49 protein-coding genes are annotated in these 43,833 nt (G+C 69.8%); 28 read left to right on the forward strand and 21 right to left on the reverse strand.

The features are described from left to right. The first annotated feature begins 210 nt into the window (after positions 1–210). Positions 211–1,662 (forward strand): nitrogenase iron-molybdenum cofactor biosynthesis protein NifE, encoded by a 1,452-nt coding sequence (nifE, locus tag KAK07_RS24315; protein WP_210857205.1) that lies wholly within the window; start codon positions 211–213, stop codon positions 1,660–1,662. Positions 1,663–1,665: 3 nt separating this feature from the next. Here the strand turns inward: nifE and KAK07_RS24320 are convergent, their stop codons facing one another. Then, on the reverse strand, positions 1,666–3,291 hold the full coding sequence (locus KAK07_RS24320; RefSeq protein WP_210857204.1) for a methyl-accepting chemotaxis protein: 1,626 nt from the start codon (positions 3,289–3,291) through the stop codon (positions 1,666–1,668). 275 nt (positions 3,292–3,566) lie between these two features. On the opposite strand from KAK07_RS24320, the gene nifN reads away from it, so the two are divergent. From nifN to KAK07_RS24350, 6 genes are read left to right on the forward strand one after another with little or no spacing between them, the layout of a single operon-like run. Continuing rightward, positions 3,567–4,967, forward strand: coding sequence for a nitrogenase iron-molybdenum cofactor biosynthesis protein NifN (nifN, locus tag KAK07_RS24325; protein WP_210857203.1), 1,401 nt, complete (start codon positions 3,567–3,569; stop codon positions 4,965–4,967). Between the two features lie 22 nt (positions 4,968–4,989). Further along, positions 4,990–5,388, forward strand: a complete 399-nt coding sequence (gene nifX / locus KAK07_RS24330; protein WP_210857202.1) for a nitrogen fixation protein NifX — start codon at positions 4,990–4,992, stop codon at positions 5,386–5,388. A 7-nt stretch (positions 5,389–5,395) separates the two neighbouring features. Then, the gene (locus KAK07_RS24335) at positions 5,396–5,881 is read left to right on the forward strand and encodes a NifX-associated nitrogen fixation protein (protein WP_210857201.1); all 486 of its coding nucleotides are present in this window, start codon (positions 5,396–5,398) and stop codon (positions 5,879–5,881) included. Further along, on the forward strand, positions 5,874–6,077 hold the full coding sequence (locus KAK07_RS24340) for a CCE_0567 family metalloprotein (RefSeq protein WP_210857200.1): 204 nt from the start codon (positions 5,874–5,876) through the stop codon (positions 6,075–6,077). Before KAK07_RS24335 ends, KAK07_RS24340 begins: the two co-directional genes overlap by 8 nt. Before the next feature lie 10 nt (positions 6,078–6,087). Then, positions 6,088–6,393: a ferredoxin III, nif-specific gene (gene fdxB, locus KAK07_RS24345; RefSeq protein ID WP_210857199.1), complete on the forward strand. Its 306-nt coding sequence runs from the start codon at positions 6,088–6,090 to the stop codon at positions 6,391–6,393. 14 nt (positions 6,394–6,407) lie between these two features. Further along, positions 6,408–6,806, forward strand: coding sequence for a nitrogen fixation protein NifQ (locus KAK07_RS24350; RefSeq protein WP_210857198.1), 399 nt, complete (start codon positions 6,408–6,410; stop codon positions 6,804–6,806). A gap of 83 nt (positions 6,807–6,889) precedes the next feature. On the opposite strand, the gene KAK07_RS24355 is transcribed toward KAK07_RS24350, so the two are convergent. Together KAK07_RS24355 and KAK07_RS24360 are read right to left on the reverse strand one after the other, a co-directional pair. Then, positions 6,890–7,114 carry a hypothetical protein gene (locus KAK07_RS24355; protein ID WP_210857197.1) on the reverse strand — a complete coding sequence of 75 codons (225 nt, stop codon included), beginning with the start codon at positions 7,112–7,114 and terminating at the stop codon, positions 6,890–6,892. Between the two features lie 130 nt (positions 7,115–7,244). Further along, on the reverse strand, positions 7,245–7,634 hold the full coding sequence (locus KAK07_RS24360) for a winged helix-turn-helix transcriptional regulator (RefSeq protein ID WP_210857196.1): 390 nt from the start codon (positions 7,632–7,634) through the stop codon (positions 7,245–7,247). A 97-nt stretch (positions 7,635–7,731) separates the two neighbouring features. Here KAK07_RS24360 and KAK07_RS24365 point away from each other — a divergent pair, with 97 nt between their 5' ends. Together KAK07_RS24365 and KAK07_RS24370 are read left to right on the forward strand one after the other, a co-directional pair. Then, positions 7,732–8,586: an SDR family oxidoreductase gene (locus KAK07_RS24365; protein WP_210857195.1), complete on the forward strand. Its 855-nt coding sequence runs from the start codon at positions 7,732–7,734 to the stop codon at positions 8,584–8,586. Between the two features lie 27 nt (positions 8,587–8,613). Beyond that, complete coding sequence (locus KAK07_RS24370) at positions 8,614–10,077, forward strand: S41 family peptidase (protein ID WP_210857194.1); 1,464 nt, start codon at positions 8,614–8,616, stop codon at positions 10,075–10,077. A gap of 61 nt (positions 10,078–10,138) precedes the next feature. Here KAK07_RS24370 and KAK07_RS24375 read toward each other — a convergent pair whose 3' ends face one another. The 8 genes from KAK07_RS24375 to KAK07_RS24410 form a co-directional block, all read right to left on the reverse strand. After that, the gene (locus KAK07_RS24375; RefSeq protein ID WP_210857193.1) at positions 10,139–10,351 is read right to left on the reverse strand and encodes a hypothetical protein; all 213 of its coding nucleotides are present in this window, start codon (positions 10,349–10,351) and stop codon (positions 10,139–10,141) included. 380 nt (positions 10,352–10,731) lie between these two features. Then, positions 10,732–10,935, reverse strand: coding sequence for a hypothetical protein (locus tag KAK07_RS24380; RefSeq protein WP_210857192.1), 204 nt, complete (start codon positions 10,933–10,935; stop codon positions 10,732–10,734). Positions 10,936–11,060: 125 nt separating this feature from the next. Beyond that, positions 11,061–13,001 carry a serine hydrolase domain-containing protein gene (locus KAK07_RS24385; protein ID WP_210857191.1) on the reverse strand — a complete coding sequence of 647 codons (1,941 nt, stop codon included), beginning with the start codon at positions 12,999–13,001 and terminating at the stop codon, positions 11,061–11,063. A 104-nt stretch (positions 13,002–13,105) separates the two neighbouring features. Then, entirely contained in the window at positions 13,106–13,303 is a 198-nt protein-coding gene (locus tag KAK07_RS24390) for a hypothetical protein (protein ID WP_210857190.1), read from the reverse strand. 139 nt (positions 13,304–13,442) lie between these two features. Next, on the reverse strand, positions 13,443–14,459 hold the full coding sequence (locus KAK07_RS24395) for a TRAP transporter substrate-binding protein (RefSeq protein WP_210857189.1): 1,017 nt from the start codon (positions 14,457–14,459) through the stop codon (positions 13,443–13,445). Positions 14,460–14,502: 43 nt separating this feature from the next. Next, positions 14,503–15,792 carry a TRAP transporter large permease gene (locus KAK07_RS24400; protein ID WP_210857209.1) on the reverse strand — a complete coding sequence of 430 codons (1,290 nt, stop codon included), beginning with the start codon at positions 15,790–15,792 and terminating at the stop codon, positions 14,503–14,505. Continuing rightward, positions 15,792–16,295 (reverse strand): TRAP transporter small permease subunit, encoded by a 504-nt coding sequence (locus tag KAK07_RS24405; protein WP_210857188.1) that lies wholly within the window; start codon positions 16,293–16,295, stop codon positions 15,792–15,794. The genes KAK07_RS24400 and KAK07_RS24405 overlap by 1 nt, the downstream gene beginning before the upstream one ends. Then, the gene (locus KAK07_RS24410; RefSeq protein ID WP_247661392.1) at positions 16,285–16,788 is read right to left on the reverse strand and encodes a gluconokinase; all 504 of its coding nucleotides are present in this window, start codon (positions 16,786–16,788) and stop codon (positions 16,285–16,287) included. The genes KAK07_RS24405 and KAK07_RS24410 overlap by 11 nt, the downstream gene beginning before the upstream one ends. A 158-nt stretch (positions 16,789–16,946) precedes the next feature. Between KAK07_RS24410 and gntR the strand changes: the two genes are divergently transcribed. The 3 genes from gntR to KAK07_RS24425 are packed head-to-tail and all read left to right on the forward strand — an operon-like array spanning position 16,947 to position 19,225. Beyond that, positions 16,947–17,969 (forward strand): HTH-type transcriptional regulator GntR, encoded by a 1,023-nt coding sequence (gene gntR, locus KAK07_RS24415; RefSeq protein ID WP_210857187.1) that lies wholly within the window; start codon positions 16,947–16,949, stop codon positions 17,967–17,969. A gap of 9 nt (positions 17,970–17,978) precedes the next feature. Further along, positions 17,979–18,659 (forward strand): DNA alkylation repair protein, encoded by a 681-nt coding sequence (locus tag KAK07_RS24420; protein WP_210857186.1) that lies wholly within the window; start codon positions 17,979–17,981, stop codon positions 18,657–18,659. Next, entirely contained in the window at positions 18,656–19,225 is a 570-nt protein-coding gene (locus tag KAK07_RS24425; RefSeq protein WP_210857185.1) for a YceI family protein, read from the forward strand. The genes KAK07_RS24420 and KAK07_RS24425 overlap by 4 nt, the downstream gene beginning before the upstream one ends. 1 nt (position 19,226) lies before the next feature. Here KAK07_RS24425 and ccoG read toward each other — a convergent pair whose 3' ends face one another. From ccoG to KAK07_RS24440, 3 genes are read right to left on the reverse strand one after another with little or no spacing between them, the layout of a single operon-like run. After that, positions 19,227–20,627, reverse strand: coding sequence for a cytochrome c oxidase accessory protein CcoG (ccoG, locus tag KAK07_RS24430; RefSeq protein ID WP_210857184.1), 1,401 nt, complete (start codon positions 20,625–20,627; stop codon positions 19,227–19,229). Between the two features lie 60 nt (positions 20,628–20,687). Continuing rightward, a complete protein-coding gene (locus KAK07_RS24435; RefSeq protein WP_210804290.1) occupies positions 20,688–21,140 on the reverse strand; it encodes an RrF2 family transcriptional regulator in 453 nt (150 codons plus the stop codon). 10 nt (positions 21,141–21,150) lie between these two features. Next, on the reverse strand, positions 21,151–22,350 hold the full coding sequence (locus tag KAK07_RS24440; protein WP_210857183.1) for an NnrS family protein: 1,200 nt from the start codon (positions 22,348–22,350) through the stop codon (positions 21,151–21,153). An 86-nt stretch (positions 22,351–22,436) separates the two neighbouring features. Here KAK07_RS24440 and KAK07_RS24445 point away from each other — a divergent pair, with 86 nt between their 5' ends. The 11 genes from KAK07_RS24445 to KAK07_RS24495 all read left to right on the forward strand — a co-directional run bounded on the left by KAK07_RS24445 (position 22,437) and on the right by KAK07_RS24495 (position 31,916). Continuing rightward, positions 22,437–23,492 (forward strand): HPP family protein, encoded by a 1,056-nt coding sequence (locus KAK07_RS24445; protein WP_210857182.1) that lies wholly within the window; start codon positions 22,437–22,439, stop codon positions 23,490–23,492. Between the two features lie 105 nt (positions 23,493–23,597). Further along, positions 23,598–24,032: a c-type cytochrome gene (locus tag KAK07_RS24450; protein WP_210857181.1), complete on the forward strand. Its 435-nt coding sequence runs from the start codon at positions 23,598–23,600 to the stop codon at positions 24,030–24,032. Between the two features lie 8 nt (positions 24,033–24,040). Continuing rightward, positions 24,041–25,501: a cbb3-type cytochrome c oxidase subunit I gene (locus tag KAK07_RS24455; protein WP_210857180.1), complete on the forward strand. Its 1,461-nt coding sequence runs from the start codon at positions 24,041–24,043 to the stop codon at positions 25,499–25,501. Between the two features lies 1 nt (position 25,502). Continuing rightward, entirely contained in the window at positions 25,503–26,303 is an 801-nt protein-coding gene (locus tag KAK07_RS24460) for a CbbQ/NirQ/NorQ/GpvN family protein (protein ID WP_210863554.1), read from the forward strand. A 65-nt stretch (positions 26,304–26,368) separates the two neighbouring features. Then, the gene (locus KAK07_RS24465; RefSeq protein WP_210863556.1) at positions 26,369–27,301 is read left to right on the forward strand and encodes a 4Fe-4S binding protein; all 933 of its coding nucleotides are present in this window, start codon (positions 26,369–26,371) and stop codon (positions 27,299–27,301) included. 1 nt (position 27,302) lies between these two features. Beyond that, positions 27,303–29,150, forward strand: a complete 1,848-nt coding sequence (locus KAK07_RS24470; RefSeq protein ID WP_210857177.1) for a nitric oxide reductase activation protein NorD — start codon at positions 27,303–27,305, stop codon at positions 29,148–29,150. Between the two features lie 70 nt (positions 29,151–29,220). Continuing rightward, positions 29,221–29,967, forward strand: a complete 747-nt coding sequence (locus KAK07_RS24475; protein ID WP_210857176.1) for a Crp/Fnr family transcriptional regulator — start codon at positions 29,221–29,223, stop codon at positions 29,965–29,967. A 10-nt stretch (positions 29,968–29,977) separates the two neighbouring features. Further along, the gene (gene napF / locus KAK07_RS24480; RefSeq protein WP_210857175.1) at positions 29,978–30,484 is read left to right on the forward strand and encodes a ferredoxin-type protein NapF; all 507 of its coding nucleotides are present in this window, start codon (positions 29,978–29,980) and stop codon (positions 30,482–30,484) included. A gap of 35 nt (positions 30,485–30,519) precedes the next feature. Beyond that, entirely contained in the window at positions 30,520–31,011 is a 492-nt protein-coding gene (locus KAK07_RS24485; RefSeq protein WP_210857174.1) for a hypothetical protein, read from the forward strand. 109 nt (positions 31,012–31,120) lie between these two features. Continuing rightward, positions 31,121–31,618, forward strand: coding sequence for a DUF922 domain-containing protein (locus KAK07_RS24490; RefSeq protein WP_210857173.1), 498 nt, complete (start codon positions 31,121–31,123; stop codon positions 31,616–31,618). A 31-nt stretch (positions 31,619–31,649) separates the two neighbouring features. Further along, positions 31,650–31,916 (forward strand): hypothetical protein, encoded by a 267-nt coding sequence (locus KAK07_RS24495; protein WP_210857172.1) that lies wholly within the window; start codon positions 31,650–31,652, stop codon positions 31,914–31,916. Between the two features lie 3 nt (positions 31,917–31,919). On the opposite strand, the gene KAK07_RS24500 is transcribed toward KAK07_RS24495, so the two are convergent. The 7 genes from KAK07_RS24500 to KAK07_RS24530 all read right to left on the reverse strand — a co-directional run bounded on the left by KAK07_RS24500 (position 31,920) and on the right by KAK07_RS24530 (position 39,609). Continuing rightward, entirely contained in the window at positions 31,920–32,603 is a 684-nt protein-coding gene (locus KAK07_RS24500; RefSeq protein WP_210857171.1) for a NapC/NirT family cytochrome c, read from the reverse strand. A gap of 16 nt (positions 32,604–32,619) precedes the next feature. Next, on the reverse strand, positions 32,620–33,096 hold the full coding sequence (locus KAK07_RS24505) for a nitrate reductase cytochrome c-type subunit (protein ID WP_210857170.1): 477 nt from the start codon (positions 33,094–33,096) through the stop codon (positions 32,620–32,622). After that, positions 33,096–34,010: a quinol dehydrogenase ferredoxin subunit NapH gene (gene napH, locus KAK07_RS24510; protein WP_310738722.1), complete on the reverse strand. Its 915-nt coding sequence runs from the start codon at positions 34,008–34,010 to the stop codon at positions 33,096–33,098. The genes KAK07_RS24505 and napH overlap by 1 nt, the downstream gene beginning before the upstream one ends. Further along, positions 34,007–34,801: a ferredoxin-type protein NapG gene (napG, locus tag KAK07_RS24515; RefSeq protein ID WP_210857169.1), complete on the reverse strand. Its 795-nt coding sequence runs from the start codon at positions 34,799–34,801 to the stop codon at positions 34,007–34,009. The genes napH and napG overlap by 4 nt, the downstream gene beginning before the upstream one ends. Positions 34,802–34,915: 114 nt before the next feature. Further along, on the reverse strand, positions 34,916–37,465 hold the full coding sequence (napA, locus tag KAK07_RS24520) for a nitrate reductase catalytic subunit NapA (RefSeq protein WP_210857168.1): 2,550 nt from the start codon (positions 37,463–37,465) through the stop codon (positions 34,916–34,918). 109 nt (positions 37,466–37,574) lie between these two features. Then, on the reverse strand, positions 37,575–37,901 hold the full coding sequence (locus KAK07_RS24525; protein WP_210863558.1) for a chaperone NapD: 327 nt from the start codon (positions 37,899–37,901) through the stop codon (positions 37,575–37,577). 124 nt (positions 37,902–38,025) lie between these two features. Then, the gene (locus tag KAK07_RS24530) at positions 38,026–39,609 is read right to left on the reverse strand and encodes a cytochrome D1 domain-containing protein (protein WP_310740771.1); all 1,584 of its coding nucleotides are present in this window, start codon (positions 39,607–39,609) and stop codon (positions 38,026–38,028) included. Between the two features lie 327 nt (positions 39,610–39,936). Between KAK07_RS24530 and KAK07_RS24535 the strand changes: the two genes are divergently transcribed. The 5 genes from KAK07_RS24535 (at position 39,937) to KAK07_RS24555 (ending at position 43,130) form a co-directional block, all read left to right on the forward strand. Then, entirely contained in the window at positions 39,937–40,266 is a 330-nt protein-coding gene (locus KAK07_RS24535) for a hypothetical protein (RefSeq protein WP_210857330.1), read from the forward strand. Between the two features lie 216 nt (positions 40,267–40,482). Further along, the gene (locus tag KAK07_RS24540) at positions 40,483–41,262 is read left to right on the forward strand and encodes a hypothetical protein (protein ID WP_210863560.1); all 780 of its coding nucleotides are present in this window, start codon (positions 40,483–40,485) and stop codon (positions 41,260–41,262) included. A 488-nt stretch (positions 41,263–41,750) separates the two neighbouring features. Next, on the forward strand, positions 41,751–42,080 hold the full coding sequence (locus KAK07_RS24545; RefSeq protein ID WP_210857330.1) for a hypothetical protein: 330 nt from the start codon (positions 41,751–41,753) through the stop codon (positions 42,078–42,080). A gap of 218 nt (positions 42,081–42,298) precedes the next feature. After that, complete coding sequence (locus KAK07_RS24550) at positions 42,299–42,691, forward strand: SMI1/KNR4 family protein (protein ID WP_210863562.1); 393 nt, start codon at positions 42,299–42,301, stop codon at positions 42,689–42,691. A 127-nt stretch (positions 42,692–42,818) separates the two neighbouring features. Continuing rightward, positions 42,819–43,130, forward strand: a complete 312-nt coding sequence (locus KAK07_RS24555; protein WP_210863564.1) for a DUF5076 domain-containing protein — start codon at positions 42,819–42,821, stop codon at positions 43,128–43,130. Positions 43,131–43,833 lie beyond the last annotated feature (703 nt).

A 43,833-nucleotide genomic window follows, 5' to 3' on the forward strand; every position in this document is an offset into this window, starting at 1 on the left:
GGTCGCTGCTTCATCGCAACACTCCTTCCGCCAGGCGGTCATAGTGTGTTGCATCGATCGGTTGAATCCGCCGCAGCGAGCCGTCATTCCTCGTTGTCACGAACCCTTCAATAGCCCCACGGCTGTCGCTACCGCCAACGCCTTCGCCTGGGAAGGTTGCCTGGCATCGAACGTGCATCAGTTGTGCATCCGCATCCCCAGGAGCCCGTGATGTCGCCCTCGCTGAAGAACAAGATCCTGCAGGTGTTCGAGGAGCCGGGTTGTGACAAGAACCAGGGCAAGAGCGAGAAGGAGCGCAAGAAGGGGTGCACCAAGCAGCTCACGCCGGGCGCGGCCGCGGGCGGATGTGCGTTCGACGGCGCGAAGATCGCGCTGCAGCCCATCGTCGACGTGGCCCACCTGGTGCACGGGCCGATCGCCTGCGAAGGCAACAGCTGGGACAACAGGCACAGCGCCAGCAGCGGCTCGCAGATGTACCGCACCGGCTTCACCACCGACATCAACGAGCTCGATGTCATCTATGGCGGCGAGAAGCGCCTGTTCAAGGCGATCCGCGAGATCATCGAGCGCCATGATCCGCCGGCCGTGTTCGTCTACCAGACCTGCGTCACCGCACTTATCGGTGACGACATCGAGGCGGTCTGCGCCCGCGCGGCCGAGAAGTTCGGCAAGCCGGTGATTCCGGTCAACGCGCCGGGCTTTGCCGGGCCGAAGAACCTGGGCAACAAGCTGGGCGCCGAGAGCGTGCTGGACTACGTGATCGGCACCGAGGAGCCCACCACCACCACGCCCTTCGACATCAACATCATCGGCGAGTACAACCTGTCGGGCGAGCTGTGGCAGGTCAAGCCGCTGCTCGACGCGCTGGGCGTGCGCGTGCTGTCGTGCATTGCCGGCGACGGCCGCTACCACGAGATCGCCACCGCCCATCGCGCGCGCGCCAACATGATGGTGTGCAGCAAGTCGATGATCAACATCGCCACCCGCATGCAGGAGCGCTGGGGCATCCCGTACTTCGAGGGCAGCTTCTACGGCATCGCCGACATGAGCACCACGCTGCGCGAGATCGCGCGGCTGCTGGTGGAGCGCGGCGCGCCGGCCGACCTGAAGGAGCGCACCGAGGCGCTGATCGCGGTGGAAGAGGCACGCGCCTGGGAACGCATCCGCGCCTACCGCGAGCGCCTGGCGGGCAAGAAGGTGCTGCTGATCACCGGCGGCGTGAAGAGCTGGAGCGTGGTCAGCGCGCTGCAGGAGGCCGGCCTGGAAGTGGTGGGCACCTCGGTGAAGAAGTCCACCCGCGAGGACAAGGAGAAGATCAAGGCCATCATGGGCGACGAGGCCGATGCGCACATGATCGACGACATGACCCCGCGCCAGATGTACGCGATGCTGCGCGAAGCGAAGGCCGACATCATGCTCAGCGGCGGCCGCAGCCAGTTCGTCGCGCTCAAGGCCCGCATGCCCTGGATGGACATCAACCAGGAGCGCCACCACGCCTTTGCCGGCTACGAGGGCATGGTGACGATGATTGCCGAGATCGACAAGGCGCTGTTCAACCCGATCTGGGACCAGGTGCGCGCGCCCGCGCCCTGGGACGCCGCCGACAGCCTGCTGCGCGAACAGGATGCGGCCCAGCTGGCGGCCGAAGCCGCTGCCGGCTGAGCCTCAGCGCGCGGCCCAGGCCAGCTCGCCGCTGGCGGCCGCGCTGGCGCCCAGCGCCTGAGGTTCGAGGCGGAAGACCTGCATCGTCTGCAGCAGGCGCGCGCCCTGCTGACGCAGGCTGTCGGCGGCGGCCGAGCTTTCCTCGACCAGCGCGGCGTTGCGCTGGGTGACCTCGTCGAGCTGCTCCATCGCCTGATGGACCTGGCTGATGCCGCGGAACTGTTCGTCGTTGGACTGGCCCATCTGCTGGATCAGCGTGGCCATCTCGCGCACCTGGCCGACGATGTCGCCCATCGCGCCACCGGCCTCGCCCACCAGGGCAGAGCCGGCCTCGACCCGCTCGACACTGGTCAGGATCAGGCCCTTGATCTCGCGTGCGGCGTCAGCGCTGCGCTGCGCCAGCGTGCGCACCTCGGACGCCACCACCGCAAAGCCGCGGCCCTGCTCGCCCGCACGGGCGGCTTCGACCGCCGCATTGAGCGCCAGGATGTTGGTCTGGAAGGCGATGCCGTCGATCACGCCGATGATGTCGTGGATGCGGCGCGAACTGGCGGTGATCTCGCCCATGGTCTGCACCACGCGGGCGACCACCTCGCCGCCGCGCTCGGCCGAGTCGCTGGCGGTGCGTGCCAGGGACGAGGCCTGCTGGGCGGTGGCGTTCGTGCCCTGCAGCGCGTGGGTGATCTGCTCCATCGCGGCAGCGGTCTGCTGCAGGTTCGAGGCCTGTTCCTCGGTGCGCTGCGACAGCTCCACACTGCCCACGGCCACCTGCGACGAGCCGGTGGCGATGGCCTCCGAGGCCTGCCGCACCTGGCCGACGATGCCCGCCAGGCTGCCCTGCATCGTCACCAGCGAACCCAGCACGCTGCCCTCCCTGGCGGCCGCGGCGCCCTGGACCGAACCCAGGTCGCCCTCGGCCACGCGCCGTGCGGCGCCGCTCAGCGCCTGGGGCTCGGCGCCCAGCATGCCCAGCAGCCAGCGGGTCAGCGACCAGCCGGCGAACAGCGCGATGGCCACGGCCACCAGGCCGGTGGTCACCAGGATGTTGCGGTTGAGGTGGAAGTCCGCCTCGGCCACGTCGACCTGCTGGCGCGAGCGGTCGTCCAGGTACTGCAGGTAGGCGTCGCCTTCGCGTTGCATGGCCGCCAGCAGCGGGCGGCAGTCGGCATTCATGCGCTGGATCGCGGCCGCGCGGTCGCCGGCCATGGCCTTGGCCACGATGTCCTGGGCCACCGGACCGTACTGGGCCTCACGCGCTTCCAGCGCCTTGAACAGTGCACGCTCGCGGTCCGCCACATCGGCGTGCTCGGCCAGTTGGGTGCGCAGGGACTGCAGCGCGTGCTTCAGCTTCTCGCTGGCGGCCTGCACCGCGCGCAGTTCCTGGGCGCGATCCTCGGCCGACTCGACCAGCACCAGGTTGCGGGCGGCGATCGCCCGCGCGCCGGTGGCGTCCACCACGTCGGCGGCGTTCTGCACACGGGCGCCGGACTGCTCGACGTGCACCGCCAACTGGTCGTGGCTGTCGGCCAGCTCGTAGATGGCCAGGAAGGCGACCGCGGCCACCAGGGCGGCCAGGGTGCCAAAGGCCAGGGTCAGGCGAGCCTTCAGGGACAGGGATTCGATCGGCATCGTGGGTCTCTCAACGTGTTGTCCGGGCCATGCTGTGTGGTGTGCGCACCCGTCCCCACCGGCCCGTGGGGGACTGGCGGGATGTTCGACCCGCTGCGCGTGGACCTAAGGGGAGAAAAGGCCTGCTTTCAGCAGGGTTGATTTGTCGCAAACCTGCCATTCCCGGCCGACGGTGCCGGGGCCGCTGGGCTAAGTCCTTGATTCTTTAGGCTCCTCCGGCTTGGCACCGATCCTGCGAAGGCCCTGTCGAATCCCCCGTCCAGGAGCCTGCGGCCATGGCCCATGTCAGCGACAGCAAGAAGGCGTGTGCGGTCAATCCGCTCAAGATGAGCGCGCCGCTGGGCGCCAGCTACGCCTTCCTGGGTCTGCAGTCATGCATGCCGGTGATGCATGGCTCACAGGGCTGTACCTCGTTCGGCCTGGTGCTGCTGGTGCGCCACTTCAAGGAGGCGATCCCGCTGCAGACCACGGCGATGAACGAGGTCACCACCATCATGGGCGGCTACGAGAACATCGAGAAGGCGCTGCTCAACATCCGCAGCCGGGCGAAGCCGGCGCTGATCGCGATCTGCTCCACCGGCCTGACCGAGACCAAGGGCGACGATGTGCCGGCCTTCATCACGCTCGCCCGTCAGAAACACCCGGAGCTGGCCGACACGGCGATCGTCTATGTCAGCACGCCCGATTACGTGGGTGCCTTCCAGGATGGCTGGGCGATCGCCGTCAAGGGCCTGGTCGAGCAACTGGCCGAGCCGGTGGCCACGAAGGTGGCACAGCGCGTGGCCCTGCTGCCCGGCTGCCACCTGACGCCCGCTGACCTGGAGGAGCTGCGCGAGATCGTCGAGAGCTTCGGCCTGGAGGTGTTGATCGCGCCGGATGTCTCGGGCTCGCTCGATGGCCACATCCCTGAGGACTGGCTGGGCACCACGCTGGGCGGCACGCCGCTGGATGAACTGCGTGCGCTGGGCAGCGCCAGCGCCTGCATCGCCGTGGGCGAGCAGATGCGCCCGGCGGCCGAGGCGCTGCAGCAGCGCTGCGGCGTGCCCTACCGGCTGTTCAACCGGCTGACCGGGCTGGCGGCCTGCGACGAGTTGCTGATGCACCTGTCGGCCCTCAGCGGCCAGCCGGTGCCGGCCAGGTGGCGGCGCCAGCGCAGCCAGCTGGTCGATGCGATGCTGGACGGCCACTTCCATTTCGGCCACCAGCGCGTGGCCATCGCCGCCGAGCCCGACCTGCTGTGGGCGCTGGGGCACTTCATCACCGAGATGGGGGCCGAGCTGTCGGTGGCCGTCACCACCACCCAGAGCCCGCTGCTGGCCCAACTGCCCTGCAACGAGGTGGTGATCGGCGACCTGGAAGACTTCGAGCTGGCCGCCAAGGTCGCCGACGCCGACCTGCTGATCAGCCACTCGCACGGTCGCCAGGCCGCCGAGCGCCTGGGCAAGCCGCTGTACCGCGCCGGTCTGCCGCTGTTCGACCGCATCGGCAACGCGCATGTGCTGAGCGTGGGCTACCGCGGCACGCGCAACCTGGTCTATGCGCTGGGCAACCAGTTCATCGACCAGATCCCGCACCACGGCCCCAACGACTGGCCGCTGGGCCCGGCCGCCCGCGCGGCCGCCCGGGGTGACGCCAGCCCCGCCACCGCGCCGGCCATCGCGGCCGCCAGTTTCTGAACCGCCACCCAAGGAGCCCGCCATGAAGGTTGCCTTCGCCACCCAGGACCAGCAGCGTGTCGACGCCCATTTCGGCTGGGCCAAGCACATCGCCATCTACGACGTGCAGCCCGAGGGCTTCAGCTTCGTCCAGGACGTCCATTTCGGCGAGGACCTGGCCGAGGATGGCAACGAGGACAAGCTCGCGCCCAAGCTCGAGGCCATCCACGACTGCGCCATCCTCTACGTGGCGGCGATTGGCGGCAGTGGCGCGGCGCGCGTGGTGGCGCTGAAGATCCACCCGATCAAGGTGCCGCAGCCCGAGCCCATCCTGGACATCCTGGAGAAGCTGCAGGAGGTGCTCAAGGGCACCCCGCCGCCCTGGCTGCGCAAGGCCCTGGCCAAGGGCCAGCCGGTCACCCACGACTTCGACGACGAGTGAACACCCCATGAGCGACACCCCCACCGCCGACGCCCCGGTCCTCTCCGACGAGGACTGGCTGCAGGACGGCTTCATCCGCGAGCTGATCAAGCAGCTGCGCGCCCAGGACACCCACGGCACCTGGGAGGGCAAGAGCGACCTGCAGCTGCTCGAGCCCTACATCCTGAGTGCCGAGCAGCGCCGCGCGCTGCCGATGATGGGCGACCCCGACCCGGAAACGCTGTGGCGGCTGGACCTGTTCCACAACGCCATCGGCCTGTCGATCGAGAAGGCCACCGGCTGCATGGTCAGCCCGATGATGAAGATGAGCCACGAAGGCTTCGGCCGCGCCATCCTCACCACCGGCCGGCTGATCGTCGTCAACCGCTACCTGCGCGACGTGCACCGCTTCGGCTACCCCAGCCTGGCCAAGCTGGCCGAGGCCGGCAACAAGCTGGTCAGCGAGGGTGTCGGCATGGTCGAAAAGTACCGCGAGGTGGCCACCTATGGCTGATCTGGACCAACTCAAGGCCGACGTCAAGAAGGCCAACGCCAAGGCCACGCAGGCCAAGATGGACCTGCATGACCTGTCGGAGGAGCTGCCCACCAACTGGCAGTCGATCATGAACGTGGCCCAGGTGGCCTTTGATGCGCACGCCGCGCTGGTGCGGGCCCGCGAGGCCCTGGCCCAGGCGCAGGCGGCGGCGTGAGGAGCATGGCATGAGCACATTCAGCGTCACGCTGCCCAGTGGCGCCGCCTGGACGCCCACCTTCGTGCAGTCGATCAACGAGGACAAGTGCATCGGCTGCGGCCGCTGCTTCCGCGTGTGTCCGCGCGGCGTGCTGGAGCTGGTCGGCCTGGACGAGGACGGCGAGCGCGTGCACGTGGACCTCGACGGCGACGACGACGAGGAGTACGAGAAGAAGGTCATGACCATCGCCCATGGCGAGCAGTGCATCGGCTGCACCGCCTGCGCGAAGATCTGCCCGAAGAAGTGCTACACCCACGCCGCGGCGCAGGTCTGAGCATGGGCCGCGTCATGCCCCCCTGGCCAGTGCTGCGCGAGGACTTTGCCGCCCGCCGGGCGCGGCGCGAGGACGAGGTGCAGGACGTGCGCGCGCTGCTGCTGGAGCATGCCGACCCCGCGGCCGGCCCACCCGAGTGGGTCGAGGCGGCTGCCACCGCGGTGGCCGTGGCCTGCCTGGGTGACAACCACCTGTGGCAGGACCTGCTGCTCGACGACCGGCAGCAGCTCAATGCCCTGCTGCGCCATTGGTTCCCGTCGCTGGTGGCTGCCAATGCGGGCGACATGAAGTGGAAGAAGTTCCTCTACCGCGCGCTGTGCGAGCGCGCCGAGGTCCTGATCTGCAAGTCGCCCAGCTGCGACATCTGCAGCGACCGGCCGCTGTGCTTCGAGGCGCCCGACACCACGCACTGAGTGCCGACGAAAAAACGCCCCGTCCAGCGGGGCGAAGCATGGACCCGGGAAGGGTCTGCGGAGTGGAGAGGGACCCGGCGGAATCAGCCGCGCGGCGCGTCGGTGCTGACGGCGGCCATCGGCACCGCGGCCAGCTGGGCCAGCACCGCGTCATCGTACTGACGGTCGGCGACCTGGCCGATGCCGGCCAGCAGCGTGAAGGTGATCGCGGCCGACAGGGCCAGGAAGCCCGCGCGTGCCGAGGTGCTGCTGGCCTGGAACTCGGTGGTCGGGGCGGTCATCACGGCGGTGGTGCGGGTGGCTTGCATGGCGTTCTCCTGGGGGGTGGCGGGTGTCGATGGGATGGACTGTAGGCACCGCGCCCACCCGCCGCCAGCGGCAGGCGACGGACCGCCAGAACGCGCGACGAAGCGCGGCCCGCGTGGATGAACGGCAGGCTCAGCCCGCGGCGGCGGCCGCGTCGCGCTGGGCGCGGGCGCGTTCGATGGCCGGCATCGAGGCCTCGATCCAGTCGGCCAGCTCATGCACATGGCCGGCCACCTGCATCCCCAGCCGGGTCAGCCGGTAGTCCACGTGCGGCGGCACCACCGGGTGGGCGGTGCGCTCGACGAAGCCGTCGCCTTCCAGGCCCTGCAGGGTCTGGGCCAGCATCTTCTCGCTGACGCCGCCGATCTCGCGACGCAGCTCGCTGAAGCGGCGCCGCTCGCCCGAGCGCAGCGCCACCAGCACCAGCACGCCCCAGCGACTGGTGACGTGCTGCAGCACCTGACGCGACGGGCACTCGGCGGCGAACAGGTCGCCGCGACGGGCAGCAGGGATGCGGGCCATGGGTACTTACCTTTTTGTATGTACTTACGATTAGTGAGTGTAAACGGCATGATCCATCCCGTCATCCCTTCACTGTTCCCGCTTCAAGGAGATTTCCATGTACGCCGTCACCGGTGCCAATGGCCAGCTCGGCCGCCTCGTCATCCGTCAACTGATCGCCCGCGGCGTGCCGCCCGCGCAGATCGCCGCGCTGGTGCGCCGACCGGCCCAGGCCGCCGACCTGGCCGCGCTGGGCGTGGCGCTGCGCGAGGCCGATTACGACCGCCCCGATACGCTGGCTGCCGCACTGGCCGGTGTCGATCGCCTGCTGCTGATCTCCTCCAGCGAGGTGGGCCGCCGCGCACCGCAGCACCAGGCGGTGATCGACGCCGCGCGGGCTGCCGGCGTGGGCTTCCTGGCCTACACCAGCCTGCTGCATGCCGACCGCTCGCCGCTGGGTCTGGCCGCCGAGCATGTGACCACCGAGGCAGCGCTGCGCGCCAGCGGCCTGCCGCACGCCCTCCTGCGCCACGGCTGGTACACCGAGAACTACCTGGCCAGCCTGCCGCCCGCGCTGCAGCACGGCGCCTTCATCGGCGCGGCGGGCGAGGGCCGCATCTCGTCGGCCACGCGTCAGGACTACGCCGAGGCCGACGCGGCGGTGCTGCTGGCGCCGCCCGCCAGCGGTACGGTGCTGGAGCTGGCCGGCGACGAGGCCTACACGCTGGCGGAGTTCGCCGCCGAACTGGGCCGGCAGAGCGGCCGCAGCCTGCCCTACGTGAACCTGCCGCAGGCCGAGTTCGAGGCCGCGCTGGCTGGCGCCGGCCTGCCGGCACCGCTGGCCGCGCTGCTGGCCGACTCCGATGCCGGTGCGGCGCAGGGCGCGCTGTTCGACGGCGGCCGGGCGCTGAGCGCGCTGATCCAGCGGCCAACCACGCCGCTGGCCCAGGCGATGGCCGCTGCCTTGCGCTGAACGACGCACGGCCCGCATACTGGGCCGATGCGCCGCCGTACTCTGCTCAGTGCCCTCGCCTGCACCACCACCGCCACCGCCGGCTGGGCGGCGGACCCGCCGTCGGCCGATCTGGCCGGCGACGTGGACATCGTCGCCGAGGTGCTGACCACGCTGCACCCGGGCGCGCTGCGCTACCACGATGCGGGCAGCCTGGCGGCGGTGCTGCAGCAACTGCGCCGCGCCTTCACCGCGCCCGAGGCCGATGACGGGGCCCGCTACCTGGCGCTGGCCGGGGCGCTGGCCACGCTGCGCTGCGGCCACAGTTTCGCCAACCCGGCCAACCAGTCCCGGCGGGTGGCCCAGGCGCTGTTCGATCGGCCCACGCGGCTGCCGCTGCGTTTTCGCTGGCTGGACGGCCAGATGGTGGTGCTGCCCTCACCGCTGCAGCCGGACGTCGCGCCGGGCAGCGTGATCGAGGCGATTGACGGCCTCGCGCCCGACGACTGGTGGCGCCGCCTGGCCCCGCTGGCGCGGGTCGACGGCCACAACCTGGGCAAGGCGCGGCGTCAGCTCTCGCTGGAAGAGGTGGATGGCCAGTGGCCGCTGTTCGACGTGCTGCAGGGCCTGCTGATCGGCGGCCCCGCCAGCGGCGCCTGGCGGCTGCAACTGCGCACGCCGCAAGGGCGGCAGACGACCGTGGAGCTGCCGGCCTGGTCCGGTGAGCAGCGCCGCGCCCAGGCCCGCGCGCTGGCGCCCGCACAGGGCGCCACGCCCTGGTCCTGGACCGTGCGGCCCGATGGCGTGGTGCTGCTGCGCATGCCCACCTGGGCGGTCTACAACAGCCGCTGGGACTGGCAGGGCTGGCTCAATGAGCGGCTTGACGAGCTGGCCGCCGACCGCGCCGTGCGCGGCCTGGTGATCGACCTGCGCGGCAACGAAGGCGGCCTGGACTGCGGCCACCCGGTGATCGAGCGCCTGGCGCGCGCACCCAGCCTGCTGCCGCAGCGCCGTTTGGTGCGCTACCGCCGCACACCGGCCCACCTGAACCCGGTGCTCGACACCTGGGACGACAGCTTCCGTGACTGGGGCGAGGCGGCCCGGCCGGTGGATGAGCGCTTTCTGGCGCTGCCGCCGGGCCCGACCACGGTGCAGCCCCGCGGCGCGCGCCTCACGCAGCCGCTGGCGGTGCTGGTGGACGCCTCCAACAGCTCGGCCACCTTCGGCTTCGCGCAGCGGGTGCGCCAGGACCGCTTGGGCCTGCTGGTGGGCGAGCCCACCGGGGGCAACCTGCGCGGCATCAACGGCGGGGCCTTCTTCTTCGTGCGGCTGCCCGCCTCGGGCCTGAGCTTCGACCTGCCGCTGATCGGCTACTACCCGCCCGAGGGCGCGCCGCTGCCCGAGGACGCCGGTCTGCAGCCCGACCACCGGGTGACCCCCTCGCTCGCCGACATCGCCGCCGGTCGCGACGTGGTGCTGGAGCGCGCGCTGGCGCTGCTGAAGCAGGCGTGAAAAAGCCCCGACCAGCGGGGCGAAGGGGTGGGCCGGCGAGGCCCTGCCAGCGAGGAACGTGTCAGCTGCGGACCGCGGTGCTCGCGTGGGCAGCCTGGGCGGTCAGCTGGGTGCCGCCGGCCTGGGCCAGCAGGGCCTGGTCGAACTGGCGGTCGGCGACCTGGCCGACGCTGTAGAGCAGCGTGAAGGTGATGGCCATCGCCAGGGCCGCGAAGCCGGCGCGGGCCGGGGCGGTGGTGGCGCGGAATTCGGTGGTCTGGGCGGTGGTGGTCATGGCGGGCTCCGTGGTCAGTGCGTTGTCGATGGGATGCACTGTAGGCAGCCGCCCCGCGCACCGCCATCGTCTGGCGACGGATTGCCTGGGCGGGCGGACAGTCGGCATCCAGCGCCGATGAAGGGTGGGCGCTGCGGTCGCCGCGTCTTCCTCCCGGGTCGCTGCAGTGGCGCCGCGGGCCGGACTGAGTCGGGGCTCGCCGCCCAGCGGCGCACGGGTGTGGCCGGCACACGCCGTGTGCCCTGCAGCGGCCCTGGTGGCGGCGCGCCCACGGCGCGGAGGTGCCGCAGCGCCAGCGTTCTCGGCGGCCCAGACGCAAAAAAGCCCCGACGAGCGGGGCGAAGGAGTGGGCCGGTGAAGCCCCCCGAGTGATGATCGTCTCAGCCGCGCACAGCGCCGTCGGCCTGGGCCGCCAGCTGGGTGCTGCCGGCCTGGGCCAGCAGGGCCTGGTCGAACTGGCGGTCGGCGACCTGGCCAACGCTGTAGAGCAGCGTGAAGGTGATGGCCATCGCCAGGGCCGCGAAACCGGCGCGGGCCGGGGCGGTGGTGGCGCGGAATTCAGTGGTCTGGGCGGTTGTGGTCATGGCGGGCTCCGGGGTCAGTGCGTTGTCGATGGAGTGCACTGTAGGGAGCCGCCCCGCCCGCCGCCATCGGCGGGCGACGAACTGCAGGAATCGGGCGACGAACCGACACCCGCCCGGATGCGCGGTCAGCGCCGCGGCGTCAACCGGTACTCGTGCTGGGCGTCGCGCAGCACCAGCGCGGCCGGGCGCGTGCTGTCGTCGCGCACGAACTCGATGCCACCCAGGCCGGGGTCGATGGTGTTGTAGCTCTCGCTGCCATCGGCGTTGCGCCGCCAGGCCATCTGGCTGCGCCAGTCACGCGCCAGGAACTCGACCCGGTCGCCGCGCTGGGCCACCCGGATCGTGCCCAGTGCCGGATGGTGGTAGGTCGCGGCCAGCGCGCGGCGGGCGGCGGCCGGCACCGGCAGCGTGTACAGCTCCTTGAACTTGGCCAGCTCGGCGCGGTGGTTGGCCACCGACACGCGCAGCTGCTCATCGGCCTCGGGCCGGCCATCGAAGACCACCTCCAGGAACTTGCGCAGCAGCGGGCCGCGCAGCAGCACGCCGGCATCCGAGTTGGTCAGGATGGTCAGCCCCATCTGGTGCTCGGGCAGCCAGATCATGTTGGAGTGAAAGCCCAGCATGTCGCCACCGTGCGACGCGATCGGGATGCCGTACTGGCGGTTGATGAACAGGCCCAGGCCGTAATGCACGTCCTCGCCCACCATCACCTGCGGCTGGTAGCGCGCGGCCCAGTTGGTCTCGCTGATCAGCGGCCGCCCGTCGGGCGTGCGGCCCTTGTTCAGCTCCATCAGCACCCAGCGCGAGAAGTCGTTCGGGCTGGTCCAGACCGCGCCGGCCGGCCGCGCCGGGATGATGGTGCGGTTCAGGCCCATGTCGGCCACGCGGGTGACGCCGTCGATGTCGTCGCCGTGCGGGCTGGCGTGGTTGCCGGCCAGGGCCTGGGCGTAGTCGAAGGTGGTGCGGGTCATGCCCAGCGGCTGGAACAGGCGCTGACGCATCTGGCGGTCATAGGCGGCGCCCACCTCCTTGCCAGGTTCGAGTGCGGCGGCAGCGATGTAGCCGCCCGCGGCCACCATCAGGTTGCTGTACTGGAAGACCTCGCCGAAGCGGCTGGTGGGCTTCATCTGCGCCAGCTGCTCGAAGGTGGTGGCCGCGGGCGCCTTGGCGTCGGAGAACAGCCAGTCCAGGTCCTGGCGCGGCAAGCCGGTGCAGGCGCAGACCAGGTGGCGCACCTCAACCTGCCGGGTGGTGTCGGCGTCGGCCAGGCGGAAACGCGGAAACACCTCCTGCGCGGGCTGGTCCCAGCGCAGCCGGCCGGCGTCCACCGCCTGGGCCATCAGCGCGCTGGTCATGCTCTTGGTGTTGGAGGCGGCCATGAACAGCGTGTCGCCGTCCACCGGCTCGGGCCGGCCCAGACGGCGCACGCCCAGGCCGCCGGCCCAGGCCACGCGGCCCTGGTCGATGAAGCTCAGGCCCACGCCGGGCACCTGCAGCTCGCGCATGCCGCGTTCGACGAAGGCCTTGAGCTGCTCGATGCGTTCCGGCGTCAGCGGCTTGGGCGTGCGGCCGGCAAAGCGCTCGCGCTCGTAGCCCTTGGGCCGCAGGCTGCCGATGAACAGGCTGATCGGCGAACTGCGCTTCTCGAGGGTGGCCTGCGAGCCCTCCAGCAGCACCACCAGCCAGCCCTCGCCCTGCACCGGCCGCCGCGCCGTGGCCTGCACCGCCAGCTTCTCGTTGGGCGAGGTCTGGTAATCGAAGACCTGGATGTCGGTCCAGCCGTTGCGCGGCGCACGCGCCGTGCTCAGCTCCAGCGTGCGGCTGAAGCCCGGCTTCACCCGCGCCCAGGCCTGGGCCACGGCATCGGCGGCGTCCTTGGCCTGCGGCAGGTCGACCAGGGTGACGCGCAGGTCGCCCTCGGGCGCGGTGGCGCTGAGCAGGGCGCCGTCGGCCTTCATCGCAAAGGCCTCGGGCGGGGTGTAGCTGTGGCCGGCCGCGGTGGTGTCGGCCCAGGCCGAGGCGCTCAGGGCCAGGGTGAGGGCGGTGGCGATCAGGGTACGGCGCATGGGGTCCTTCCAGGTCGTGCGGTGATCCAGATGCTACGGGAGCCTGAACGCAAAACGCCCCGGCAGGGCCGGGGCGATTCGTGGGGGGAGCGGGCGACGCGCGCTCAGACCTTGGCGGCGGGCACGGCGCTGGCGGCCAGTTGCACGGGGGTGGCCTGGGCCTGGGCCAGCCAGGCGGCGTCGTACTGGCGGTCGGCGACGCGGCCGACGCTGGCCAGCAGGCTCAGGCTGATCACCACGGCCAGGGCCAGGAAGCTGGCGCGGGCCGAAACGCTGGAGGCTTGGAAGGCGGGGGTGGTCATGGCGGGCTCCTGGGTCAGTGCGGTGTCGATGGGATGCACTGTAGGGAGCACCGCCGGCGGCGCCCAGCGGGATGCGACGAAGCGCCGATTTCGGGGGCTGACCGGCGCGGCCGCCGGATGGACGGCCGCGCCGCCGGCCTCACTTCTTGCCGCTGCGCAGCGTGGCCAGCGCGGCCTGGGTCTCGTTCCAGAGGTCCATGCCCACGTTGGCGGCGATGCTGGCGTTGACGCGGGTGAGCTTGTCGCGCATGCGGGCGGCCTCGGCGGGGGTCAGCTCGTTGATCTGCATGCCCTTGGCCTTGAGTTCATCCAGGGCCTTGGCGGCCTCGGCGCGGGTGTCCTGGCGCTCGAAGTCGCGGCTCTTCTTCGCAGCGTCCATCAGCACCTTCTGCTCGTCCTTGCTCAGGCCGTCCCACCACTTCTTGCTGACCAGCACGATCCAGGGGCTGTAGACGTGGTTGGTCACGGTGAGGTACTTCTGCACCTCGTAGAACTTGCTGGAGAGGATGGTGTTGTAGGGGTTCTCCTGGCCGTCCACCGCCTTGGTTTCCAGCGCCGAGAACAGCTCCGAGAAGGGCAGCGGCACCGCATTGGCGCCCAGGGTCTTGAAGCTCTCGAGGAAGACGTTGTTCTGCATCACGCGCAGCTTGATGCCGTCCAGGTCTTCCAGCTTGGCCACCGCGCGCTTGTTGTTGGTGAGGTTGCGGAAACCGTTCTCCCAGTACACCAGGCCCACCAGGCCCTTGTCCTGCAGCTTGTCCTTGACCTTGCTGCCGATCGGGCCGTCGAGCAGCGCGTCGGCCTCCTTGGCGTTGTTGACCAGGAAGGGCGTGTCCCACAGCGCCATTTCCTTGGTGATGCCCACCAGCGTGGCGGTGGAGCCCACCATCATTTCCTGGGCGCCGCCGATCAGGGCCTGCTGCATCTGGGTGTCCGGGCCGAGCGCGGCGGCGCCGACGGCGCGCACCTTCATCTTGCCGCCCGAGGCCTTTTCTACCTCCTCGGCAAACAGCTTGACCGCGCGGCCCTGGTTGGACTGCTCGTTCAGGCCGTAGCCGAAGCGGATCAGGCGCGGCTTGATGTCCTGGGCCTGGGCGGCCAGCGGGGTGAGGGCGGCCAGCGCGAGCGTGGCGATCAGGGTGCGGCGAAGGGTCATGGTTGTCTCCAAGGGGAACAGGGCAGGGCGGAACAGGAAGGCGTCAGCGCAGCCAGCGCACCGGCGCGGTGACGAACTCGGGGAACACGGTGAACAGCGTGAGGATGGCCAGGTAGACCACCAGGAAAGGGTTGACGCCCTTGATCACCTCGTCCAGGCGCAGCCGGCCGACGCCGGCCACGACGTTCAGCACCGTGCCCACCGGCGGCGTGATCAGGCCGATCGCGCCATTGAGCACGAACATCAGGCCGAAGTAGACCGGGTCGATGCCGGCCTTCACCGCGATCGGCAGCATCACCGGGGCGAAGATGAGGATCGTGGGCGTCAGGTCCAGCGCGGTGCCGATCAGCACCAGCACGATCATCATCACCGCCATCAGCAGGCGCGGATGATCGACCAGCGGACCCAGCAGACCGCTCAGCGTGTTGGGCAGGTCGGCCAGCGTGACCATGTAGCTGGCCACCTGGGCGCCGGCGCACAGGAACATCACGATGGCGGTGGTCTTGGCGGCGCGGGTCAGCACGCCGTACAGGTCGGCCAGGCCCATTTCGCGGTGCACCGCGAAGGCGATCACCAGGGCGTAGAAGGCGGCCACCACCGCGGCCTCGGTGGGCGTGAAGACGCCGCTCTTCATGCCGCCGATGATGATCAGCGGCATCAGCAGTGCCCAGAAGGCGCGGGCGCTGGTGCGCAGGCGCTCGCCCATGGGCATCGGTGCATCGGCCTGGACGTTCATGCCGCGCAGCTGCCACAGCCAGGCGAGCACCAGGCCCAGGCCCATGATCAGGCCCGGCACGATGCCCGACAGGAACAGCGAGGAGATCGAGGTGTTGGTGGTGACGCCGTAGATCACGAAGGGCATCGACGGCGGGATGATCGGCGCGATGATGCCGCCCGAGGCCATCAGCCCGGCCGAGGTGCCCATCGGGTAGCCCTGGCTGCGCATCATCGGCAGCAGGATGGTGGCCAGCGCGGCGGTGTCGGCCAGCGCCGAGCCGCTCATGCTGGCCATCAGGATGGCGGCGCCAATGGTGACGAAGCCCAGGCCGCCGCGCACATGGCCCAGCCAGGCGCGGGCCATGTCGATGATGCGCCGGCTGATGCCGCCGGCGTTCATCAGCTCGCCGGCCAGGATGAAGAAGGGCACGGCCAGCAGCGGGAAGCTGTCGATGCCCGCCACCAGGTTCTGCGCCAGCAGCTGGGTGTCCCAGAAGTCGAGCAGCCAGGCCATCGAGGCGCCGGTCAGCACCAGCGCGAAGGCCATGGGCACGCCGATGCCCATCAGCGCCAGCATCGCCACCACGAACAGCAGCGCGATCGTTCCCTGGCCCATCATTCCACCTCCGATTCGTGGCCCAGCGCGACCGGCTGACCCACCAGCAGCTGGCGCAGCGCCATCACGCCGATCGCCGCGGCGCTGAGAAGCGCGGGCAGCGGCAGCAACGCCGTGGGGTAGCCCATCACCACGCTGGTGCTGTCCCAGCCCACCACCACCTGCTGCCAGGCGCCCCAGCCCAGCAGCGCGCACGACAGCACGACCAGCGCATGGATGCCGCGCGAGACCCAGCGCAGCGCCAGCGGCCGGCCGGCCAGCGGCGCGAGCAGCGCGGTGAAGGCCATGTGTTCGCCCAGCGGATAGGCGGCGGTGGCGCCGATGAAGACCATCCAGACGAAGAGCAGGCGCGAGAGTTCCTCGCTGGCGGCGATGCCGCTGCCAAAGCCGTAGCGCAGCACCACGTTGACGAAGACGGCAGCGGCCATCACCGCCAGGCAGGCGGCCATGGCGGCCTCGGCCCAGCGCTGCGGCGCGGCGCGGGTGGGGGTGTCAGCAGACATCGTGGGATTCCTTCATCCAGGTCAGCACCTGCTCGCGCAGCGTGGCCAGCGGCAGGGTGGCGTCCAGGCTGACCACGCCGGGCTCGCCCGACGGGTCTTCCAGCGTGGCGAACTGGCTGTCGACCAGGCTCGCCGGGAACAGGTGATCGGGGCGGGCGGCCACGCGGGCGCGGGCCTCGTCCAGGCTCAGCCGCAGGTGCACGAAGCCCAGGCCGGGCGAGGCGGCGCGCAGCTGATCGCGGTAGGCGCGCTTCAGGGCCGAGCAGGTCAGCACCGCGCCTTGCGGCCGCTCGGCCAGCTGCGCGCCCAGCGTGGCCAGCCAGCCGGCGCGGTCGGCGTCGGTCAGCGGCTGGCCGGCGCGCATCTTGGCCTGGTTGGCCGCGGGGTGGTGGTCGTCGCCCTCCACCAGCGGCCAGCCCAGCGCGTCGGCCAGTGCGCGGCCCAGGCTGGACTTGCCGCAGCCGGAGACGCCCATGACAACCAGGTTCGACATTTGGATAGCGCTGTCCCGTTGATCTGAAAAAATCGGCCGCCCGATGGGCCGCCGCGGTCCCCGCCGCGCCGTGGCACACTCGGCGCGCTTGAATCGGGGATTGGATAGCGCTATCCTAAACCCGTTGGCAGCACCGCCGAAATCAGGGTAAACACTCAATGACCGCCCCTTCCCGCAAACGCGCCACCGGCCGGCCGACGCTGGCCGATGTGGCCGCCGCCGCAGGCGTGAGCCCGATCACCGCCTCGCGTGCGCTGCGTGCCACCCGGGGCGTGGACGAACAGCTCAGCGCCCGCGTGCGCGAGGCCGCCGAGGCGCTGGGCTATGTGCCCGACCCGGCCGCGCGCGCGCTGGCCTCGGCGCACAGCTCGCAGGTGGCGGTGCTGATCCCGTTGCTGTCCAACGCGCTGTTCGTCGACCTGCTCGAAGGCGTGCAGCGTGTGCTGCGCCCGGCCGGGCTGCAGACGCTGATCGGCGTCACCCACTACCAACCCGCCGAGGAAGAGGCGCTGCTGCGCAGCTACCTGGCGCATCGTCCGGCCGGCCTGCTGGTCACCGGCTTCGACCGCACGGCGGCGGCGCGCGGCCTGATCGAGCGCAGCCGCGTGCCCTGCGTGCACCTGATGGAGACCCAGGCCGCGGGCGAGGCCTACGCGGTGGGCCTGTCGCAGGACGCCGCTGGTGCGGCGATGACCGAGCACCTGCTGGCGCGCGGCCGCCGCCGCGTGGCCTTCGTCGGCGCGCAGCTCGACCCGCGCGTACTGCAGCGCCTGGCCGGCTACCGCCGCGTGCTGCAGGCGCATGGCCTGCACGACCCCGGGCTGGAACTGCTGGACCCGGCGCCCTCGTCGATCGCGCTGGGCGGTGTGCTGCTGCAGCGCCTGCTGGCGGCGCGGCCGGATGTCGACGCGATCTTCTTCTGCAACGACGACCTGGCCCAGGGCGGTCTGCTGGCGGCGCTGAAGGCCGGCCTGGCGGTGCCGCAGCGGGTGGCCGTGGCCGGCTTCAACGACCTGGCCGGCTCGGACCAGTGGCTGCCGCCGCTGACCACGATCCGCACGCCGCGCGCCGAGATCGGCGAACGCGCCGCGCGCATGCTGCTGGCGCTGCTGCGCGGCGAGGCGGTGGATGCCCGGCAGGTGGACCTGGGTTTCGAGCTGGTGGTGCGCGAGTCCACGTAGCATCGGCCCATGCAAGCCCACCCGCGCCTGGCCGATGCGATGCAGCGCCTGCAGGCGCTGGCGCGGCCCGACCAGCTGGCCGGCATGGCCCGCTTCGGCATGACGGCCGAGCACCGCCTGGGGGCCAGCGTGCCCTCGCTGCGCGCCCTGGGCAAGGACCTGGGCCGCGAGCATGCGCTGGCCCTGGCATTGCACGCCACCGGCGTGCCTGACGCGCAGATCCTGGCCGCCTATGTGGCCGAGCCCCGGCAGTTCACCGTGGCCGAGATGAACGCCTGGGCCGCCCGCTTCATAGCCTGGGACACCTGCGACCAGGCCTGCACCAATGCCTTCGCCCCCAGCCCGCGGGCCTGGGCCCGGGTGCCGGTGTGGGCGGCCGACGAGCGCGAGTTCGTCCGCCGCGCCGGCTTTGCGCTGCTGGCTGCGCTGGCGGTGCATGACAAGCCCGCGCCCGATGAGCGCTTCCTGGCCATGCTGCCGCTGATCGAGGCGCACGCCGATGACGAGCGCAACTTCGTGAAGAAGGCGGTCAACTGGGCGCTGCGCCAGATCGGCAAGCGCCAGCCCACGCTGCTGGGGCCGGCGCTGGACTGCGCCCAGCGCCTGAAGCAGCGCCCCGAGCGCAGCGCGCGCTGGATCGGCAGCGACGCCTTTCGTGAACTGATTCCCCGACTGGAGCGCACCCGATGAAGTCCCTGCACCTGCTGGCGCTGGCCGCACTGTGCGCCACTGCGCACGCCGCGCCGATGCGCTACGAGATCGACCCCGCCCACACCTACCCCAGCTTCGAGGCCGACCACATGGGCCTGTCCGTCTGGCGCGGCAAGTTCAACCGCAGCGAGGGCCTGGTGCTGATGGACCGCGCCGCTGCCAGCGGCAGCGTGGACCTGATCGTGCACACCGACAGCATCGACTTCGGCCACGATCAGATGAACAGCGTGGCGCGCGGCGACAGCCTCTTCGATGTCGAGCGCCACCCCTTCGCGCGCTACCGCGGCACGCTGGCCGGCTGGCAGGACGGCCAGCCCACCCGCGTGGAGGGCGAGCTGACGCTGCACGGCGTGACCCGCCCACTGGTGCTGGAGATCCGCCGCTTCGCCTGCAAGCCGCACCCGCTGAACAAGCGCGAGCTGTGCGGGGCCGACGCGCTGGCCACGCTGCAGCGCGACGCCTTCGGCATCGACGCCGGCAAGGCCTTCGGTTTCGACATGGCGGTCACACTGCGCATCCAGGTGGAGGCGCTGGCCGAGCGCTGACTCAGCGTGGCACGTAGAAGGTGGTGGCGGCCTCGGCCGGTGCGCCCTCACCCGCCTGCAGGCGCAGCGTGATCGGGTGCGAGCCCGGCGTCAGCTGCTGCGCCGCCTCCATCGGCAGGGCCACCTGCACCGTGTGGTTGACGATGCCCGAGGGCGGCAGCGCGGTGGCGGGCAGCGTGCTCACCACCAGCCCGGGCAGGCCATCGACCGACAGTGTCAGCCTCTGTGCCTGCTCGGTCTGGTTGCTGACCTGCAGCCGGTAGACGTTCTCCAGCCGCCCCTGTTCGTCCCAGCGCGCCAGCGCGGCGCGGTCGCGCACCACGTCCAGGCGCAGCGGCGGGCGGTGCGACAGGCTCCAGGCGAAAACGCCCACCAGCACCGCCATCAACGCGGCGTAGATGAGCACCCGCGGCCGCAGCAGGCGGCGAATCATCTGGCTGCGGCTCCAGTGGCCTTCCAGGCCCGCCTCGGTGGCGTAGCGGATCAGGCCGCGCGGCGCGCCGATGCGGTCCATCACGCTGTCGCAGGCGTCGATGCAGGCGGCGCAGCCGATGCAGGCATTCTGCAGGCCGTTGCGGATGTCGATGCCGGTGGGGCAGACCTGCACGCACAGCGTGCAATCGATGCAGTCGCCCAGGCCGAGTGCGGCGGCATCGGCGGTCTTGGGCCGGGCGCCGCGCGGTTCGCCCCGCGCCACGTCGTAGCCGATGATCAGCGAATCGCGGTCGATCAGCGCGCTCTGGAAGCGGGCGTAGGGGCAGATGTAGGTGCACATCTGCTCGCGCAGGAAGCCGGCGTTGCCATAGGTGGCGGTGCCGTAGAACATCACCCAGAACAGCTCCCAGGGGCCCATCGCGCCGCTCAGCGAGTGCAGCGCCAGCTCACGGATGGGCGTGAAGTAGCCGACGAAGGTGAAGCCGGTCCACAGTGAGAAGCCCAGCCAGGCCGCGTGCTTGCCGCCGCGTCGCCCCAGCTTGTCCAGGCCCCAGCCGCTGTTGTCCAGGCGCAGGCGGGCACTGCGGTCGCCTTCGAAGCGGTGCTCGATCCACAGGAAGATCTCGGTGTAGACCGTCTGCGGGCAGGCATAGCCACACCAGATGCGCCCGGCCACCGCGGTGACGAAGAACAGCCCCAGCGCGCACAGCACCAGCAGCGCGGTCAGGTAGAAGAAGTCCTGCGGGTACAGCAGCAGGCCGAAGACGTGGTAGCGCCCGGCCTCCAGGTCAAAGAGCAGCGCCTGGCGGCCGTTCCACTGCAGCCAGGGCACGCCATAGAAGAACAGCTGGGTGATCCACACCAGCGCGATGCGCCAGCGGGCATACAGGCCGTCGATCGCGCGCGGGTGGATGCGCTCGCGCGGGGCGAGCTGCAGGAGGGGAGCGGGAGGAGGGTTCGGAGACATCAGTGGAGCAGGCCCGCCGCAGGCGGGCCGGACATCAGACAGGGACAGGCGCGCAGCCGCTCAGCCGGCGCGGGCCACGGGCGGTGACACGCGCGCCCAGGCGGCGCGGCCCACCGGCAGCACATCGGCCAGGGTCTGCTGGTCGAGTTCGGCCATGAAGGCCGCCAGGGCGCGGTTGAAGACGCCGGTCAGGCGGCAGCCACCGGTGAGCTTGCAGCCTTCGGGGTGATCGCCCAGGCACTCGACCAGCGCGAAATCGGGCTCGATGCTGCGCACCAGCGCACCCAGGTTGATCTGCTCGGGCGGCAGCGCCAGGCGCATGCCGCCGCCCTTGCCGCGCACCGTCTGCAGCCAGCCGGCCAGGCCCAGCTGGTGGGTGATCTTCATCAGGTGGGCCTGCGACAGCTCGAAGGCCTCGGCCACCTCGGCGATGGTGCACAGGCGGTCGCCGCGCTGCCGGCCCACGTAGATCAGCAAGCGCAGCGAATAGTCGGTCATCTGGGTCAGGCGCATGGCGTGATTGTCAGCCCGGTTGGCCGTCCACGCGCGCGCGGCACAGCCAAGGCCCGTAGCGCCACAGGTACAAGGCGTAGGCCAGCGACCACAGCAGCGCCGACACCAGCGCGGCCTGCGGCAGCAGCGCCGGCCACAGCAGCGGCGCCCCCACCCGCACCACGGCGGCGGCCGTCACGCTCAGGTAGGCGCTCACCTCCAGCGCACCCGCGCGCAGCGGTCGGCCGGTGTGGCCCATCGCCGTGCGCGTCATCATGCCCAAGGTCATGCCGCCGATCAGGCCCACGGTCAGCGCATGGGTGGCCAGTCCCGGGGGCACCACCCCAAACTCACTGCCCAGGCGCAGCGCCAGGTGCACCGGCAGCCAGGCATAGGCCAGGTGCAGCACCCAGACCAGCGGGTTGGCCGCCGTGCGCCAGGGCTGCCAGCGCCACCAGCGGGCGGTCTGCGCCCCCAGCGCGGTGGCCAGCACCAGCCCCAGCAGCGGCGCTGGAGCGCCCAGCAGGTCGCAGGCCAGCAAGGCCAGCACGCTGCCCAGCGCCACCCGCTCCAGCGGTGCATGGCGGCTCGCCTGCAGTCCTGCAATGCCGTTGTTGGTGAACATCGGCACCACGCGCCCGGCCATCACCGCGACGATGAACATCATCAGGTCCAGCGCCACCGGCACACCCAGCCGCGCGGGCAGCACCAGAGCGCCCATCTGCGTCAGGTGCAGCGCCGCGCAGGCCACGGCCAAGGCGACCAGCAGGCCGACGAAGAAAAAGTTGCGTCGGCTGCCTCCGGCCCGCAGGGCGCGCCAGAGTCCCCAGGCGGCCAGCAGCGGAAAGGCCACGTTGACGACCAGGGCCGCCACTGCCCAGGGCGTGAGTACCAGCACCCGGCCCAGCAGCCACAGCCCAGCCAGCGCCATCAGCCCACGGCCCTGGGGCGTGGGCTGGCCCGACCAGTTGCGCCCGGCGGTGAACAGAAAGCCCACCACCACCGCCAGCGTGAAGCCGAACAGCATCTCGTGCGCATGCCAGACCGATCCGCGCAGCACCGGCGTGTCCAGCCAGCCGCTGAACTGCAGTGCCCACAGCGGCACCGACAGCGCCGCCAGCGCCGCCGCCAGCAGGTAGAACGGGCGAAAGCCCAGCGCCCACAGCGCGAACTGGCCGGGCCGCGGCGCGCGGCCGATGGGCTCGGTGAGGGGAATGAAGACGGTGGCCATGGCGGGTGATATCAGGGAGAACCCGATTGTCCGGGCAGCGCCATCCAAAAGCAAACCCGAACATATATCTTATAAAGTGCGGGGCCATGACCCCGCCGCCGACGACCCCGACGCTCCCCTGGTGGCAACGACTGCGTCCGCCCGCGCTGGCCATCGACGCGCGCGAGCGCATGCGGGTGGTGGCGGGTGCCTTTCTGGGGATCGCGTTGACGGCACTGCTGGCGCCCTGTTGGCCGCCGGCGCCCGGCCTGCCCTGGTTGATGGCGCCGCTGGGTGCGAGCGCGGTGCTGGTGTTCGCGCTGCCGGCCAGCCCGCTGGCCCAACCCTGGCCGGTGCTGGTGGGCAACGCGGTGTCGGCCCTGGTCGGCTGGGCCAGCGCCAGCTGGCTGCCCTGGCCAGCGCTGGCCGCGGCGGTCGCCGTGGGCGGCGCGATGGCGGCGATGCTGGCGCTGCGCTGCCTGCACCCTCCGGGCGGCGCCGTGGCCCTGCTGGCGGTGCTGCTGCCGGCCCACCAGGCCAGTTATGCGGTCGATCCGGTGCTGCTGGACTCGCTGGTGCTGGTGCTGGCCGGCTGGGCCTGGAACAGCGCCACCGGACGTCCCTATCCCCACGCGCCCCAGGCCGCGCCGGCCCCCACCCGGGCCTGGGACTTCAGCGACAGTGACCTGGACACGGCGCTGGCCCACTACAACCAGATCGTCGATCTGCCGCGCGACGACCTGCGCGGCCTGCTGGCCGATGCCGAGCAGCAGGCGGTGTCGCGCCGCCTGCGCGCGATCCGCTGCCAGGACGTGATGACCGCCCAGCCACTGCGTGCGCGCAGCTTCACCACGCTGGACCAGGCCTTGCGCGTGCTGGCCGAGGCCCAGGTGAAGGCGCTGCCGGTGGTCGATGCCGATGAGCATGTGGTGGGCATCGTCACCCGCGCCGACCTGCGCGGCCCCGCCGACCCGGCCACCACCACCGTGGCGCAGGTGATGTCGCGCCAGGTGCGCGTGGCCAGTGCCGAGCGCCCGCTGGCCGACCTGCTGCCGCTGTTCAGCCATGAAGGCCACCACCACCTGCCGGTGATCGGTGCCGACCGGCGGCTGGTCGGCATCCTCACGCAGACCGACGTGATCACTGCGCTGGCCAGGCTCTGAGTCGGGGGCGGCGCAGGCCGTCGTCGGCATCCTTGAACCGGTTCAAGGAAAGAACCCGAGCAAAACAGGAGGATTCGCCCATCGTCCAACGAGGAGGGCTTGTCCATGAGCCAGACCGCAGGCGGGTTCACCAAACAGATGGCCCGCAACATGTTCTACGGTGGCGCCGCGTTCTTCGCGCTGCTGTTCGTCGCGCTGGTGTTCCACACCGAACAGCGCATTCCCGAGCGCTCCAACGCGCAGGCCATCACCCCCGCGGTGGTGGCCGGCAAGAAGATCTGGGAGACCCGCAACTGCATCGGCTGCCACACGCTGCTGGGCGAGGGCGCCTACTTCGCGCCGGAGCTGGGCAATGTCTACAAGCGCCGCGGCCCCGACTTCATCAAGGGCTGGATGAAGGCGCAACCCACGCATGTCGAGGGCCGCCGCCAGATGCCGCAGTTCAACCTCAGCGACGAGCAGCTCGACCACCTGGTCGAGTTCCTGAAGTGGACCAGCGAGGTGAACACTGAACAGTGGCCGCCGAACATCGAGGGGTGAGACCAGTCATGAGCACACACATTCTCAAGTACGAGAGCCAGCGCGTCGCGAAGCTGTACTTCATCGCCGCGATGGGCCTCTTCGCCGGACAGATCCTGTTCGGCATCGGACTCGGCCTGCAGTACCTGCTGGGCGACTTCCTGTTTCCCTACATCCCGTTCAACATCGCGCGGATGGTCCACACGAATCTGCTGATCGTGTGGCTGCTGTTCGGCTTCATGGGCGCGGCCTACTACCTCATTCCCGAGGAGGCCGAGACCGAGCTGCACAGCCCCAGGCTGGCCATTGCGCTGTTCTGGATCTTCCTGGTGGCTGGCGCGCTGACCATCGTCGGCTACCTGACGGTGCCCTATGCCAAGCTGGCGGAGCTGACCGGCAACGAGCTGCTGCAGACCATGGGACGCGAGTTCCTCGAGCAGCCGCTGCCGACCAAGCTGGGCATCGTGGTGGTGGCGCTGGGCTTCCTCTACAACATCAGCATGACGGTGCTCAAGGGCCGCAAGACGGCGATCAGCCTGGTGCTGCTGATGGGCCTGTGGGGGCTGGCGCTGATGTTCCTGTTCAGCTTCGTCAACCCGCACAACCTGGTGCGCGACAAGATGTACTGGTGGTTCGTCGTCCACCTGTGGGTGGAGGGCGTGTGGGAGCTGATCCTGGGCGCGCTGCTGGCCTTCGTGCTGGTCAAGACCACCGGCGTCGACCGCGAGGTGATCGACAAGTGGCTGTACGTGATCATCGCCTTCGCGCTGATGACCGGCATCCTGGGCACCGGCCACCACTTCTACTTCATCGGCCTGCCGGGCTACTGGCAGTGGATCGGCAGCGTGTTCAGCGCGATGGAGCCGATCCCCTTCTTCATGATGACGGTGTTCGCCTTCAACATGGTGCAGCGGCGCCGGCGTGAACACCCCAACCAGGCGGCGATCCTGTGGGCCGTGGGCACCTCGGTGCTGGGCTTCCTGGGCGCCGGTCTGTGGGGCTTCATCCACACGCTCAGCCCGGTCAACTACTACACCCATGGCACGCAGATCACCGCGGCCCACGGTCACCTGGCCTTCTACGGCGCCTACGTGCTGGTGGTGATCACCTTGATCAGCTACGCCATGCCCACGCTGCGCGGCCGCCTGGCCAACAGCGCCCGGGCGCAGAACGTGGAGATGTGGAGCTTCTGGATCATGACCATCGGCATGGCGACGATGGTGCTGGCGCTGACCGGCGCCGGCATCCTGCAGGTCTGGCTGCAGCGCATGCCCACCGAGGGCGCGATGGGCTTCATGGCCACCCAGGACCAGCTGCGCTTCTTCTACTGGATCCGCATCGTGGGCGGCGTGACCTTCCTGATCGGCCAGTTCGCCTACTTCGCCAGTTTCTTCATCGGTGGCGAGCACGTGCTGAGCGAGGACCAGGCGCCCAGCCTCGGCGGTGGCGGCATCCTGCGCCGCGCCCCGGCCCGCCAGCGGATGGACTGACATGGACCATGCCGAACAGCAGCACCTCGCCGGGCTGCCCTTCTATGCGCCGCAAGGCGGCGAGGTGGCCTTGTTCACCCACGCCTGGCGCCAGCGCATGCCGGTGCTGATCAAGGGCCCCACCGGCTGCGGCAAGACCCGCTTCGTCGAGCACATGGCCGCCCGCCTGGGCCGGCCGCTGGTGACGGTGAGCTGCCACGATGACCTGGGCGCGGCCGACCTGGTGGGCCGCCACCTGATCGGCCCGCAGGGCACCGAGTGGCACGACGGCCCGCTGGCCCGCGCGGTGCGCAGCGGCGCGATCTGCTACCTCGACGAGGTGGTGGAGGCGCGCAAGGACACCACCGTGGTGCTGCACCCGCTGGCCGACGACCGACGCCAGCTGCCGATCGAGCGCACCGGAGAGCAGCTGCAGGCGCCGCCCGGCTTCATGCTGGTCATCAGCTACAACCCCGGCTACCAGAACCTGCTCAAGAGCCTCAAGCCCAGCACGCGCCAGCGCTTCGTGGCCCTGGACTTCGGCTACCCCGATGCAGCCACCGAGCGCGCCATCGTGCAGGCCGAGGCGGGCGTCGATGCCGGCGTGGCTGCCCAGCTGGTGCACCTGGCGCAGGGCCTGCGCCGCCTGACCGGCCACGACCTGGAGGAGACCGCCTCCACCCGTCTGCTGGTGGTGGCCGCGCGGCTGGCCGCCGACGGCCTGCCGCTGCGGGCGGCCTGCCGTGCCGCCATCGTCGACGCACTGACCGACGACGCCGACACCGCGGCGGCGCTGGCCGAGGTGGTCGACGCCAGCCTCTGAACCCTTTTCCGCGACAGTGGCCTTTCCTGGGTGCGGCCCGCTCTCCTTCTTCGTTGCGTAACCCCATGCCGCCCCGCCACCGTCGCCTTTTCCAACTCGCGTTCTTTGCGCTATTCCTGATCGCGCCGGCCCTGGACTGGCTGCGCTTCGATCTGCACGAGGCGCAGCTGTGGTTCCTGGGTCAGCGCTGGACACTGGGCATCGACGACTTCCGGGCCGGGCGCATCGACGCCACCCAGGCCGCGCTGGGCATCCTGCTCAAGGGCTTTCTGCCGGGGCTGCTGGCCGTGGCCGCGTTCCTGGCCGTGGCCTGGCGCTGGGGCCGGGTGTACTGCGGCTGGCTGTGCCCGCATTTCTCGATCGTCGAGCTGCTCAATGCCACGCTGCACCGCGCCTGCGCCAAGTGGAGCCTGTGGGACCGCTCGGCCACGCCACGCGACGACCGGCCAGCCGATGCGCGCTGGTGGCCGGTGTTCTTCGTGCTGAGCGCCCTGTTCGGCGCGCTGTGGGCGATCACGCTGCTGAGCTACCTGCTGCCGCCTGCCGAAGTCTGGGGCGGCCTCGTGCACGGCACGCTGACGCCCAACCAGGCGCGTTTCCTGGCCATCGGCACGGCGGTGTTCAGCGCCGAGTTCGTGCTGGCGCGCCACCTGTTCTGCCGCTTCGGCTGTGCGGTGGGCCTGTTCCAGAGCCTGGTCTGGATGGCCAACCCCAAGGGCCTGGTGGTGGCCTTCAACCGCGCCCAGGCGCGCGACTGCCAGGGCTGCGCGACACAGCGCTTCGGCCAGGGCGCCGCCTGTGACCGCGGCTGCCCGATGCGCCTGCACCCGCGCGACATCAAGCGCCGCATGTTCAGCTGCGTGCAGTGCGGCCAGTGCCTGCAGGCCTGCGACGAGTCGCAATCGGCGCGCGGTCGCGCGCCGGTGCTGGAGTGGCGCATCGGTGCCGATGCGGTGCGCGAAACCCTGCGCCAGCGGCGCGAAGACCGGGGAGGCTGAGGTGGAAGAGTGGATCGGTCGGCAGTGGCATCGCCTGGTCACCCAGGCCGCCTCGCGCGAGCATGCGGCAGCCGCGGTCACGCTGGACGAGGTGCAGCGCACGCTGGCGCTGCTGTTCCGTGCCGGCGGCGGTGACAGCGCCGTGCGCCTGGCGCCGGTGGGCGAGCGTGCCGTGGGCGGCCCGCGTGACTGGCTGCAGCGCCTGGCCGGCAGCGGCCAGCGCGCCGCGCTGGGTCAGCTCAGCGAGCAGGTGCTGGCCCTGCCGCCGCGCCTGGCGGTGTTCGCCGAGCGTTCCCTGAACCGTGATCTCTACATCTGGCTCGCGGCCCTGGCGGCGCACGACGCGCCCAGTGGCGACTGGCTGGTGGGCCAGACCCGCGCCAGCGCGGCCGCGCTGCAGCAATGGCCCGGCCTGCGCCAGCGCCACGCACGCCTGCTGGCGGCGCACCTGGCCCAGCGCCCGGCGCCCGGCACGCTGCGTGGCGACGCGGCCCGCGCCGAGCGCCTGGTGCAGCAGACCCTGCGCGGCCAGCCGGTGCCGCTGGACACCGGCATCGGTCCGGCCGACGTGGCGCCGGTGTGGCTGTGGCTGGAGGCGGGCGCCGCACCGGCGGCCGCGGCGTCCGGCCGCCGCGACCCCAGCGGTGACACCCCCGCCGCCCTTGACACCGTCAGTGACCGCACCCGCCGCCGCGCCGAGCGGGTGGCCCACGACACCCCGCGCGCGCCGCTGATGATGTTCTTCCGCGCCGAGTCCATCCTCAGCTGGGGCGAGTTCGTGCGCGTGAACCGCGCCACCGATGACGACGACCACCCCGACGCACTGCAGGCCGCCAACGACATGGAGCGCCTGGCCATCGCCCCCGATGGCCAGCGCAGCGCCTCGCGGGTGCGCTTCGACCTGGACCTGCCCAGCGCCGCGGTGGACGACCAGCCGCTGGGCGCGCCCGAGCGCCTGCCCGAGTGGGACTGGAAGCGCCAGCGCCTGCTGACCGACCACTGCGCGGTGCAGCGGGTGGTGGCGCCGGCGCCGGCCGCCTTCGTGCCCACGCCTGAGCTGCGCCGCACCGCGCGCCAGGTGCGCCGTCGGCTGGAGCTGCTGCGCGCGGCCCCTGAGCGCCAGCGCGGCGAGGCCGAGGGCGATGAGATCGACCTCGACGCCTGGGTGCGCCACCGCATCGATGCCGCCACGGGGGCGGTCAGCGGCGAGCCACGGGTGTTCCAGCGCGCGCGGCGCAGCGGCCGCAGCCTGGCCACGCTGCTGCTGGCCGACCTGTCGCTGTCCACCGACGCCCATGTCTGGCTGGGCGGCGGCGACAAGCAGCGCAGCGCCCGCGTGATCGATGTGATCCGCGACGCGCTGTATGTGTTCGGCGAGGCCTTGCAGGCCAGTGGCGATGCCTTCGAGATGCTGGGCTTCTCGTCGGTGCGCCGCCAGCAGGTGCGCATCCAGCACCTCAAGGGCTTTGACGAGCGCTGGGCCGCGCCGGCGCAGGCCCGCGTGGGCGCGATCAAGCCCGGCTACTACACCCGCATGGGCGCCGCGATCCGCCATGCCAGCGCGCGCCTGGCCGCGCGCCCCGAGCGCCAGCGCCTGCTGCTGCTGCTCACCGACGGCAAGCCCAACGACCTGGACCACTACGAGGGCCGCTGGGGCCTGGAGGACACGCGCCACGCGGTGCATGAGGCGCGCGCGCTGGGCCTGACCCCGTTTGCCGTGACGATCGACGAGCAGGCCCACGACTACCTGCCGATGCTCTTCGGCGAGCACGGCTGGGCCCTGGTGCACCGGCCGCAGGAGCTGGTGCAGCGGCTGGCGGCGGTGCAGGCGCGGCTGGCTGGCACTTGATGCGAGTCAAGACATGAGCGGCAGCGACCCACCACAATGGCGCCTCGGCGCAGGGCCGCAGGAGACTCCGATGGAAGGGCGCCACTTCGATATTCCCCGCTACCTGGCGGTGCTGCCGCTGTTCCAGGAGATGACGCCGCCCGAGCTGCAGCGCCTGGCCGAAGGCTGCCGGCTGCGCCGCTTCGCGCGCGGTGAGGACGTGTTCCGCCTGGGCGAGCCCTGCGAGGAACTGCATGTCACCGTGATGGGCCAGGTCAAGCTGTTCGCGCTGTCGCCGGCCGGGCAGGAAAAGGTGATCGAGCTGGTCGGCCCCGGCAACAGCTTTGCCGAAGCGCTGATGTTCACCGGCAAGCCCTACATCATCAACGCCCAGGCCCTGAACGACACGCTGCTGCTGTCGGTGGGCAAGGCCGCGGTGCTGCGCGAGATCGAGAACGACCCGCGCTTTGCGCTGCGCATGCTGGCCGGCATCTCGCGCCGGCTGCATGGCCTGGTCCACGACGTGCAAGCCTATGCGCTGCACAGCGGCATGCAGCGCGTCATCGGCTACCTGCTGCGCGACCTGCCCGACCACGCCGAGGACGCTGCCGGCATGACGCTGGCCGACGCCGGTGGCACGCCGATGCCGCTGCCGCCGCGCGAGCACCGGGTGTCTCTGCCGGTCAGCAAGGCCACGATCGCCTCGCGTCTGTCGCTGACGCCCGAGTACTTCTCACGCGTGCTGCACGAACTGGCCGCGCAGGGCCTGATCACGATCGACAAGCGCGACATCCTGATCCCGGACCCGGCTCGCCTGGCGGGGCACCCGCTGCAGTGAGCGTGCGCTGATGGACCCACGCCGGCGCCTGTTCCTGCGCGGCACGCTGCCGCGCGGTGACGAGCCGCCCACGCCCCCCCGGCCGCCCTGGGCGCTGCGCCCCGATGCCGCCTTCACCGCGCGCTGCACCCGCTGCGGCGACTGCCTGCGCGCCTGCCCGCAGCAGGTGCTGATGGCGGGCGACGGCGGCTTTCCCGAGATCCGCTTCACGCAGCGCGGCTGCAGCCTGTGCGGCGACTGCCGCGCCGCCTGTCCCAGCGGCGCGCTGGACCGCAGCGCCGCCGAGCCCTTTGCCGAGCGGGTGCAGGTGGCCCCCCACTGCCTGGCCGAGCGCGGTGTGGAATGCCGCGTCTGCGCCGAGGCCTGCGACGCACGGGCCCTGCGCTTTCGGCCGCAGCCCGGTGGCGTCTGGCGGCTGCAGGTGGCGCTGGACCAGTGCAGCGGCTGCGGTGCGTGTGTCGCCCCCTGCCCGGTCGGGGCGATCACGCTGGCCCAGCCCGGTCCGCAGCGGGCCTGATGGACGCGGCCCGGCGGCCGTGGCATGGTGCCGGCATGAAGACCCTTTTCCTGACCGCCGCGCTGGCCACTCTGCTGGCCGTCTCTCCGCCCCCGGCCTCCGCCCAGGAGGTCGCCCGCTCGCCCCTGCTGGGCACCTGGTCGGTCGACCTGTCGCGGCTGCCCATTCCAGAGGCCATGCGCCCGCGCAGCGTCAGCATCCGCTTCGCCGAGGCCGGGCCGTCGCGCCTGGCGATGACGGTGGAGGTGGTCGACCCCGCCGGCCAGACCCTGCGCGCCGAGGGCGTGAACACGCTCGATGGTTCGGCGGCGCCGGTCAGCGGCAACCTCGAGGCCGACACCGCGGCCTTCACCCAGCCGGTGCCCGGCGTGCTGGTGCTGCAGCTCGCCCGCGGCGGTCAGCCCGCCTCGACCCGGGTCTACACCGTCTCCGCCGACGGCCAGGCCATGACCGAGACGGTGGCCTATTTCAACGACGCGGGCCAGCCGGCGCTGCGGGCCAATTTCTTCAGCCGGAAAGGCCGCTGAGCACGGCGGCACGGGCCGCCGCGGCTCCCCCTGCCGCGGCCGCGCCTTAGGGGTACAGCGGCTGGCGCCGTGTCCCTAGCATGGCTGGACTTCACACAGGAGAGCGGCCATGGGCAAGCGCAGCGTCAGCGTCAAGGTCAACACCCCCAAGGTCAGCAAGTACACCGTCAAGGGCGACACGCTGGCCGAGGTGCGCAAGAACCTGGACAGGCGCGAGGAATGGGGCCTGTACGACGCCACGCAGAACTTCAAGAGCGGTGGCAAGGTCGACAGTGAGGGCCAGGTCACCAGCGTCACGATCGAGCTGAACCCGGTGATCGAGCTGCCCACCTGGGCCGGCTACAGCAAGGCCACCAAGCCGCAGAAAGCCTCGTGGGATGCGATGCTGAAGAAGCTGTCCGCCCACGAGTACAAGCACCACGACATCCAGGTGGCCGGTGCGGCGGCGCTGAAGAAGGCGATCGAGTCGGCCAAGGAACTGGACGCCGACGCGCTGAACGCGCTGATCGAACAAGCCCAGACCGACACCCAGAAGGCGCAGGACAGCTACGACCGCAGCAGCGGCCATGGCGCCAAGGAAGGCGTGGAGCTGGACGAGGACGCCTGACGGCGCCCCCGCCACCCGCTACCATCGCCCCATGACCAAGTTCCTGATCGCCGTGCTGGTGCTGCTGGGCGTGGCCCTGGCCACCAACCCGGGCGCCGACAGCCACCGCGCCAAGCTCAAGGCCGAGATCGCCGAGCGCAGCCAGATCGCCGGCGTGCTGGGCCTGGGCGGACTGGCGGCGCTGGTGTCGACCTACTACACGCTGGGCGTGGCCTCGTACACCACCATCAACGACAAGGTGGTGAGCTACGGCGCCTTCGGCCTGGTGGTGATTCCCGACCTGGGCAACGGCCGCTGAGGCTCAGCGCGCCGCGCTGTCGGCCCCGGCCGCAGCGCTGGCGGCGGTGTTCGCCGGCTTCACCGGCGCCGCGGGCGGCAGCTGCGCCGGCTCGTCCTTCGGCGCGCCGATGTTCTGCTCGATCGCCGGCAGCGTGTGGGCAATGCCCTTGTGGCAGTCGATGCAGGTCTGGCCGGCGTTGACCGCCTCCTGGTGGCGACGTGCCGAGCGCTGGTTCTGCTCGGCATAGTCCATGTACGCGAAGTTGTGGCAGTTGCGGCATTCCTGGCTGTCGTTGGCCTTCATGCGCGCCCATTCATGGCCGGCCAGTTCGGCCCGCTTGGCGTTGAACTTCTCGGGCGTGTCGATGCTGCCCAGGATCTTGTGCAGCACCTCGTTGCTCGCCTGGATCTTGCGCACGATCTTCGGGCCCCATTCCTTGGGCACATGGCAGTCGGGGCAGGTGGCGCGCACGCCGGTGCGGTTGTTGTAGTGGATGGTGTTGCGGTACTCGACGTAGACGTTCTCCTTCATCTCGTGGCAGGAGATGCAGAAGGCCTCGCGGTTGGTCCATTCCATCGCGGTGTTGAAGCCGCCCCAGAAGATCACGCCGCCCAGGAAGGCGATGGCCAGCAGGCCGAAGGTGGGGGTCTTGACGAAGGCCCAGCAGCGGGCGAGCAGGCCGGTCTTGGCGGTGGTGTCGGTCATGGCGTGTGCTCCCGCCTCACTGCATGCCACGGGCACGCTGGAAGGTGTTCTCCACCAGCGGCTTGGCGTCGGTCTGCGGCACGTGGCACTGGGTGCAGAAGTAGCGGCGCGGGCTGATGTTGTCCAGCTCCTGGCCGTCGCGGGTCTTAAAGTGCGTCACGCTCACCCGCGGCGCACCGCTGGACTTGGCCTTGCCGAAGGAGTGGCAGTCCATGCACTTGTTGAAGTTCTTGGTGATCTGGTAGCCGCTGATGGTGTGCGGGATCAGCGGCGGCTGCTGCATGAAGTCGCGGTCCGCGGGCGCGTGGTCACGCTCCTGCTTGATGGCCGTGGGGGCGTTGTCCTGGTTCAGCGGCGTGCCGCCGCGCAGGCCCTGCAGCTTGACCGGGCCGGTGGGCGCGGGCGCGTCGGCGGCACTGGCCAGGTCGGCGCCCATCCATACGAGCCCGGCGGCCAGCAGCAACTTGGCAAAGGTGTTGATCAGCGTGCTCATCAGGATCTCCGGGTGTCGAATCGGTGGGTCAGGGTGAAGACGTCGGGGCCGCAGACATCGATGCAGCGGCCGCAGTGGGTGCAGGCGGCGTCCAGGATCACGGGCGAGGCGCCGCCCTTGCCCTTCAGCGCGATCGGGATGACCTGCGGCTCCGGGCAGACGGCGTAGCAGTCGGCGCAGTCGTTGCAGCGGCTGCTGTGGCGGGCCGACACGCGCAGCAGCGAGGCCTGGCCGATCAGCGCGTACAGCGCGCCTTGCGGACAGACATGGCCGCACCAGCCGCGCGGTGCCACCAGCAGGTCGAACAGAAACACCGCGGCGGTGATGCCCCAGGCGATGCCACCGCCAAAGACCAGCGCACGCTGCGTCATGCTGACCGGGTTCACGGCCTCCCAGGCCGGCAGGCCGGCCAGCGCGCTGGCCAGCAGCACCGCGCCCAGCAGCCAGTGGCGCAGCGCGCCGCGCGGCGCACGGCCGGTGCCGATGTGCAGGCGACGGCGCAGCCAGGCGGCGGTGTCGGTGACCACGCCCACCGGGCAGACCCAGGCGCAGAACGTGCGGCCACCCACCAGCGCGTAGAAGGCGATGACGATGCCGGCACCCACCAGGGCTGAGAGCTCAGGCACATGGCGGCTGGCCAGTGTCTGGGCCAGCACGAAGGGGTCGGTCAGCGGCAGCACGCCCAGCGTCAGGCTGCTGGACAGGTTGCCCTTGACGATCCACACGCCCAGCCACGGCCCGGCCAGGAACAGCGCCAGCAGCGCCAGCTGGGTCAGCCGGCGCAGCAGCCACCAGCGGTGCGCGGCCAGCCAGCCCTTGTCCTGCACGGCGGCGGCACCAGGGCGCTGCACCGTGGCGGCACGCTTCAGACCGAAGCTGCGCGATTCGGCGGGTGACAGCGGCGCGCTGCTCACTTTGCGGCCTCCGAGGCGCCGGCGTAGGGCGCTGCGCCTGAGCGCAAGGGGTTCAGGTCACCGGGCACCGGGTGCTCGGGCAGGCGCTGCACCGGTGCATCGAACTGCGGCCGGCCGGCGCGGTTGGCGGCATCCCACCCTTTGCGGTAGTGGTGGCCCAGCTCGCCGCGGGCCAGCTGGGTGGGCAGCACCTTGATCGCGGCCTGCTCCAGCACGCAGCTCTTCTCGCACTTGCCGCAGCCGGTGCACTGCGCGGCATTCACCGTGGGCAGCAGCATCGCGTGGCGGTCGGAGCGCGGGTTGCTGACCTTGACCAGTGAGATCGCCTGATCGATCAGCGGGCACACGCGGTAGCAGACATCGCAGCGCAGGCCCAGGAAGTTCAGGCAGTTCTCCTGGTCGATCAGCACCGCGGTGCCCATGCGGGCCTGGGCGATGTCGGTGAGCTGCGGGTCCAGCGCGCCGGTGGGGCAGGCCTTGACGCAGGGCACGGCCTCGCACATCTCGCAGGGGATCTCGCGGGCGACGAAGTAGGGCGTGCCGATCGCCACATCAGCGGCCATGCCGGCGCCCCATTGGCTGAGCTTGAGGTTCTGGGGTGGACAGTCGCGCACGCACAGGCCGCAGCGCACGCAGGCGGCCAGGAAGCGCGCGTCATCCAGCGCGCCGGGCGGGCGCAGCGCCTGGGCCGGTCGTGCCAGCGCCGGGCGGCCGGCCAGGGCCGCGCCGCCGGCGATCAGGCCGGCGGTGGCGGCGCTCGCGGCGCCCTGCATCAGTTCACGACGTTGCATGTCAGCCCCTCGCCCGGCGGGTACGCCGGTCGATCTCCCGGGGGGATCGCGCCCGCCTTGGGGCGGCCCGGCGCCGGGCGCGCGAAAACGCTTCGATTCGCATCAGCTCAGGCCTCAGGCGCGGACCACCTTGACGGCGCACTTCTTGAAGTCGGTCTCCTTGGAGATCGGGCAGGTGGCGTCCAGCGTCAGCTTGTTGACCAGCCGGCCTTCGTCGAAGAAGGGCACGAAGACCAGGCCGCGCGGCACCTTGTTGCGGCCCTTGGTCTCGACCGCCAGCGTGATCTCGCCGCGGCGCGAGGCCAGCTTGACCTGCATGCCGCGCTGGATGCCGCGCGCCTGCGCGTCATCGGGGTGCATGAAGACCACGGCCTCGGGCACGGCGCGGTGCAGCTCCGCCACACGGCGCGTCATGCTGCCGGTGTGCCAGTGCTCCAGCACGCGGCCGGTGCACAGCCACAGGTCGAACTCCTTGTCGGGCGATTCGGCCGCGGGCTGGTAGGGCAGGGCGAAGATGTTGGCCTTGCCGTCCTTGTGGCCGTAGAACCTGAGGCCCTCGCCGGCCTTGACGTAGGGGTCATAGCCCTCGCGGAAGCGCCACAGCGTTTCCTTGCCGTCCACCACGGGCCAGCGCAGGCCGCGGGCCTCGTGGTAGGTGTCGAAGCTGGCCAGGTCGTGGCCGTGGCCGCGGCCGAATTCGGCGTATTCCTCGAACAGGCCCTTCTGCACATAGAAGCCGAAGGCCTCGGACTCGGCGTTCTTGTAGCCCTGGATGTACTTTCCGTTGACCTTGCCCAGGTCGGCCACAGGGTACTTGTTGACCTTGCCGTTCCTGTAGAGCACGTCGAACAGCGTCTTGCCCTTGACCGAGGGCATCTTGGCGATCAGCTCGGCCGGCCAGACCTCTTCCACCTTGAAGCGCTTGGCGAACTCCATCATCTGCCACAGGTCGGAGCGGGCCTGGCCGGGTGCGGCCACCTGCTGGCGCCAGAACTGGGTGCGTCGCTCGGCATTGCCGAAGGCGCCTTCCTTTTCCACCCACATGGCCGAGGGCAGCACCAGATCAGCCGCCATCGCGCTGACGGTGGGGTAGGGGTCGCTGACCACCACGAAGGCCTTGGGGTTGCGCCAGCCCGGCAGGATCTCGCCGTTGATGTTCGGACCCGCCTGCATGTTGTTGGTGGTGCTGGTCCAGTAGCAGCGGATCTTGCCGTCCTTCAGGGCGCGGCTTTGCGCCACGGCGTGCAGGCCGATCTTGTCGGGGATGGTGCCCTCGGGCAGGCCCCAGATCTCCTCGGTGTGGTGGCGGTGCTCGGGGTTGGTGACCACCATGTCGGCCGGCAGGCGGTGGGCGAAGGTGCCCACCTCGCGGGCGGTGCCGCAGGCGCTGGGCTGGCCGGTCAGGCTGAACGGCCCGGAGCCCGGCGTGCTGATCTTGCCGGTCAGCAGGTGGATGTTGTAGACGAGGTTGTTGGCCCAGGTGCCGCGGGTGTGCTGGTTGAAGCCCATGGTCCAGAACGAGACCACCTTGGTCTTCGGGTCGGCGTAGAGCTTGGCCAGGTCCTCCAACTGCTTGACGGGCACACCGGACAGCGCGCTGACCTTCTCGGCGGTGTACTCGCTGACGAACCTGGCGTACTCGTCAAAGCTGATCGGCGTGGCGTCGTTCGGGTTGCCCTTGGGCTTGCCGTCGGCGCCGGGGTAGCCATTGCTGGTGGCGTCCTTCTCCAGCGCGTGCACCGGACGCAGGCCGTAGCCGATGTCGGTGGCGCCCTGCTTGAAGTTGATGTTCTTCTTCACGAACTCGGTGTTCACCTTCTTGTTCGTGATGATGTAGTGGGCAATGAAGTTCAGGATGGCCAGGTCGGTCTGCGGCACGAAGACCATGCCGCTGTCGGCCAGGTCGAAGCTGCGGTGCTCGAAGGTGGACAGCACGGCCACCTTGACGTGCGGCGCCGACAGCCGCCGGTCGGTGATGCGGCTCCACAGGATGGGGTGCATCTCGGCCATGTTGCTGCCCCACAGCACGAAGGCGTCGGCCTGCTCGATGTCGTCGTAGCAGCCCATCGGCTCGTCGATGCCGAAGGTGCGCATGAAGCCGGTGACGGCGCTGGCCATGCAGTGGCGCGCGTTGGGGTCGAGGTTGTTGGTGCGCAGGCCAGCCTTCATCAGCTTGGCGGCGGCGTAGCCTTCCCAGATCGTCCACTGGCCGGAGCCGAACATGGCCACCGCGTTCGGGCCCTCGGCCTTGATGGCCTCCTTCCACTTGGCGGCCATCACGTCGAAGGCTTCGTCCCAGCTGATGGGGGTGAACTCGCCGTCCTTGTCGTAGACGCCGTTCTTCTTGCGCAGCAGCGGCGTCTGCAGACGGTCCTTGCCGTACATGATCTTGGACAGGAAGTAGCCCTTGATGCAGTTCAGGCCGCGGTTGACGGGGGCCTCCGGGTCACCCTGGGTGGCCACGACGCGGCCGTCCTGCACGCCCACCATCACCGAGCAGCCGGTGCCGCAGAAGCGGCAGGGCGCCTTGTCCCAGCGCACGCCGGTGGCGGCGGCGGCCTTGTCGGCGGCGGGTGCGGCCTCGGCGACGATGGGGATGCCGGCGGCGGCAGCGCTGGCGGCGAGGGCCTGGGCCTTCAGGAAGTCACGGCGGTTGGCTTGCATGGTGGGGTCTCCTGCCGAGGCCGCGCTGGTCGCGGCGGGCATCAGGGGAAGGGGTCAGGGGTTCAGGGTCGAGGCTAGGGAACAACCCTTGGGCTGTCCTTGAACCGGTTCAAGTCGGGGTGCGGGGCGCGGGCGCCAGGCTGTCGCGCCAGGCGCGGTAGTCGATGGCGTCGCTGCCTTCGGGGGGTGGCGCATCGGGGCCGGAATACTCGTAGACCAGCGAGGTGCCCATCACGTCGGGCCACTGCGCCACCTGGGCCAGCGTGGCGGCGGCGCTGATGGTTTGGCCGTCCACCAGCGCGTCCTCGATCACCGCCACCAGGCGGCCGTCGCCGGGGTTGAGCGCCAGGTCCACGCCGGGCAGCGCCGACAGGCGCTGTGCCACGGGGGCGGCGTGCTCGGGGCGGGTGCGCACCACCGTGCCCAGGATGCTCATGGGTGTCTCCTCGGTCTCCAGACTCTGAGGCGTGACTGTGCCGGCAGGTGGCGATGCCTGCCTTGATATCGATCAAGAAGCTACATATTCCATATAGCTTTCAGGTGGGCAGCGGCAGCGCTGGTCAATGCGAGGTGCCTTCGCTGCGGCTGATCTTGTTCCACACGTTGTACTTGCCCACCGGCTTGCTCATCGGCAGCCGCTTGACCTCTTTCAGCGTGGCGGCGTCGTAGACGATCAGCGCGCCGTCCATCTCCCACAGGCTGGCCAGCGCGTAGCGGCCGTCCCTGGTGAACTCAATGTGGGCCAGCGTGCGGCCGGGTTCGCGCACCGTGGCCACCGGCTGCAGCGTGGCCTTGTCGATCAGCGTGAGCGTGTCCTTGGCGGTGGGGCTCATCATCGAGTCGGTCCAGGCGTAGCGGCTGGACTCGTGGCTGCGCATGAAGAAGCCCGGGCCGGGCGTGGCGATCGTGGCCACGGGCTTCCAGGTGGCCATGTCGATCACGTCCACCCCGCTGCCCTTCAGGTTGGGGCTGGCCAGCACGGTGGTGTCCTTCCAGGCCCAGGTGATGCCCGAGCCCAGGTGCGGCATGCCGGCCAGCGGCAGATCGGCCACCTTGCGGCGGATGTCCAGGTTCACCACCTGCGCGGTGGCGGCGCCGGCCGCGGTCTTCGGCCGCGTGGCTCCCAGCACATGGCGGTAGCGCTGGTCGAAGAAGAAGTCGTCCAGCGGCTCGTCCAGCGGGGTGCGGCGCACGCCCAGGAAGCCGGGCCTGGCGATGGCTTCGCCCATCTTGTAGTCGTGGACCAGGCCGTCGTAGATAGGCGCGGCCTGCGGGTCGTAGGAGATCTCCCACAGCTCGGGCAGGTCCTTCAGCGCGACGATGAAGCTGCGCCGCGGCGCCGCGTCATACACCGCCGAGACGCGGCTGGCCGTCTGGCCGTCCAGCGTGGTGGCCTCGAAGCTGCGCACCAGGTTCAGCTGCGCGTCGAACAGCGCCAGCGTGCGCGGCAGGTAGTTGGCCGCCATCACGTAGCGGCCATCGCCACTGACGGCGAGGTTGCGCATGTTCAGGCCGGCGCGCACCTCGGCCACCACCGTCAGGTTCCACAGGTCATATTTGGTGATCCAGCCATCGCGCGAGCCGAAGAACACATAGCGCCCGTCGGGCGTGAACTTCGGCCCGCCGTGCAGCGCATAGCGGCTGGCAAAGCGGTGGATCACCTCGAAACGGTCGCCATCGACCAGCGACACATGGTGGTCGCCGCCCTCGACCACCACGAACAGGTTCATCGGATCGGCCTGCCACAGCGGCCGCGCCGGCAGCGCGTCGGCCCCGGCCAGCGCCACGCGGGAGGCGCGGATGTCGGCTTCGGTCCAGCGGGGCGCTGGCGACACCGGCTGGTAGATCCAGCTGGCGAGCGCCGTGATCTCATCGGCCGTGAGCTGGGCCCCGAAGGCCGGCATCTGCGTGGCAGCGCGCCCCTGGGCGATGGTGCGCTGCGCGTCGGCCGGGCGCAGGCGCTCGAGGCTGTCGGGCAGCAGGGCCGGCCCCATGCCGCCGGTGCGCTGGTCGCCGTGGCAGCTGGCGCAGTGCTGACGAAACAACGCAGGGGCGTCGGGCAGGGCCTGGGCCAGCGCCCAGGGTGCCAGCAGCGCGCCAATCAGGGCCAAGCCAAGCCGGGCCAGCAGTGTCGAAGGGCTCATGCCGCGGACTCTAGGCACCACCGACGCGACTGGCCTTGAACCGGTTCAGGTTCTGAGTCGATCTGCCAGCCCTGCGGCAGCCCCAGGGCCGCCCTTGGCAAATGCAGGCCAGGACTGCAGAATGGTTTGTAACAGGCGCCGGTTTTCGCGCCGAATTTAATACTGGATAAATATCCAGTCAAACCAGGGAAAAAGACAGATGCGACAGGCACTTGCGACTGCCAGCGGCGGCCATCTTAGGGCGCAGTGGTCCAATAGTGGCGCAGGCTGTTGATCCCCAAAACACGTTAGGCCTCGCGATCAACCGCGGTCCCAGCTTCCACTGTCATGATCTTCGCCGTCGAAACAGAAGAGCGCTCGCTTCAAGCATTCGCGAACGAAGCGGAAGCCGTCGCAGCATGTGAAGGTCTCGATGTGGAGGCAGCGATCTGGCTCTTCTGGTCAAACGATGGAACGCCGCTTGAACCGGTGTTTACGGTCCCGAACAAGCGCGGCCTCTTTGCTGTCAAGAACGGCGTCTATCACTTGAGGCCCGCCGAAGCTCTGCATCACGCACACCTGAGCGAAGCGGTGGACGAAGTTCTCACCTTCGAGGGGCCAGAGCCGTTTACTTCTGCGTCTGCCATCAAGGCACATCTTCAGGCCGCCAAGCCATGAAGCTCTCCCACTCAACAACAAAGCCTCAGCCCACACTGTCGCAAGGTGCAAGCTCAGGGGTAGCCTCAAAGCCGACCCGAGCGAGGCCTAACCCTTCGCTGGAACCGACGCCCACCGTCATGGCACTTGGCCCGCTTTCCGGCTTAGGTCATCATCCGTCCAGCGGGCCAAGCGCCATGCCGATGTGCGCGGCTCAGCTCGAACGTTAGCCAGCTCATGGATCGTTTGCTTCGCGCGCTTGCCGTATGCATCACACTCGTCGGCTGCGGCATGCCCCTTACGCCTGAGGCGTTCACCTCATCGCCTGAGGCGCTGGCGCTACGCAGCATCGTCGACCGCCTGACTCAGAGGGACTTCGCTTCTGTTGAGGCACAACTTGACCCCGCCCTAGCGCAAGGTGGCATTCGAGCCGCATTAGAGAAGACTGCCAATGCAATACCCTCCGCGCCAATCACCAAGGTCGAGGCAGTTGCCTGGAAAGTCGTCGTCGCAACCGGAAGGCCGCGAACGGCGGCAGTTGCCGCCGAATACACCTTCGGTCAGAAACAATGGCTCGTCGCTTCGGCGCAGCTGACAGGCGAACCAAACGCGTACCGCATCCTCAGCTTCAACGTCGAGCCCTTGCCTGCGCCGATGTCGCAGATCCACGCATTCACGCTCTCAGGCAAGGGCGTTACCCACTATCTCTTCCTTGTTGCGGCGGTGGCTGCCGTCGTGGTCACCCTGTTTGCACTCGTCCGCTGCGCCCGCGCCAAGGGGCTACGCCGCAAGTGGCTCTGGTTGATCTTCATTGCATTGGGCTTTGTGTCGTTCACCATCAATTGGTCCAACGGCGCGGTAAGCATCAACCCGCTTGCCTTCAATCTCTTGAGCGCCGCCTTCATGCGGCAGGGTTGGCTCGGCCCATGGATGCTCACGTTCTGCGTCCCTGTTGGGGCAATATGGTTCTTGCTGCGGCAACGCGGCGCGGCTCAAAATGTCACGACCGCTGGCTAACCCTTCGCTGCACCTGACGTTCGCCAGCCGGCTTTGCCGTCTGTCGCCCGCAGGTGAGCTCAAACGTTATGCAGCAGGGCCTTCTCGGGTTTGATGGCATGCAGTGTTTTGGCGAGCTTGCAGGTGGCGGCGCGCATCGAGTGGTGGGCGGCGCTGCCACGCCCGTGAGCGGGCGCGCATCTACGGCAGCTGTGGTGCAGCGCAATGGTTGTTTGGGCTGTCGCGCGCAAGAGCACCGCTACGCAGGGCTGGTGGGCGCCTCGCCTACGTTGCGCGTTGTGGCTACGGGCCCTGCCGCGGTTGGCGCTTCGCCAGGGGCGTGCAGGTCGGGCCGTTGGCGGTCATCAGTCGGCAGAGCCTTCGTCGGTCATGCTCTGCATAACACTTCGCTGCACCGGAAGTGCTTCGGCAGGCTGCGCCTGCCTTCGCACTCCGGTGAGCTCCAACGTTAGGCCTCGCGATCAACCGCGGTCCCAGCTTCCACTGTCATGATCTTCGCCGTCGAAACAGAAGAGCGCTCGCTTCAAGCATTCGCGAACGAAGCGGAAGCCGTCGCAGCATGTGAAGGTCTCGATGTGGAGGCAGCGATCTGGCTCTTCTGGTCAAACGATGGAACGCCGCTTGAACCGGTGTTTACGGTCCCGAACAAGCGCGGCCTCTTTGCTGTCAAGAACGGCGTCTATCACTTGAGGCCCGCCGAAGCTCTGCATCACGCACACCTGAGCGAAGCGGTGGACGAAGTTCTCACCTTCGAGGGGCCAGAGCCGTTTACTTCTGCGTCTGCCATCAAGGCACATCTTCAGGCCGCCAAGCCATGAAGCTCTCCCACTCAACAACAAAGCCTCAGCCCACACTGTCGCAAGGTGCAAGCTCAGGGGTAGCCTCAAAGCCGACCCGAGCGAGGCCTAACCCTTCGCTGGAACCGACGCCCACCGTCATGGCACTTGGCCCGCTTTCCGGCTTAGGTCATCATCCGTCCAGCGGGCCAAGCGCCATGCCGATGTGCGCGGCTCAGCTCGAACGTTAGAGCGCTTCAATGCCATTCGACCTCGCCGAGTCGTTCGTACTGGCCGCAGAGCAGGAGCTCGGCGCAAGGTTGCCTGAGTCCTATCGAACTGCCATGGTTCGCGCGAACGGCGGCGAGCTGGAGGTACTGGAAGACTCATGGGTGCAGTACCCCATCGCCGATACGTCGGACCGCAAGCGCTCGTCCCGCAGCGCTAATCACATCATCAAGGAAACAGAGGTTTGTCGCGGTTGGCCTCGGTTCCCGGGCAATGCGGTTGCCATTGCCGGCAACGGAACAGGAGATCACCTCGTGTTCCTCAGACATGGTGTCTCCTTCCAGCCCGCGGTCTACCTGTGGTCGCACGAGGAAGGTTCGCTTGAGAGAGTCGCAAATGACTTTGCCGAACTCGAATCGCTCTAACCCCTCCATCGAGCCGACGTCCAAAAGCCTGCTTCGCAGGCTTTCGGCCGCGGCTCATGTCGAACGTTAGGCCGCGCGGAACATACTCCTCGCGGCGCCCCCTTCTTGAGTCCAGCATAGGAGTCGAATGAAGTCGCTGGTTGTACCTCCTGCCGCCGTGCGCGACGACAACTCTATTCAGATGCTCAGCGGATGGATCGCGGAGCAAGGAATGCACTGCACACTGAACATCGGCTTCTTTGATGGCCAAGGACACAAGGAGACGGAAGCCTGGGGCATCTTCCTTGCCGATGTCGTCAGACATATCGCAAACGCTTGGTCTGAGGAACGCGGAGTTGATGCCGCTGATTCAGTTGCCAGCATCCTCCAAAGTCTGAACGACGAGTTGGATACACCGACATCCGACGTCATTGGCGGGTTCCACCCGGGCCATTCGTAGGCAATCTATCAGCGCGAGCGTGGCCACCACCCAAGCTGTTGTGCTCAGCGAGTGCGGCCTAACCCCTCGCTCAACCGGACCCGCTACGGCAAGCGCCGCAAGCCCGAGCGGAGGCACATGGTGCATCATCTCAGCTCGGGCTTACGGCGCTCGCCTCCGCGGTCCGGTTAGCTCGAACGTTAGGCGTCATTGGCCTCGCCCCCAATCCTCATGAATCCATCGAATCCATCCGACTCAACGGCGGACGAATCCAACGAAGCTGAGGCGGAGGCAATGCCTACACAAGACCGCTCGACGCGCGAGCTAGAGTGGTACCAGAACTCGTTTCTCTTCGTTCTTAGTTCGTTTCTGATCTTGCCGAAGTCGCTTGTCGCTTGGCTTGTGCTCTTTATGATCGGGATGATCAATACGGACAAGGACAAGTGGTTCAAGAGCGGCTTTCTTGTCTTCCTGGTTTGCATGGTTGCGCTCTTTGGACTTCTCCAGTGGGCGTACAACGCCAGCAACACTTAGCACCCATGCTGACGCCTAACTGGTCGCTGGAGTGGACCTCAGCCAACTGGCCGCGCTACGCTCATCAGTTCATCATCGCTGCGCGCGGCCAGCTGTCTTCGGCCGCTCAGCTTGAACTACAAGGGCTTCCCCGTCCGTCAAGCGCAAGTTGATCCCAGGCCCGCATAGCGGGCCTTGTTGTTGGTGCGTC

It is taken from the genome of Ideonella alba (assembly GCF_018069875.1).
GTDB lineage: Bacteria > Pseudomonadota > Gammaproteobacteria > Burkholderiales > Burkholderiaceae_C > Ideonella > Ideonella alba.

Excerpts from the sequence above, each read along its gene's own strand:
- nifE (WP_210857205.1), top strand. The coding sequence starts at position 211 with ATGTCGCCCTCGCTGAAGAACAAGATCCTGCAGGTGTTCGAGGAGCCG.
- KAK07_RS24320 (WP_210857204.1), bottom strand. The coding sequence starts at position 3,291 with ATGCCGATCGAATCCCTGTCCCTGAAGGCTCGCCTGACCCTGGCCTTT.
- nifN (WP_210857203.1), top strand. The coding sequence starts at position 3,567 with ATGGCCCATGTCAGCGACAGCAAGAAGGCGTGTGCGGTCAATCCGCTC.
- nifX (WP_210857202.1), top strand. The coding sequence starts at position 4,990 with ATGAAGGTTGCCTTCGCCACCCAGGACCAGCAGCGTGTCGACGCCCAT.
- KAK07_RS24335 (WP_210857201.1), top strand. The coding sequence starts at position 5,396 with ATGAGCGACACCCCCACCGCCGACGCCCCGGTCCTCTCCGACGAGGAC.
- KAK07_RS24340 (WP_210857200.1), top strand. The coding sequence starts at position 5,874 with ATGGCTGATCTGGACCAACTCAAGGCCGACGTCAAGAAGGCCAACGCC.
- fdxB (WP_210857199.1), top strand. The coding sequence starts at position 6,088 with ATGAGCACATTCAGCGTCACGCTGCCCAGTGGCGCCGCCTGGACGCCC.
- KAK07_RS24350 (WP_210857198.1), top strand. The coding sequence starts at position 6,408 with ATGCCCCCCTGGCCAGTGCTGCGCGAGGACTTTGCCGCCCGCCGGGCG.
- KAK07_RS24355 (WP_210857197.1), bottom strand. The coding sequence starts at position 7,114 with ATGCAAGCCACCCGCACCACCGCCGTGATGACCGCCCCGACCACCGAG.
- KAK07_RS24360 (WP_210857196.1), bottom strand. The coding sequence starts at position 7,634 with ATGGCCCGCATCCCTGCTGCCCGTCGCGGCGACCTGTTCGCCGCCGAG.
- KAK07_RS24365 (WP_210857195.1), top strand. The coding sequence starts at position 7,732 with ATGTACGCCGTCACCGGTGCCAATGGCCAGCTCGGCCGCCTCGTCATC.
- KAK07_RS24370 (WP_210857194.1), top strand. The coding sequence starts at position 8,614 with ATGCGCCGCCGTACTCTGCTCAGTGCCCTCGCCTGCACCACCACCGCC.
- KAK07_RS24375 (WP_210857193.1), bottom strand. The coding sequence starts at position 10,351 with ATGACCACCACCGCCCAGACCACCGAATTCCGCGCCACCACCGCCCCG.
- KAK07_RS24380 (WP_210857192.1), bottom strand. The coding sequence starts at position 10,935 with ATGACCACAACCGCCCAGACCACTGAATTCCGCGCCACCACCGCCCCG.
- KAK07_RS24385 (WP_210857191.1), bottom strand. The coding sequence starts at position 13,001 with ATGCGCCGTACCCTGATCGCCACCGCCCTCACCCTGGCCCTGAGCGCC.
- KAK07_RS24390 (WP_210857190.1), bottom strand. The coding sequence starts at position 13,303 with ATGACCACCCCCGCCTTCCAAGCCTCCAGCGTTTCGGCCCGCGCCAGC.
- KAK07_RS24395 (WP_210857189.1), bottom strand. The coding sequence starts at position 14,459 with ATGACCCTTCGCCGCACCCTGATCGCCACGCTCGCGCTGGCCGCCCTC.
- KAK07_RS24400 (WP_210857209.1), bottom strand. The coding sequence starts at position 15,792 with ATGGGCCAGGGAACGATCGCGCTGCTGTTCGTGGTGGCGATGCTGGCG.
- KAK07_RS24405 (WP_210857188.1), bottom strand. The coding sequence starts at position 16,295 with ATGTCTGCTGACACCCCCACCCGCGCCGCGCCGCAGCGCTGGGCCGAG.
- KAK07_RS24410 (WP_247661392.1), bottom strand. The coding sequence starts at position 16,788 with ATGTCGAACCTGGTTGTCATGGGCGTCTCCGGCTGCGGCAAGTCCAGC.
- gntR (WP_210857187.1), top strand. The coding sequence starts at position 16,947 with ATGACCGCCCCTTCCCGCAAACGCGCCACCGGCCGGCCGACGCTGGCC.
- KAK07_RS24420 (WP_210857186.1), top strand. The coding sequence starts at position 17,979 with ATGCAAGCCCACCCGCGCCTGGCCGATGCGATGCAGCGCCTGCAGGCG.
- KAK07_RS24425 (WP_210857185.1), top strand. The coding sequence starts at position 18,656 with ATGAAGTCCCTGCACCTGCTGGCGCTGGCCGCACTGTGCGCCACTGCG.
- ccoG (WP_210857184.1), bottom strand. The coding sequence starts at position 20,627 with ATGTCTCCGAACCCTCCTCCCGCTCCCCTCCTGCAGCTCGCCCCGCGC.
- KAK07_RS24435 (WP_210804290.1), bottom strand. The coding sequence starts at position 21,140 with ATGCGCCTGACCCAGATGACCGACTATTCGCTGCGCTTGCTGATCTAC.
- KAK07_RS24440 (WP_210857183.1), bottom strand. The coding sequence starts at position 22,350 with ATGGCCACCGTCTTCATTCCCCTCACCGAGCCCATCGGCCGCGCGCCG.
- KAK07_RS24445 (WP_210857182.1), top strand. The coding sequence starts at position 22,437 with ATGACCCCGCCGCCGACGACCCCGACGCTCCCCTGGTGGCAACGACTG.
- KAK07_RS24450 (WP_210857181.1), top strand. The coding sequence starts at position 23,598 with ATGAGCCAGACCGCAGGCGGGTTCACCAAACAGATGGCCCGCAACATG.
- KAK07_RS24455 (WP_210857180.1), top strand. The coding sequence starts at position 24,041 with ATGAGCACACACATTCTCAAGTACGAGAGCCAGCGCGTCGCGAAGCTG.
- KAK07_RS24460 (WP_210863554.1), top strand. The coding sequence starts at position 25,503 with ATGGACCATGCCGAACAGCAGCACCTCGCCGGGCTGCCCTTCTATGCG.
- KAK07_RS24465 (WP_210863556.1), top strand. The coding sequence starts at position 26,369 with ATGCCGCCCCGCCACCGTCGCCTTTTCCAACTCGCGTTCTTTGCGCTA.
- KAK07_RS24475 (WP_210857176.1), top strand. The coding sequence starts at position 29,221 with ATGGAAGGGCGCCACTTCGATATTCCCCGCTACCTGGCGGTGCTGCCG.
- napF (WP_210857175.1), top strand. The coding sequence starts at position 29,978 with ATGGACCCACGCCGGCGCCTGTTCCTGCGCGGCACGCTGCCGCGCGGT.
- KAK07_RS24485 (WP_210857174.1), top strand. The coding sequence starts at position 30,520 with ATGAAGACCCTTTTCCTGACCGCCGCGCTGGCCACTCTGCTGGCCGTC.
- KAK07_RS24490 (WP_210857173.1), top strand. The coding sequence starts at position 31,121 with ATGGGCAAGCGCAGCGTCAGCGTCAAGGTCAACACCCCCAAGGTCAGC.
- KAK07_RS24495 (WP_210857172.1), top strand. The coding sequence starts at position 31,650 with ATGACCAAGTTCCTGATCGCCGTGCTGGTGCTGCTGGGCGTGGCCCTG.
- KAK07_RS24500 (WP_210857171.1), bottom strand. The coding sequence starts at position 32,603 with ATGACCGACACCACCGCCAAGACCGGCCTGCTCGCCCGCTGCTGGGCC.
- KAK07_RS24505 (WP_210857170.1), bottom strand. The coding sequence starts at position 33,096 with ATGAGCACGCTGATCAACACCTTTGCCAAGTTGCTGCTGGCCGCCGGG.
- napG (WP_210857169.1), bottom strand. The coding sequence starts at position 34,801 with ATGCAACGTCGTGAACTGATGCAGGGCGCCGCGAGCGCCGCCACCGCC.
- napA (WP_210857168.1), bottom strand. The coding sequence starts at position 37,465 with ATGCAAGCCAACCGCCGTGACTTCCTGAAGGCCCAGGCCCTCGCCGCC.
- KAK07_RS24525 (WP_210863558.1), bottom strand. The coding sequence starts at position 37,901 with ATGAGCATCCTGGGCACGGTGGTGCGCACCCGCCCCGAGCACGCCGCC.
- KAK07_RS24530 (WP_310740771.1), bottom strand. The coding sequence starts at position 39,609 with ATGAGCCCTTCGACACTGCTGGCCCGGCTTGGCTTGGCCCTGATTGGC.
- KAK07_RS24535 (WP_210857330.1), top strand. The coding sequence starts at position 39,937 with ATGATCTTCGCCGTCGAAACAGAAGAGCGCTCGCTTCAAGCATTCGCG.
- KAK07_RS24540 (WP_210863560.1), top strand. The coding sequence starts at position 40,483 with ATGGATCGTTTGCTTCGCGCGCTTGCCGTATGCATCACACTCGTCGGC.
- KAK07_RS24545 (WP_210857330.1), top strand. The coding sequence starts at position 41,751 with ATGATCTTCGCCGTCGAAACAGAAGAGCGCTCGCTTCAAGCATTCGCG.
- KAK07_RS24550 (WP_210863562.1), top strand. The coding sequence starts at position 42,299 with ATGCCATTCGACCTCGCCGAGTCGTTCGTACTGGCCGCAGAGCAGGAG.
- KAK07_RS24555 (WP_210863564.1), top strand. The coding sequence starts at position 42,819 with ATGAAGTCGCTGGTTGTACCTCCTGCCGCCGTGCGCGACGACAACTCT.